Origin of the sequence: Amycolatopsis sp. lyj-112 (assembly GCF_046549055.1) — a bacterium.
In the GTDB taxonomy this organism is placed as follows: domain Bacteria; phylum Actinomycetota; class Actinomycetes; order Mycobacteriales; family Pseudonocardiaceae; genus Amycolatopsis.
Map to the genome: position 1 here is coordinate 1 of NZ_JAJPWS010000011.1, position 57671 is coordinate 57671.

Sequence of the window (57671 nt, forward strand, 5' to 3'; positions counted from 1 at the left end):
GTGGGCGGTTTGAAGCCACTCCCCGCAGAGCGGCCCCGAAGGGCCAACCTTCATCGTCCACGCAGCCCCACTTCCGGAAGTGTTACCTACAAAGCAACTCCCATCCATGCTCGTGACACACCAACACCCTCCACCGCGCCCTCATCTGACTCCCGCATGACCCGAGGAGCCCGCCAGCCACACCGGCGACGGGCCCCTCGGCATGCCCACGGCCAACCCGACCGACACTCTTGCCGCCCGGATGGTGTGAAGGTCGAGTTTCTTCGGCTGAGCCGAGGGAAGGGGGCCTTCACGCGTCGTCGTCGGGGCGTGGTGCTGTTCCGAGACGGGTGAGGGGAACTTTGAGGGACTCTGAGTCCGTCAAGGAGGCCCTCACGGCCCGCTTTTCCAGTGCTGCCAGCATCTTCTCCCGGTCCAGCTGCTTCTCCGACTTCGCCACCACGAACGTCGCGACGCAGTTTCCCAGCAGGTTCACGAAAACGCGCATCGAGTCCATCAGCCGGTCCGCGCCGAGGAGCAGCGCCACCCCGGCCACCGGGAACGCACCGATCGCGGCGGCGGTCGCGGACAGGGCGAGGAACGACGACCCCGGCACTCCGGCCATGCCTTTCGACGTCAGCATCAGGATCCCGACAGCCAGCAACTGCTGGCCGAGCGACATGTCCACACCGAACGCCTGCGCCAGGAACACCGTGCAGATCGAGAGGTAGATCGTCGCGCCGTCGAGGTTGAACGAGTAGCCCGTCGGCACCACGAGTCCGGTCGCCGCCCGGGAACAGCCCGCGTCGGTCAGTTTCGTCATGATCCGCGGCATCACGGATTCGGTCGAGGCCGTGCCGAGGGCCAGCAGGAACTCTTCGCGGGCGTAGCGGAGGAACCGCCAGATCGAAACACCCGCGTAGAACCGGGAAATCGCGGCCAGGATCAGGACGAACAGCAGACCCGCGCCGTAGCAGGCGGCGATGAGCTTCGCGTACGTCCCGAGCGTCGAGATCCCGTACTGCCCGATGATGAACGCCATCGCGCCGAACGCGCCGAGGGGCGCGACGCGCATGATCCAGCCCATCACCTTGAAGATGATCTGCTGCACCTGGTCGACGAAGCCGAGCACGAGCGGCGCGCGTTCCCTGCCGATGGCGGCCAGCGCGAGCCCGAAGAACACCGCGAACACCAGCACTTGCAGCAACTGGTTCTCGGCGAAGGCGTTGACGACGCTGTCCGGGATCGTGTGCAGCAGGAAGTCGCCGATCGACGGCAACTGGCCGCCGCTGGTCTTCTTCTCCACCGCGTTCGGATCCAGTGTCGCGGGATCGATGTCGAGTCCGCTGCCCGGCCGGAACACGTTGGCGATCAGGAGCCCGAAGACCAGGGCGAACGTCGTGACGATCTCGAAGTACAGGATCGCCTTGAGTCCGATCCGGCCGACGGACTTGAGGTCACCGACGGCGGCGATCCCGGTGACCACCACGCAGAAGATCAGCGGGGCGATGATCATCTTGATCAGCCGGATGAACCCGTCGCCGACCGGTTTGAGGTCCGCGCCGAGACCTGGCCAGAAATGGCCGACCAGGACGCCGGCCACCACCGCGACCAGCAGTTGCACGAACAGCGATTTGTACCAGCGCCCACCGGGTTTCGACATGGGCGGGAACCTAGGTGGTGAATGTTCCCCACGTGTTACGGCTCAGAGGAAGATCTTGACCAGCTGGTCCTGTCCCTCCGGATCACGGAGCACGACCTGTTTGCCCGCACGGAGTTCGGCGTCCACGAACTCGTAGATCAGCAACGCGCGGTTGACCAGATCGACCTTCTTCAGCCCTGTCCGTTCCTGCAGCTTGCCCAGCGCTTCGACCGCCTCGGCGATCAGCGCGACATTGACGCGATCGACCACCGCGGGACGGCCGGTCGCGGTCTCCTCAACCGATGGCATACCCGCTCCCTTCCCTGCGACGTAGCGCCGCACACATAATCCTGTCATAGGAGGTGCCTATTCACCACAGTTTACCCACCGAATCTGTGTCGAATGGGTTGCCTTCGGCTTGGGACCGGGGATACAGTGAGCACTAGAGAACAACCCTCGAGCAGGCCCGTCACCATGCGGCGGGTACCACCATCGAAGGCGCGGCCACGGCTTTCACGCACGAGGGCTCCCGAAGGGGAGAAGGCGACCAGGCACCCGGGGAGGGGGCGATTGGTCGCCTTCGCAGCCGAGGAATTCGGCTGTCCCCTGAGTGGTCCCCAGCGTGACGCGCCAACTCCGGCTCGCCTGACTGGGCAAAGAAAGGGCACAACGCATGGGTGCCGAAATCGAGGGCGTGGACAACACCGCGCCCGAGGAGATGGTGGCGAGCTGGGAAGGAACACCAACCCCGCTCGCGCGTGTCAGGATCGAGACGTCGGAGTTGAAGGCGGAAGCGGCGGTGCCGGCGAGCCAGACACGACGGCTGCTCACCACGATCCTCGACACGCTGGTGGTGTTCGGAGCCGTTCTCGGTCCGGCGCTGACGTTGCAGGTGGTTCCGGCCACTTTCCCGACGTGGGCGACGGCCGGGATCATCGCAGGTCAGCTCACCATGCTGGCGCTCGTGGCGAGGTCCGCGCACCGCGAAGAACCCGGCCGACGGTCACCGGGCTGACCTCGGCCGAGACGAGCAGCAGCTGAGCGAGCGCCTCTCCGACGGGACGCTCCCTCAGCTGCTGCTCACATCCGACGTCGCGCGTATCGGTCCAATTCGGGCCTGGAGAACGAAAGCTCCCCCTCGTCCACCGCGCCACAGTCCAGCCCGCGCAGCAGGAAACTCGCCAAAGCCTGCGCCGTGGCAGGTTCGTCCAGCACCCCGCGGCCGGTCTGGTCCGCGTAATCCCGCAGCCGCCCCAAAGCCGCCGGGAAACCCTCGCGGAAGAACGCGTACGTCGCGGCGAATCGCGTCGGCAGCTGGTGCGGGTGCAGGTCCCAGCCCTGGTAGAAGCCGCGCTCCAGCGAGCGTCGCACCAGGCGCAGGTGTTCGCGCCAGGCCGGGAGGAGCGCGTCGCCGACGGGCAGCTTGTTCGTCGAGCCGTCCGAAAGCCGGACGCCGGTCCCCGCCGCCGAAACCTGCATGAGCTGCTTGGCGAAGTCGGCGGCCGGGTGTTCCATGCTCTGGTACTCGGCGCTGATCCCGAGGCCCGCGCTGTAGTCGTAGGTCCCGTAGTGCAGGCCCGAACACCGGCCGCGCGCGGCCTGGATGATCTGCGGGACGACAGCGGCGCCCTTGATGTCCACAATGGACTGAGATGTCTCGATCTGGACCTCGAACCGCAGCGCGCCTTCAGCCAGGCCGTACGCGGATTCGAGGCGCTCCATGACATCCGCGGCGACTTCGACCTGCTCGACCGCGGTCACCTTGGGCAGCGTGACGACGAAACCGTGCGGCAGCGGACCGCTTTCCAGCAATCCCGCCAGAAAGAGGTCCAGTGTGCGGATCCCGCGGTGCCGGGTCGCCTGTTCGAAGCTCTTGAACCTGATGCCGGCGAACGGTGTGCCGCCGGTCAGGGCGAGGGTGCGTCCCGCGGCGAGCGCGGTGGCGTCTTCCTCGGCGTCGCCCGGTTTTCCGTAGCCGTCCTCGAAATCGATCCGCAGATCCTCGATCGGCTCGGTCAGGAGCTTGGTCCGGACGCGGTCGGCGACGTCCGCGTCCAAGCCCAGCTGATCGGCGTGCTCACCGAACACGCGCAGCGCCTGCTTGCCCCAATCCGCCACGAGCCGCGTCTTGTACTTCGACGCGGGCACGTACACGGTGTGCACGGGCTGGCGGCCGGGCGGCTCGCCGGGATACTCGGCCGCGACGCGCGCGTCGGCCTCGGCGAGCCGCGCGTCAGCGGCGGTGTAGACGTCCTCGGTGAGCCGCCCGTTCCCCATCTGTCTACTTGATCCGTTCGTAGGCGGGCAGCGTCAGGAAGTCCGGGAACTCGTCGGCGAGCGCGACCTGCTCGAACAGCTCGACGGCGGGCTCCAGCAGCTCCGGCTTGATCTCGGCGGCCAGTTCGCCGCGGACCTCGGCCAGCACACCTCGCACCAGCGCTTCGGTCACCTTGTCACCAGTGTCGAGCTGCGTGCCGTTGCGCACCCACTGCCAGATCTGCGAACGCGAGATCTCCGCGGTGGCCGCGTCCTCCATCAGGTTGTGGATCGCCGCCGCGCCGTTTCCGCTCAGCCAGGAGGCGATGTAGCGGATGCCGACGTCGACGGCCGCGCGCAGCCCGGCCGCGGTGGCGCCGCCGGGCGTCGAAGCGGCGTCGAGCAGCTGATCGGCGGTCACGTTCACCTCGTCGCGGGTCCGGTCGAGCTGGTTCGGCTTGTCGCCGAGGACCTTGTCGAACTCCTCGCGGCAGATGTCGACCATGCCCGGGTGCGCCACCCATGAACCGTCGAAACCGTCGCCGGCCTCGCGGCTCTTGTCCGCGCGGACCTTGTCCAGCGCGGCCGCGGTGACCTCGGGGTCCTTGCGGTTCGGGATGAACGCGGCCATGCCGCCGATCGCGAACGCGCCGCGTTTGTGGCAGGTGCGCACCAGCAGTTCGGTGTAGGCGCGCATGAACGGCGCGGTCATGGTCACCGAGTTGCGGTCCGGCAGCACGAACTTCTCGCCCGCGTCACGGAAGTACTTGATCACGCTGAACAGGTAGTCCCAGCGGCCGGCGTTGAGGCCGGAGGCGTGCTCGCGCAGTTCGTAGAGGATCTCGTCCATCTCGAACGCCGCCGGGATGGTCTCGATCAGCACGGTCGCGCGGACGGTGCCGTGCTCGACGCCGAGCGTCTTCTCCGAGTGGGTGAAGACGTCGTTCCAGAGCCGGGCTTCGAGGTGGCTCTCCATCTTCGGCAGGTAGAAGTACGGGCCCTTGCCGCGGCTGAGCAGCTCCTTCGCGTTGTGGAAGAAGTACAGGCCGAAGTCGACCAGCGCGCCGACGGCCTGGCGCCCGCCGAAGGACAGGCCCCGCTCGTCGAGGTGCCAGCCGCGCGGGCGGACGACGATGGTGGCGTGCTCGACGTCGTCGCGCAGCGCGTAGCTCTTGCCGCCGCTCTCCAGCGTGATGCTCTCGCGGACGGCGTCGTACAGGTTGACCTGGCCGGAGACGACGTTCGCCCAGTGCGGCGTGTTGGCGTCTTCGAGGTCGGCGAGCCAGACCTTGGCGCCGGAGTTCAGCGCGTTGATGGTCATCTTGCGGTCGGTCGGACCGGTGATCTCGACCCGGCGGTCGCGCAGCGCGGGCGGGGCCTCGGCCACTCGCCAGTCACCCTCGCGGATCTCCCGGGTCTCGGGCAGGAAGTCGAGCTTGCCGGTGACCCGGGCCTCTTCGCGGCGCTTGCCCCTGGCCTGCAGCAGTTCGTCGCGACGGCCGGCGTAGGCCTCGTGCAGACCGGCGAGGAAGGCGAGCGCTTCGGGCGTGAGGATCTCGTCCCCACGCTCGACGGGCGCTCCGAGCACCTGGGCTGAGATCTGGTCAGACATGAGAAACACCCCGAGTTCGGATAAGCAGTGACATTCCTATAGCAATACGTCCCTACGGTTTTACATGACGGACTATAGTTTCTGCATAGCGGAACATCAACGCCGACGTAAGGAGGGCCACGTGGCGGCGGAGAAGAACGGACGCGACGGCGGCGTCCAGTCCCTGCAACGGGCCTTCGAGCTCCTCGAGCATCTCGCGGACACCGGGGGCGAGGCCAGTCTTTCGGAGCTGGCGACCCTGTCCGGGTTACCGATGCCGACCATCCACCGGCTGATCAGGACCCTCGTGGACCTGGGCTATGTCCGGCAGAACACCAACCGCCGGTACGCGCTGGGCGCGCGACTCATCCGGCTGGGTGAGAACGCGAGCATGCAGTTCGGCTCGTGGGCGCGGCCGCTGCTCGCGGAACTGGTCGACGAGATCGGCGAGACGGCGAACCTCGCGGTACTCGAACGGGACGAGGTCGTCTACGTCGCCCAGGTGCCGTCGAAGCACTCGATGCGGATGTTCACCGAGGTCGGACGGCGTCTCCTGCCGCACGGCACCGGCGTCGGGAAGGCCATGCTCGCGCACCTGCCGACCGACGACGTCACGGCGCTGCTCTCGCGGACCGGCATGCCGTCCTACACCGAGCACACCTTCACCGACCCGGACGCGCTTCTGCGCGAGCTGGGGAAGATCGCGCAACAGGGCTACGCGCTCGACGAAGCCGAGCAGGAACTCGGCGTCCGCTGCGTGGCCGTCGCGGTCCCGGGCGCGCCGGTGCCGGCGGCGGTCTCGGTGTCCGGACCTTCGGGGCGGCTCACCGTGGAGGCCGTCGAGCGGATCGCGCCCGCCGTGCAGCGGATCGCGACCGCGCTCGGATCCACCCTTTCGCGTGACGGGGTCACCGTTTGAGCCGTGACTCCAGGCCGTCGAGCATCCGGTCCAGCCCGTAGAGGAACTTCTCGTCGCGCAGCTTCCTCGGGTCGATCTGGGCGTCGTACTGCGCGATCCGGTCCCGCTGATGCGGGTAGTCCTGTGACGCCTGCTCGACGGCGGGCCGCAGGTGTTCCGCCCATTCCTGTTCGCTCCGGCCGCTTTTGGCGAGGGTGGTCAGCCATGCCGCCTCGCTCGTCCCCACGCCGATCACATACGCGAGGACGGCGCTGATCGCCTGATCCGACTCGTCGCCGAGGAACCCCGCGTTGTCGAAGAGGGCCAGCAGCCGCTCATTGAGCCTCATGACGTTCGGCCCCAGGTAGGACAGGCCGACGGCGCCGAGCAGCGACGCGACCCAGGGGTGGCGCAGGATCATCGCGCGCACGCTCTGCGCGGCGGCGACCGCCGCTTCGCGCCATTTCGCCGGATCCTCGTTGTCCGAAACGGTGATCTCGCCGTAGACCTCGTCGACGACCAGTTCGATCAGCTCGTCGCGGTTGGCCACGTGCCGGTAGAGCGAGGTCGCGCCCGCGTTCAGCGCGGTACCCAGCCTTCGCATGCTCAGCGCGTCGACACCTTCGACGTCCAATAACCGGACGGCTTCGGCCACGATCTGCCCCTGGCTCAGCGCCGGCTGGTCCCGCGTGCGGCGGGGACGGGTCCACACCGACTGGATCGGCTGCTCCTCGTTTGCCATGCCCTCACCTTAGCGCACGACGTACCCCCTTGCGAACGCCGTTGACTTATGCGTACAGTGTGCGCAACGACGGAACAACGTACGCAACGAAGCTGAGGGGTATCCCGATGAACACGCTGGAAGGCCGCGACCCGCGCCGCTGGTGGATCCTGATCGTGCTGTGCCTGAGCACGCTCGTCCTGGTCGTGGACAACATGGTCCTGACCGTCGCCATCCCGCCGCTGGCCGAAGACCTGGGGGCGAACGCGCAGGACGCGCAGTGGATCCTCGACTCCTACATCCTGGTGTTCGCCGGTCTGCTGCTCACCTCGGGAAGCCTCGGAGACCGGTTCGGCCGCCGGAAGGTGATGGTCATCGGCCTCGTCCTGTTCGGGGTGGCCTCACTGGTGGCCGCGTTCGCCGCGAACCCGCTGGAGCTGATCCTGTCCCGCGCCGTGATGGGCGTCGGCGGTGCGCTGATCATGCCGAGCACCCTGTCGATCCTGATCACCGTCTTCGACGACACCGAACGCCGCAAGGCGATGGCGGCGTGGAGCGCGGTCGCGATGCTCGGCATGATCGGCGGCCCGGTGCTCGGCGGCGTGCTGATCGCGTGGTTCTGGTGGGGCGCGGTGTTCCTGATCAACGTCCCGATCGTCGTCATCGCCGTGATCGCGGCACTCACGCTGATGCCGGAGTCCCGGGGCCCGTGGCAGAAGCCCGACCCGCTCGGCGCGATCCTGTCCGCCGTCGGCATGACCGCGCTGGTCTGGACGATCATCGAACTGCCCAAGCACGGCATCACCGAGGCCGGCACGCTCATCCCGCTGGTGATCGCGGTGGCCGGACTGGTCGGCTTCGTTCTCTGGGAGCGGCACACGCCGTCGCCGATGGTCCCGCTGGCGCTGTTCCGCAAGCGCAACTTCAGCGGTGGCAGCCTGTCGCTCACACTGGTGCAGATCGGCAACGGCGGCCTGCTGCTGCTCCTGACCCAGTACCTGCAGTTCGTCCTCGGCTACACCCCGACCCAGGCGGGCCTGGCGTTCATCCCGATGGCGATCGCGTCGCTGATCTGCAACACCCTCGGTGCCACGCTGGGCCAGAAGATCGGCAACCGAGCGCTGGCCACGGTCGGCATGACGGTGATGGCCGCCGGATTCGGAATGCTCGCGACCCTTTCGGCGACCGAAGGTTTCCTCCTGCCGGCGATCGCACTGTTCCTGCTCGGCGCCGGTGGCGGGCTGGCGATGCCGGCGGCGATCGCGGCGCTGATGGGCGAGGTCCCGGCGGAGCAGGCCGGCGTCGGCTCCGCGCTCAACGACACCATCCAGCAGATGGGCGCGGCGCTCGGCATCGCCATCCTCGGCAGCGTCGTCTCCAGCCTGTTCACCGCGAACATGCCGGCTTCGGCCCCGGCGCAGGCCAAGCTCTCGATCGGCGACGCGTTCGCCACCGGTGACAACGGCCTGATCACCGCGGCCCGGGAGTCGTTCACCTCGGCGATGTCGGCCACGTTCCTCGCGAGTGCGGCCGGCGTGCTGGCCGCGGCGGTGGTCGCCTTCCTGGTGATGCGGGACAAGAAGGACACCCCGGTCTCTGAGGACGACAAGACCTCGGTCGCCGCCTGACCGCGTGCAATGAACGGGCCTTTCCTTGCAAAATTTGCAAGGAAAGGCCCGTTCATAGCGTTTTCAGGCGTCCGGACTGCCCCGGAACAGCGAGAAGTCGTCGTACGACCGCTCGTCTTCCAGCCGGGGCTGGCGGGCCGCGGCGGGCGGCGGGCCCGGGTCGGCGGGCCGCTCGTCCCCGAAGATCCGCTCGTCGGCGTCGAGCACCTGGTCCAGCAGTTCGGTGTCGCCCAGTTCGCGGCGGACGATCTCGGCCTGCAGCCGAGCGGCGTCCGCCCGGGCGGCGGCGATGGTGTGCAGGACGGTCGCCGAGAGCGCCGCGGACGGGGCCCGCCGCGTCTCGTCGCCGAAGACGATGTCCTTGACCGTGCCGTCGGCCTTCGCGACCACGGTGACCTGACGGTCGGGCGAGGTCGCGGTGCCTTCGACGTCGGCGAGGTCCACCGTCATCCGCTGGTAGGTCTCGGTCCGGCGCCGGGTCTCCGCGGCGGCCGTGTCGATCGCCTCGATCCGGCTCGCCAGGTTCTGGGCGATCTCGCTCATCACGCTCCCCCTTGTTCGGGCCGGATCGTCTCCAGGAACTTCTGGAAGTCGCCGACGAGCTGCTCGAACTGCTCCGGGGTCGCGCTGAGCACGACCTGCAGCACGGTTCGCCGTCGCTCGTCCTCGGCGTCCTGCATGGCGATGTAGACCTGCAGCTGCGTCAGTTCCACCGGCCGCTCGCCGATCTCGATCGAGAAGCGCACGGCCTGGGTCAGCCCCGGGTTCTCCGCCGAGCCGACCTCGGAACGACGGCCGACCACGAGGGTGAGCGCGCCGCCGCGCAGCCGTTCGATGGCCTCGTCGGCCAGCTGCGCGAGCGGGATCTCCGACGCGGTGACGTCGCCGCTGAGGCTGATGTTGGCCGTGAATCCCGCCGCGGAAGCGGGGTGCAGCGCGACGAAGGCCGCCTCTTCCGCACCGACCTCGTCCGGCGGGACCGAGTGCCAGCCCGCGGGCAGCGAGAATTCGATCGGCACGGGAATGGTGGTTGCCACGGTTCTCTCTCTCCGATTCCTGCTCAGAAGCCGAACTTGCGGCCGATGCCCTTGAAGGCCTTTTCGGCGCTTTGGCCGACTTCCCTGGCGCCGTCGCCGACACTGTCCGCGACCTTGCCGACGTCCTTCGCCACATCACTGACGGTATCGACGACCTCGCCCGGGTCGACGGACATGTCGAAGCTGACCTTGCCACCCACCCCGAGCCCGATGCCGAGTGAACCGCCGACGTGGAACTTCCCGTCGTCGCCGAGCCCGAACTGGCCGCCGATCTGCGCACCCGCCCCGGCCCACGCCTCACCGTGCGCGCCGGCCTTGACCCCGGCGACTTCGGCACCGATGTCGCCTTCGGCCTTGGCGCCGATGAACACCTCGGCGTTCCCCTGGGCGCCCAACGGCCCGACGGTGACTTTCGCTTCGCCCTCGGCGCCGACGCTGGCTTCGCCCTTGCCGGAAAGGCTGATGTGTTCGCCCGCCCGGAGTTCGCCCTCCGCGGTCACCTTCCCCAGGTACGCCTCGCCCTTGACCCCGGCCGTCACGCCGAGAGGGGTGACCTTGACGTCGGCTTCGTACCCGGCGCCGAGCGCCGAGACGGTCACCTTGCCGTCGCCGGTGAGCCCGTTCTTCCGAAAGGAACCCTCGGCTTCCTTGCCCCAGACCTCGGCCTCACCGGACGCGCTCCCGGCCTTGGTCGGCAGGTCGATGCCGAAGTCGGCGAGCTTTTCCTCGAGCTTCTCGGTGAACAGCTTCTCCGTGGTGCTGCCCGCCTTGTAGCGGAAGCTGATGCCGCCCTTGTTGCGCTGCCAGCCGTTCGGGTCCTTGTCGACCAGCTTGCCGGTCTTCGGGTCCCATTCCTTGTAGGTCTTGCGGCTCTCGGTGCCCCACTTCTTGCCGCTGCCGACCTTCTTCTTGAAGCCGCCCTTGCCGTCGGGCTCGAAACCGAGCTTCCGCGCGACCTCGTTGCCCACCACGTCGATACGCTTGCGGGCATTGTCCACAATGGCCTGAGCGGACCGGACGCCCTCCGCGCCCGGGTCCTCGAACGGCGCCAGCGGCTGCCCGGAAGCCTGTGCGGTCAAGGAAAGCGCGTCGTACCTGGTCGCGGCGACCCGGCTCGCGGCCTGCGCCTGCGTGTACAGCTCGATCGCGCGCTGCGCTTCGCCCTGGCCCCAGGCGAGCACTTCGCCGAAGTCGGCGAGCGACTGACCGCCCTTGCCGAACGCGTCGATCGCCTCACCCCAGCGCGCGGGCTCGGCACCGAAGGCCGACCGGAACGCGTTGCTGGCCGAACCGGTCCACTCGGCCGGGTCGAGCTTGCCCAGACCGGTGCCGATGACGTCCATGCCCTTGATGTTGCCGACGACGCGGCGAAGATCGTTCGTGAGTTTCTCGGGCTCACCCGGGACGAGCTGCCTCGGGTCGGTGGTCTGCCCCAGCGCGGTCATCAGGAGCCCGCCCCTTCACCCAGGAGTTTGCCGATGTCGCCGGAGAAACCGACGTCGATCTCGTCCTTCTTCAGCGGCTTCACACCGCCGCCGTTGAGTTCACGAGGATCGATCTCGCCGAGGCTTCCGTGCAGCACACCGGCCCCGGGTCCGATGACGAACTCGTCCCGCTTCAGCGGCTTCACACCACCGGCGTTGAGTTCGTTCGGGTCGATCGCGGGGAGAAACCGGTCGACGACGTCCTTGGCACCGAAATCGACGTTCTCGTAGGCGCCCGCAGCCTCACGCAGGCCGGTGCCGTGCCCGGCGGCCGAAGCGATCAAGGTGTCGTAGTGCCGCTCGATGTCCTGGTCGAACAAGCCCCAGGCCAGCTCCACGGCGGAATGACCGAAGTCGAGATCCGGCCCCACCCATTTCATCGAACCCGCGCCGATCACCTCGTCGATCCGGCCCGCGGTACCCCGCAGCTCTGCCGGAACGGCGTCGAAACCACCGGTCATTTCCCCACCCTTGTCCAAGGTCGTCAGGCCGCCCTCCCGGCGGCGTGTGACTAAGACGCCCAGAATGTCACAGTGGTTCCGATCACGGGTGACTTTCCCGCTGATCGGACCGGGATTCAGTTACTGAGCAGCGCTTCGACGAAAGCGCCCGGCTCGAACGGCGCCAGATCGTCCGGTCCCTCGCCGAGGCCGACGAGCTTGACCGGCACGCCGAGTTCGCGCTGCACCTGGAAGACGATGCCGCCCTTGGCGGTGCCGTCCAATTTGGTCAGCACGATGCCGGTGACGTCGATGACCTCCGAGAACACCCGGGCCTGCATGAGCCCGTTCTGGCCGGTGGTGGCGTCCAGCACCAGCAGCACCTCGTCGACCTTCGCCTGCTTCTCGACGACTCGCTTGACCTTGCCCAGCTCGTCCATCAGGCCGGTCTTGGTGTGCAGACGGCCGGCCGTGTCGATCAGGACCGCGTCCACACCCGCCTCGCAGCCTCGCTTGACCGCGTCGAACGCGACGGCCGCCGGGTCCGCGCCTTCCTTGCCTCGCACGACCTCCGCGCCGACACGCTCGGCCCAGGTCTGCAACTGTTCGGCGGCGGCGGCACGGAAGGTGTCGGCCGCGCCGAGCACGACGGTGCTCCCCTGCGCCACGAGCACCCGGGCGAGCTTGCCGGTGGTGGTCGTCTTGCCGGTGCCGTTGACCCCGGCGACGAGGACGACGGCGGGCTGCTTCACGCCATCGACGATGTGGGGCAGCGCGCGCACCGAGCGGACGGCGTCGGTCGAGAGCGCCGCCGTCAGCACCTCCTGCAGTACCGTGCGCGCCTCTTCGGACGTCCGCACGGCCCGGCGCTTCAGCTCGTCGCGAAGACGCTCGACGATCTCGGTGGTCGTCGCCGCACCCAGGTCGGCCATGAGCAGCGTGTCTTCGACGTCCTGCCAGGAATCCTCGTCCAGGTCGCCGGCACCGAGCAGGCCGAGCAGGCTCTGCCCGAACACCGAACGGGACTTGCCGAGCCTGCCGCGCAGCCGCTCCAACCGCCCGCTCGCCGGGGCGATCTCCTCGGCGGGAGCAGGGGTCGCCTCTTCGACCGGTTCGGGCAGATCGACGTCGCGGACGGTGCGCTGTGCCGAATCCCGCGGCACCGACGCGTCGTCCCCGACGGCGGGCTGGCCGTCGACCTCGGGCCGGTCCTCGACCGGATGCCCGGCCTCGACCGGTTCTTCGGGCTCGGCTTCTTCAGACTTGGCTTCTTCGGATTCGGTACCGCCCGGCGCGAGCGCGATCCCGCCGCTCGCGGAATAGCTGCCGCCCTTCGGCTTCGCGCGCTCGACGGCCTCGGCGGCCTTGGACTCGTCCAGGCTGATCCGGCGACGACGGGCGATGAACAGCCCGGCCACCAGAACGGCGACCAGGACCACGACGGCAACGACAACGATCCAAAACCAGGGGGTGCTCGACACGGCGCCATCTTCGCATCCGCACCCGGCTCACCGCAGTCGCCCCACGGGGAGGACGTCGATCTTGTCAAGTACCCACTTGATAGGACTCATTTCGGACAAGAAGAAACCTCGCAACTTGCGCGTGCTCCGGCAAGAGCGCTAGACCACTCCGAATGACGGTTTACACCGGCTCTGGGGTCCGGGTGATCGGGCTGATCTCCGGCACGTCGATCGACGGGATCGACGTGGCGGCCGCCGAACTACGCGCACGCGGGGACACCGTCGTGCTTTCCCCGCTCGGCGAGCTCGAAATCCCCTATCCCGAAGCTCTCCGGCAAGACCTGCTCGACGCGCTGCCGCCGAATCCTTGCAGCGCCGAGCAACTCACCAAACTCGACACCCTGGTGGCCCAGGCCTTCGGCGAGGCGGCCGCACGCGGGATCGAGGAACTGGCCGGCGGCAAGGCCGACGTCGTCGCCTCGCTCGGCCAGACGGTGTTCCACTGGGTCGAGGACGGCACCGCGCGCGGCACGCTGCAACTGGGGAATCCGGCGTGGATCGCCGAGCGCACCGGGCTGCCGGTGGTGGCCGACCTCCGGGTGCGCGACGTCGCGGCCGGCGGCCACGGCGCACCCCTGGCCAGCACGCTGGACGCGTTGTGGTTACGGGAGATGACGGGATTGGGGCCGGTCGCCGCGCTGAACATCGGCGGGATCGCGAACATCACCGTGGTCCCGCCCCAGGGCGACGTCCTCGCCTACGACACCGGCCCCGGCAACGCCCTGCTCGACATCGCCGCGCACCGCGTCACCGCCGGCGCCCAGCGCAGCGACCTCGACGGCGCGCTCGCCCTGCGCGGCACCGTCCGGCCCGACCTGCTCGCGAAACTCCTGCTCGACCCGTATTACTCGGCCGCTCCGCCGAAGTCGACCGGCAAGGAACTGTTCCACAGCGCGCATCTCGACGCCGCGCTCGACGGGCTCCCGCCGATCGGGGCCGAAGACCTGCTGGCGACGCTCACCGAACTGACCGCGGTGACGATCGCCGCGGAATGCCGTCGCCACAACATCGCCACCCTGATCGTCTCCGGTGGCGGCGCCGACAACCCGGCGCTGATGGCCTCGCTGGCCAAGAACCTTCCCGGCACGTCGCTCAAGACCAGCGACGACCACGGGCTGCCACGCGCGGGCAAAGAGGCATACCTGACCATTCTGCTCGGCTGGCTGACGTGGTCCGGCGTCCCGGGGAACCTCCCGTCGGCGACCGGGGCCCGCGGCACCAGGTTGCTCGGCAGCATCACCCCGGGTGAAGGCCCTTTGCGGCTTCCCACCCCACATTCCTCAACCGTGACCCGGTTACGGGTAGCGGCGACGACCGGCGAGCGATAGGAGATACCAATGCGCGCACTTGACCTCGCGATCATCGGGCTTTTTCTGGTCGGCATGCCCTTACTGGGCATCTGGATCGGCGGTAAGCAGAAATCCGGCTCCGACTACTTCGTCGGCGAAGGCAAGATCTCCTGGTGGGTGGCCTGCCTCTCGGTGGTCTCCGCGGAGACGTCCACCCTCACCGTGCTCTCCGTGCCGACGGTGGCCTACATCGCCACCCCCGGCGACGGCGGGATGACCTACCTCGCGCTGGCCATCGGCTACATCGGCGGCCGGATCGTGGTGTCGATGGTGCTGCTGCCGCGTTACGTGGCGGGCAACCTGGTCACCGCGTACGCCTTCCTGGGCAAGCGGTTCGGCAACGGGTTGCAGGGCACCGCGTCGGTGACCTTCCTGCTCACCCGCACGCTGGCCGACGGCATCCGGCTGTTCGCCACCGCGATCCCGATCAAGGTGGTGTTCGCCGCCTACGGCCTGACCATCTCGTACTGGGCCATCGTGATCGGGCTCGGCGTCGCCATGGTGCTCTACAGCTTCTTCGGCGGGGTCCGCGCGGTCGTCTGGGTCGACGCGATCCAGATGCTCTGGTACATCCTCGGCGCGGTCGTGGTGATCTGGGCGATCTCCAGCAGGCTGCCGGACGGCTGGTTCGGCAAGGCCGTCGACGCCAACAAGTTCCAGATCTTCGACTTCAGCTCGAATATGCTCACCGGGCAGTTCGCGTTCTTCACCGCGGTGATCGGTGGCGCGGTGCTTTCGATGGCCTCGCACGGCTCGGACCAGCTGATCGTGCAGCGCCTGCAGGCCACCAACGATCTGCGCGCCGCGCGGAAGGCGTTGGTCGCCAGCGGTTTCGTGGTGTTCATCCAGTTCGCGCTGTTCCTGTTCATCGGCGTGCTGCTGTGGGCGCTCTACAACGGCCTGAACCCGACCAAGCCGAAGCCGGAAGGCCTCGGGCTGGCCAACAAGGACGAGCTGTTCGCGACCTTCATCGTGAACGACCTGCCCAGCGGGCTTTCCGGGTTCGTGATCGCCGGAATCCTCGCCGCCGCACTGAGTTCGTCGCTCGGCGCGCTGGCCTCGTCCACGGTGACCGACGTCTACGAACGGGTGATCGGCAGGCAGCTGCCGGAAGCCGACCGGCTGAAGCACGGCCGGATCTGGACGATCGTCTGGGCGGGCGCGCTGATCCTCTGCGCGGGATTCTTCGCCTCCTCCAACAAGACCTCGGCCGACCCGATCGTGGTGCAGGCGCTCGGCATCACCGGCTACACCTACGGCGCGCTGCTCGGCGCGTTCCTGCTCGGGCTGTTGTTCAAGCGGGCCAGGCAGCTGGACGCGATCATCGCGTTCGTGACGACGGTGCTCGTGATGGCGTTCGTCATCCTCGGCGTCAAGTTCAACAAGCCGGACGGAAGCCTGATCGGGATCGACTTCAGCAAGGCGTCGGGGAACACCGTGGCGCTGGCCTGGCCTTGGTACACCCTGTTCGGTGTGGTGATCACGCTCGTCGTCGGCGGGCTGCTCTCACTGCGGCACAGCAGCGTGGACCCGCTCGCCGAAGAGAGCATGAAGGAACCCGAGCCCGTGTGACCTAAGCCGGAACCGGGTCGTCTTCGGCGGTCCGGAGCCGCTGCGAGATGACCTTGGTGATGCCGTCGCCCTGCATGGACACGCCGTACAGGGCGTCGGCGATCTCCATGGTCGGCTTCTGGTGGGTGATGATGATCAGCTGCGAAGAGTCGCGCAGCTGCTCCAGCAGCCCGATCAGCCGTCGCATGTTGGTGTCGTCGAGCGCGGCCTCGACCTCGTCCATCACGTAGAAGGGCGAAGGCCGGGCGCGGAAGATCGCCACCAGCATGCCGACGGCGACCAGCGACTTCTCGCCACCGGAGAGCAGCGAGAGCCGCTTGACCTTCTTGCCCGGCGGGCGCGCTTCGACGTCGACACCGGTGGCGAGCATGTCGTTGGGCTGGGTGAGCACCATGCGACCCTCGCCGCCCGGGAACAGCACGCTGAACACGGTCTCGAACTCGCGCGCGACGTCCTCGTAGGCCGACGCGAAGACCTCGAGGATCTTTTCGTCGACCTGCTTGATGACGGCTTCGAGGTCCTTGCGGGTGTCCTTGAGGTCTTCGAGCTGGGTCGAGAGGAACTTGTAGCGCTCCTCCAGCGCCGCGAACTCCTCCAGCGCCAGCGGGTTGACCTTGCCCAGCAGGCTCAGGTCCTTCTCCGCGCGCTTGGCCCGGCGGGCCTGGGTGTCACGGTCGTACGGCATCGGCGGCGGCTGGGTGACGTCCTCGCCGCGTTCCTTGGCCGCCTCGTACTCGGCCATCTCCCCCGCGCTCGGCGGCACGGGGACGTCCGGACCGTACTCCTCGACGAGGTCGTTGAGGCCGATACCGAAGTCCTCGGCGATCTTGGTTTCGAGCTGTTCCAGCCGCAGCCGCTGCTCGGCGCGCAGGACCTCGTCGCGGTGCACCGCGTCGGTGAGCTTCTCCAGTTCGCCGGTCAGCTCGCGGACCTTGCTGCGCACCTGCGTCAGCGCGGTCTCGCGCGACTGCCGCTGTGCCTGCGCCTCGTCCCGTTCGTGGGCGGCGCGCTGCACGGAGATCTCGATCCGCTCCAGCGCGATCTCGCCGCCGTTGACCACGGCGTTGGCGATCTCGGCGCCGCGTTTCCGGGCGGTCCTGGCCTTTTCGGCGCGTTCACGGGCCTGCCGCTCGGCGTGCGCGGCACGGCGGAGCGATTCGGCCTTGCCCTGGATGCTCCGCGCCCGCTCCTCGGTGGTGCGCAGCGCGAGCCGGGACTCCATCTCCTCCTGGCGGACCGTGCCGAGATCCTCGGCGGCCTGGTCACGCTCGGCGGTGTCCGGGTCCTCGTCGACCTCCTGGTCGGCGACCGCGGCCAGCCGCTCCTCGAACTCGGCGAGCTGCTCGAGTGCCTGTTCGCGGCTCTGCTCGACCTTGGCGCGCTGGCTGCTCAGCCGGTCCATCTCGGCCTGTGCGCCGCGCGCGGCCTGCTGCAGCCGGTTCAGCCGCTCGGACGACCGGGCGTTGCGGACCTTCGCCTCGCCGAGCGCGTCCTTCGCCTGGCCGACCTGTTCGCGGCGGGCCTGCTGTTCGGCGCGGGCGCCTTCGAGTTCCGCGGCGGCGCGTTCCAGCGCGCGCTCGGCGGTGTGCAGCCGGTCGCCTGCCTCGTCGACGGCGGCCTGCACCTCGATGACGCTCTCGCTGCGGGTCGAACCGCCGACCGCCCAGCGGGCGCCGAAGACATCGCCCTCCGGGGTGACGGTGCTGACCTCGGGATACACCTCGACGAGCCGCCGCGCGGACTCCAGGCCGTCCACAATGGCCACCCGGTCGAGCGCGTGCTCGACCGCGGACCGCAGCGCGGGCGGCGCCGAAACCACTTCACGCGCCCAGCGCGCGCCGTGAGGCAGCGACGGCCAAGAGCCGGTGTCCACAACGGACTCCAGCCCGCCGAGCAGGATGCCCGCACGGCCGGAGTCGTTGTCCTTCAAGTACTTCAGCGCGTCGAGCGCGTCGGCGCCGCCGTTGACGGCGACCGCGTCGGCGACCGGGCCGAGTGCCGCGGCCAGCGCGACCTCGTGGCCCGCCTCGACGGTGAGCAGCGCGGCCACCGAACCGAGCAGCCCCGGCAGCTCGTGGGAAGCACCGAGCAGCGCGCCGGCGCCGTCCTTGCGGCGCAGGCCCATCGACAGCGCCTCGACGCGCGCCTTCTCCGACGCGATGTCCCGCTCGGCGGTCCGCTCGACCTTGACCAGTTCCTCGACGCGGGCCTTGGCGGCATTGTTGGCGGCCACCGTGCGGTCGTGGTGGGCCTGCAGGTCGAAGTCGTCCGATTCCTCGACGCCGCCCTCGGCCTTGGCCTCTTCGAGTTCCTCGACAGCGATCTCGGCACGCTCGGCGGCCTCTTCGAGCGACACGGTGAGCCTGTCGATCTCGTCGGAGGTGGCACCGTTCTTACTGCGCAGCGCCTCGACCTGGCCGGTGAGCTTCGCGAGCCCTTCCCGGCGGTCGGCGATCGCGCGAACGGCCGCCATATGCGCCCGCTCGGCGGCCTGGACCAGGCGCTCCAGCTGCTCACGGCGCTCGACGGTCTCCGTCAGCGTCATCCGCGCCTCGGCGACGGCCTCGTTGAGTTCCTCTTCGCGCTCGGCGACCTGTTCCGCCTCGGCGAGCAGTTCGTCGGGGTCGCGGCCGTTGCTCGCGGCCTGGACGTCGGACGAAAGGTGCCGCTGGCGTTCCAGCGCGAGCCGCACGGTGCCGCGAAGCCGCTCCGTCAGCGCGGAAAGCTTGTACCAGGTCTCCTGGGCGACGGCCAGGCGCGGCGCGTCTTCGGCGAGCGAGGATTCGAGCTCGGTCTCCTCGGCGGCGACGATCTCCAAGGCCTGCTCGACCTCGGCGCGGCGCTGGCGGGCGACCCGCTCGTCGGCCTCTTCCCTGGCGATGCCGGTGCGCTGGCTGATCAGGTCGTCGGCGAACAGCCGGAGCCGGGCGTCACGCAGTTCGGACTGCACCCACTGCGCCTTGCGGGCGATCTCGGCCTGCTTGCCCAGCGGCTTGAGCTGACGGCGCAGCTCGGTGGTGAGGTCGCCGAGACGATCGAGGTTGCCCTGCATGTTCGCGAGCTTGCGCAGGGTCTGTTCCTTGCGCTTGCGGTGCTTGAGGACGCCCGCGGCCTCTTCGATGAAGGCGCGGCGCTCCTCGGGCTTGGATTCGAGGATCGCGGCGAGCTGGCCCTGACCGACGATGACGTGCATCTCTCGGCCGATACCGGAGTCCGACAGCAGTTCCTGGACGTCCATCAGCCGGCAACGGTCACCGTTGATCTCGTACTCGCTCGCGCCGTCGCGGAACATCCGGCGGGTGATCGAGACCTCGGAGTACTCGATGGGCAGGGCGCCGTCGGCGTTGTCGATGGTGAGGGTGACCTCGGCGCGCCCGAGCGGGGCGCGGCCGGTGGTCCCGGCGAAGATGACGTCCTCCATCTTGCCGCCGCGCAGGTCTTTCGCGCCCTGGGTGCCCATGACCCAGCGCAGGCCGTCGAGGACGTTCGACTTACCGGAACCGTTCGGTCCCACGACACAGGTGATGCCCGGCTCGAACCGCAACGTCGTCGCCGAGGCGAAGGACTTGAAGCCCTTGAGCGTCAGGCTCTTCAGATGCACGGCGTACTGACCCCTCTGGCTGCGGGAACCGGTCTTTCAATCGGCCAAGGCTACCTGTGCACCTCACGCGAGCGTGGGACGCGGGGGCCCAGATGCCGGATCAGCGTTCCACGAACCCGCTGATCCCGCCTTTCGCGGGCGACCACCGCTCGACGACGCGATCCACACTTCCGGGTGATTCTCCGGACCGGAGGGCTGACAACAGCCGCTCACAGTGTTCTCGAACACCCTCCGCTACCACCTGCACACGCCCGTCGGCCAGGTTCCCCGCGCTGCCGACCAACCCCAGCTCCAGGGCGCGACTGCGGGTCCACCAGCGGAAACCGACACCTTGAACCCGGCCGTGCACCCACGCGGTCAGCCTGATGTGCGTTTCTTCCTCACTCACGGACCCCATCGTGCCTCATCGAAACGACTGCGGACAGTGAACACATCGTCCACTGTCGTTCGCAGACGGTGAGGTGACGGTGATAATCTCCGCGCCGGGTCCCCACTTGGGCTACCTCGCCCGGGTAGCCGGAGACGGCATGGCATCACGTCGCTGCCGCCTCAACTCCCCGAAGTCCCCCATCCGAGGAGCCAGCACATGCCCCGTCCCGACGGGTCTGATTCGAGCGCACGCGTGTCCGTGGCGCCCCCGCGCGGCGCCACCGGCAAGCTGAACCGCGCCGGCTACGCCGTACTCGGCGTCAGCGGCCTCGTGGTGGCGACGGCCTTCGCCGCGATCGCCGAACTGGCCGGCCCCGGCACCTCGGCCACCGCCGGCGGCACCGGTATCCCCGGCGGGCAGAACACGTCACCCGCCGGTGTCCAGCTGGTACCGGGCAACGCCGTCCCCGGCGGCCCGATGACCGTCAGCGGCGAGCCGATCCCGGGCGCGCCCTCCAGCTCCACGACGCCGCCGACCACGGTCACCTCGGTCGGACCGGACGGCAAGGAGACGACGAGCGTCGTCATCCCGCCCCCTCCGCCGCCGAACCCCGGCCCCGGCGGGCCGGGCACCACGGTGCTGCCGCCGACCACGACGACACCGAAGCCGACCACGCCGAAGCCGACGCCCACGACTCCGACCACGACGACTCCGCCGAGTTCTCCGCCCACCTCGTCCCGCGAGGATCCGCCTCCGGGCGGTGGCTCCAGCTCCAGCGGTGCGCCCAGCGACCCGCCCGGCAGCTCTTCCTCGGGCGCGACCTCGAGCGGCCCTCAGTAAGCACTTCCGGATGCTATGAACGGGCCTTTCCTTGCAAATTTTGCAAGGAAAGGCCCGTTCATAGCATCGGGACTTGACCGCTCACATCTCGAAGCGGTAGCCCATTCCCGGTTCCGTCAGCAGGTGCCGCGGCCGCGAAGGTTCCGGTTCCAGCTTCCGCCGCAGCTGCGCGAGATACACCCGCAAGTAGTGCGACTCGGTCTCGTAGGTCGGGCCCCACACCTCGTGCAGCAGCTGTTTCTGCGCCACCAGCCGTCCGCGGTTGCGCACCAGCAGTTCCAGCACTCCCCATTCGGTCTTGGTGAGGTGCACTTCCTTGCCGTCCCGGCGCACCTTCTTGGCCGCCAGGTCGATGCTGAAGGATCCGGTGTCCACCACCGCTTCCACACCGTCCACACCGGACGTCGCCGAGCGGCGGACGGCAGCGCGCAGGCGGGCGAGGAGTTCGTCCATGCCGAACGGTTTGGTGACGTAGTCGTCGGCGCCGGCGTCGAGTGCCTGCACCTTGTCGGCGGAATCGCCGCGCGCGGACAGCACGATGATCGGCACCGTCGTCCAGCCGCGCAGGCCGGCGATCACTTCGGTGCCGTCGAGGTCGGGCAGGCCGAGGTCGAGCACGACGACGTCGGGTTTGGTCTCGGCGACGGCCTTCAGCGCGGCCGTGCCGTCGTGCGCGGTGATCACCTTGTAGCCGCGCGCGGAAAGGTTGATCCGCAGGGCTCGCACGATCTGCGGTTCATCGTCGACGACCAGAACGGTCGCCGAAGCGGTCTCAGCACTCATCGCACCCGTTCCCCCTCTTCGTTATCGAGAGCCTCGTCGAAAGCGAGGAGGTTCTTCTCCGGATCTTGCCCGACATATGCGGGTAGCGAGATGACGACGGTGAGCCCGCCGCCGGGCGTGTCCTCCGCCCGGATCCGCCCTCCCATCGCCTCGGTGAATCCCTTGGCGACCGACAGCCCCAGCCCTACCCCGGGCACCGTGTCCCGGTCCCCGCCCAGCCGCTGGAACGGCGCGAACGCCGAATCCGCGGTGCCCTTCCTGAGCCCCCGCCCGTGGTCGATGATGCGCAGTTCGACGTGGTCGGAATGGGTGCTGGCCCGGGCCGCGACAGGTACTCCGGACACCCCGTGCCGCAGCGCGTTGTCGATCACGTTCGCCACGACGCGTTCCAGCAGACCGGGATCGGCGCACACCGACGGCAGCCGGGCGTCGATCGCGACCACGACCGTATCCGAGTTGTCCACATTGGACAGCGCGTGCGAGACGACCTCGTCGTAGCCGACCGGACGCAGGTGCGGGCGGACGGCGCCGGTCGCCAGGCGGGACGAGTCGAGGAGGTTGTCGATCAGCCCGGCCAGCCGGTCTGCCGATTCCTCGATCGCCTCCAGCAGCTCGTCGGTGTCCTCTTCGGACAGTGAGATGTCGGTGGCGCGCAGACTGCCGATGGCCGCCTTGATCGACGTCAGTGGCGTCCGCAGGTCGTGCCCCACGGCGGAAAGCAGCGCCGTGCGCAGCTCGGTCGCCTCGGCCTTGCGCTCGGCCCGGACGGCCGCCTTCGCCGTCCGCTGCTGCCGCAAGGCCAGCAACGCCTGCCCGGCGACGGCTTCCAGCACCCGCCGGTCCGACGCGGGCAGCGCGCGGCCGCGCAGCGTGAGATGGACGTCGGCGGTCACCGCGATGTCCACATCGGCCTGATCGGGATCGGCGCACGGATCCGAGCCGGCGGTCGCCACCCGCTTCCACTTGCCGTCCCGCTTTTCCAGCAGGGTCACCGAAGTCATCCCGAAGTTCTCGCGGACCTTCTCCAGCAGCCGTTCGATCGGGTTGGTGTGGGTGAGCACGGTCTTGGCGTACGAGGCGAGCAGCGCCGCCTCGGTCCGCGCCCGCGCGGCCTGGGTGGCCCGGCGGGCGGCGGTGTCGACGACGGCCGCGACCAGGATCGCCACCAGCACCATCGCGACCAGCGTGATCACGTTCCGCGGCTCGTGGACGGTGAGGTTGTAGAGCGGCGCGGTGAAGAAGAAGTTCAGCAGCCCGGCCGAGATCACCGCGGCGAGCAAGGCGGGCCCGAGCCCGCCCACGAGCGCGACCAGGACCGTCGCGAGCACGTAGTCGACGACGTCGGTGGAGAAGTCCAGCTGGTCCCTCAACAGAACACCGAGCAGCGTCGCCAGTGCCGGAAGCACGAGCGCGAGCGCCCAGCCGGTGAGTCGCCGAGAGAGCGTCAAGGGACTGCGAGCGAACCGTGCGCGCAGCCGTCCGCCCGCGTGGGCGTGCGTGACCATGTGGACGTCGATCGGGCCGGAGCGCTGGACCACCGCCGCGCCGATGCCCTCGTCGAACAGCCGAGCCACGCGCGAACGCCGCGAGGTGCCGACGACCAGCTGGGTCGCGTTCACCCCGCGGGCGAAGTCGAGCAACGCCGACGGCACGTCGTCGCCGACGACGGTGTGGAAGGTCGCGCCGACCTCTTCGGTCAGCTTCCGGTACTTGCCGACCGCCGTCGGTCCCATCCCGGCCAGCCCGTCGCCGCGCAGGATGTGCAGAACCTGCAGTTCGGCGCCCGCGCGGTTCGCGATCCGGCTCGCCCGGCGGATCAGCGTCTCGCTCTCCGGCCCGCCGGTGATCGACACGACCACCCGTTCGCGTGCTTCCCACGTGTCGGTGATCTTCTGCTCGGCCCGGTAGCGCTGCAGGGCGACGTCGACCTGGTCGGCGACCCACAGCAGCGCGAGTTCCCGCAGCGCGGTGAGGTTCCCCGGCCGGAAGTAGTTGCCCAGCGCCGCGTCGATCCGCTCGGCCGGGTAGACGTTGCCGTGCGCCAGCCGCCGCCGCAGGGCCTCGGGCGTGATGTCGACCAGTTCCAGCTGCTCGGCCCGCCGCACGACCTCGTCGGGCACCGTCTCCTGCTGGGTGACACCGGTGATCCGCTCGACGACGTCGTTGAGGCTCTGCAGATGCTGCACGTTGACCGTGGAGAGGACGTCGATCCCGGCGTCGAGCAGTTCGTCGATGTCCTGCCAGCGCTTCTCGTTGCGCGAGCCCGGCACGTTCGTATGCGCGAGTTCGTCCACCACGGCGACCTCGGGGCCGCGGGCGAGCAGCGCGTCGAGGTCCATCTCCTCGAATTCGTGCCCCCGGTGCTCGGTCCGGCGGCGCGGCACGGTCTCGAGGCCCTCCACGAGCTCCGCGGTCTTCGAGCGCCCGTGCGTCTCGACCAGGCCGATGACCACGTCGGTCCCCCGGTCGAGGCGGCGGCGCGCCTCGCCGAGCATGGCGAACGTCTTTCCGACGCCCGGGGCCGCGCCGAGGTAGATCCTCAGCTCACCCCGGCGCGGCTTGGTCGTTTTCTCGTCCACGTCTGTCAGTTTGCTCCTCCGGCCGCATCCCGCACGGCCAAGTTGAGCTTGAGCACAGTGACGCCCGGAACACCGATCCCGGCGCCGCTCGTGTTCTCGGCCACCAGCTCGCGAACCTTCTCCACCGAGAGCCCGGTGTTCCTCGCCACTCGCGCGACCTGCAGGTCGGCGTAGGCGACGCTGATCGCCGGGTCCATCCCCGATCCCGACGCCGTCACCGCGTCGGCGGGCACCTGCGACTCCTGGACACCCTCTCGGGTGGCGATGAGCTGCTTGCGCTCACCGATCGTGGCGACCAGGTCCTCGTTGTACGGGCCCTTGTTCGAGGCTCCGGACGACGACGGGTCGCCGGGGCCGAGAGGGTCCTTCGAACCCGCCGACGGCCGGTTGTGGAACCACGGGTCCTTGGCCGGGTCGGCGGCGACCGGGTCGACGCCGATCAGCGACGAGCCGACGGCCTGACCGTTCTGGCTGATGATCGAGCCTTCGGCGTTGCCCTCCAAGCCGGGGATCCGGGCCACCAGCCAGACGCCGAGCGGGTAGACGACGCCGAGGAGCACGGTCATCACGAGCAGCACCCGCAGCCCGGCGAGGGTCTGTTTGAACAGGGAATTCATCAGGTCACCCGATTCCAGGGATGAGACGGACCACGAGGTCGATCAGCCAGATCCCGAGGAACGGGCTGACGATGCCGCCGAGGCCGTAGATCAGCAGGTTCCGGCGCAGCAGCGCCGAAGCCGAGGACGGCTTGTACCGGACGCCGCGCAGGGCGAGCGGGATCAGCCCGGCGATGATCAGGGCGTTGAAGATGACCGCCGAGAGGATCGCCGATTTCGGCGTCGCCAGTTGCATGATGTTGAGCGCGCCGAGCTGGGCGAAGATGCCGGTGAACATCGCCGGCAGGATGGCGAAGTACTTCGCGAGGTCGTTGGCGACGCTGAAGGTGGTCAGCGCGCCGCGGGTGATCAGCAACTGCTTGCCGATCTCCACGATCTCGATCAGCTTCGTCGGGTCGGAGTCGAGGTCCACCATGTTCCCCGCCTCCTTGGCGGCGGAGGTCCCGGTGTTCATCGCGACGCCGACGTCGGACTGCGCCAGCGCGGGCGCGTCGTTGGTGCCGTCGCCGGTCATCGCGACCAGCCGCCCGCCTTCCTGCTCCTTCTTGATCAGCGCCATCTTGTCTTCGGGCTTGGCCTCGGCGAGGTAGTCGTCGACGCCCGCGTCCGCGGCGATGGCCTTGGCGGTCAGCGGGTTGTCCCCGGTGATCATGATGGTTTTGATGCCCATCGCGCGGAGCTGGACGAACCGCTCCTTCATCCCGGGTTTGACCACATCGGACAGCCGGATCACGCCGCGCACGAACGCTTTCGCGCCGTCGTACTCCGCGACCACCAGCGGCGTCCCGCCCTGCTGGCTGATCTCGTCGACGACCCGTTCGGTCTCGTCCGGCATGTCACCACCGCGTTCCCGGACCCACTCACGCACCGCGCTGGTGGCACCCTTGCGGACCTGGCGTTCGCCGATGTCGATGCCGCTCATCCGCGTCTGCGCGGTGAACTCGACGAAGTCCGCGAGCTTCTCGTCGTCGGAGGCCGTCTCCGCGAGACCGTGCTCACGGGCGACGAGTTCGACGATGCTGCGACCTTCGGGGGTGCCGTCGGCGAGGCTGGACAGCCGGGCGGCCTTGGCGATGTCGTCCACGCCTGCGCCGCCGACCGGGATCAGCTCGGTGGCCTTGCGGTTGCCGAAGGTGATCGTGCCGGTCTTGTCCAGCAGCAACGTCGAGACGTCGCCGGCGGCCTCCACCGCGCGGCCACTGGTCGCGAGCACGTTGCGCTGCACCAGCCGGTCCATCCCGGCGATACCGATCGCGGACAGGAGCGCCCCGATCGTGGTCGGGATCAGGCAGACCAGCAGCGCGGTCAGCACCACCACGGACTGCTGGCTGCCGGAGTAACCGGCCATCGGCTGCAGCGCCACGACGGCGAGCAGGAAGATGATCGTCAACGTCGAAAGGAGGATCGTCAGCGCGATCTCGTTCGGCGTCTTCTGCCGGGAAGCGCCTTCCACCAACGCGATCATGCGGTCCACAAAGGACTCGCCGGGTTTGGTGGTGATCTTCACGACGACCCGGTCCGAGAGCACCGTGGTGCCGCCGGTGACCGCGCACCGGTCGCCACCGGATTCGCGGATGACCGGGGCCGATTCGCCGGTGATGGCCGATTCGTCGACGGTCGCGATACCCTCGACGACGTCGCCGTCGCCCGGGATGACCTGCCCCGCCTCGACGACCACGAGATCGCCGACGCGCAGATCGGCGCCCGGTACCTGTTCCTCGTCGCCGTCCTCGGTGAGACGGCGGGCGATGGTCTCCTTCTTGCTGCGCCGCAGGGTTTCCGCCTGCGCCTTGCCCCGGCCTTCCGCGACGGCCTCGGCGAGGTTCGCGAACAGGACGGTGAACCACAGCCAGATCGCGATGAGGATGGTGAACGTGCTCGGATCGGTGATCGCGAACACCGTGGTCAGCGCCGAGCCCACCCACACCACGAACATGACCGGGTTGGCCAGCTGGTGCTTCGGGTTCAGCTTGCGCAGCGCGTCCGGCAGCGAGGTCAGCAGCTGGCGCGGGCTGAAGATCCCCGCGCCGACCCGGCCGGTGTTCTCGACGTGGTGCTGGGATATCTCTTCAGGAGTGCGTTCCTGGGTGGCGGTCATGCGAGTGCCTCTGCGATGGGCCCGAGCGCGAGCGCCGGGATGAAGGTGAGGGCCGCGACGAGCACGATCGTGCCCGCGAGCATCGTGCCGAAAAGCGGTCCGGTGGTGGGCAACGTGCCGGCGGTCTCCGGAACCTTCCGTTGCGAGGCAAGGGATCCGGCGAGGCACAGCACGGCGAGGATCGGGATGTACCGGCCGAGCAGCATGGCCACCGAGAGCGAGGACTGGAACCAGTCGCTCGTCGCGGTCAGCCCGCCGAACGCGCTGCCGTTGTTGTTCCCCGCCGACGCGTAGGCGTACAGGACCTCGGAAAGGCCGTGAGCGCCCGAGTTCGTCATCGCGGCCGGGGTATCGGACAGCATCAGCGCGGCCCCGGAACCGAGCAGGACCACGGTCGGCATCGCGAGCATCGCGACCGCCGCGCAGGTGACCTCTCGTTTGCCGAGCTTCTTGCCCAGGTACTCCGGTGTCCGGCCGACCATCAGCCCGGCGAGGAACATCGCGATCACGGCCATCACGAGGATGCCGTAGAGACCGGTGCCCACCCCGCCCGGCGAGATCTCGCCCAGGAGCATGTTGAGCAGCGCTCCGCCGCCGCCGAGCCCGCTGTAGCTGTCGTGCATGCTGTTGACCGCGCCGGTCGAGGTCCCCGTGGTGGCGTTGGCGAACAGCGAACTCAGGCCGATGCCGAAGCGCTGTTCCTTGCCTTCCAGGTTCGCCCCGGCGGCCAGCGACGCCGGACCGCTCGCGTGGGCCTCGGACAGCCAGGTCACCGCGAGCATGGCGGTGAACAGCGCGGACATCACCGAGAGCAGGACGTAACCCTGTTTGGTGTTGCCGACGAGCTTGCCGAAGGTCCGGGTGAGCGAGACCGGGATGACCAGGATCAGGAAGATCTCGACCAGGTTGGTCCAGGCGTTCGGGTTCTCGAACGGGTGGGCGGAGTTCGCGTTGAAGATGCCGCCGCCGTTGGTCCCGAGTTCCTTGATCGCCTCCTGGCTCGCGGCGGGCGCGAGGGCGATCTTGCTCGTGCTGCCGTCCGGGTTGAGGACGTCGACACCGCTCTTGAGGCTCTGGACGACGCCGAGCGCGATCAGCAGGATCGCGGCCACGAACGCCATCGGCAGCAGGATCCGGACCGTGCCGCGGGTCAGGTCCACCCAGAAGTTGCCGAGGCGGTCGGTCTTCGAGCGGACGAAACCGCGGACCACCGCGACGGCGACCGAAAGACCCACGGCCGCGGAAAGGAAGTTCTGCACGGTCAGTCCGGCCATCTGCACGAAGTGACCCATGGTCGCTTCGGGGCTGTAGGACTGCCAGTTCGTGTTGGTCACGAAGCTGACCGCCGTGTTGAAGGCGACCGCGGGCGAGACCGGTTCCTTGCCGAGGCTCCACGGCAGGATCGACTGGAGTCGCTGCAGCAGGTAGAGGAACACGACGGAGACGAACGAGAAGCCGATCACGGCGGACGCGTAGGTCTTCCAGTGCTGTTCGGATCCGGGGTTCACCCGGAACAGGCGATAGAGGCCACGCTCGGCCTTGGTGTGCTTCTCGGTCGAGAAGACCCGCGCCATGTAGTCGCCGAGTGGCCGGTAGACCACCGCGAGCGCGACGAGGAGGAGGCCGGCCTGCAAAAGGCCGGCCATGACGTCTGACATCAGAATTTCTCCGGCCTGACCAGTGCGATGAACAAATAGACGATCAGCCCCAGCGCCAGCAGTCCGCCGACGACGTTGGCCACGATTCCCGTGCCGGTCACAGCTTTTCCAACCCGCGCAGGGTCAGAGCGAGTGCCACGAATACGCCGATCAACAACACGGCGTAGAGCAAGTCGGCCACTTGGCACCTCTCAGGACAGGTCACCCCATCGGTGACCAGGACCTGGCAACAGTGCGCCTGGTACAGACCATCGAGACCGCAGCCTGACGACGTCTTGATGCCCCGATCGGGTGCCTTTACGACTTCTTGATGCCCGGTGACATGGCCCACAGACAGTGACCCGGCCGGGACGGAGCGTGCAATTCGGGCAGACAAGCCGGTTCAAGCGTGTTACACCGGTGTTACGGATAGTTGTATGTGCTAAGCAACAGGAGGTAGCGATGTGCGGAATCGCAGGGTGGGTCTCCTACGACACGGATCTCACGCAACGCCGGGAGATCGTCGACGAGATGACCGCGACCATGGCGTGCCGCGGGCCTGACGACTCGGGTACCTGGGTGCGGCCCCAGGTGGCGCTGGGACACCGTCGGCTCGCCATCATCGACCTGCCGGGCGGCAGGCAGCCGATGGCGGAAGCCGGGCTGGCGGCCATGGTCTACAGCGGCGAGGCGTACAACTTCACCGAGCTGCGCGAACAGCTTTCCCAGCGGGGACACCGGTTCGAGACCGACAGCGACACCGAGGTCGTCCTGCACGGATACCTGGAGTGGGGCGACGCCGTCGTCGATCACCTCAACGGTATGTACGCCTTCGCGATCTGGGACGAGCGCGAAGAGAAGCTCGTGATGATCCGCGACCGCATGGGCATCAAGCCGTTCTACTACTACCCCACGCCGGACGGCGTCCTGTTCGGCTCCGAACCGAAGGCGATCCTCGCGAACCCGTTGGCGCGCAAGGTGGTCGACGCCGACGGCCTGCGCGAACTGATGGCCATGACCAAGACCCCGGGCTGGTCGCTGTGGAAGGGCATGCACGAGGTCGAGCCGGGCACGATCGTCACCGTCGACCGCTCCGGCATCCGGACGAGGACGTACTGGAAGCTCGACGCCAAGCAGCACACGGACGACCAGGAGACCACGGTCGAGCGGGTCCGCGAGCTGATGACCGACATCGTGCACCGTCAGCTGATCGCCGACGTTCCCCGGTGCGTGCTGCTGTCCGGCGGGCTGGACTCGAGCGCGGTCACCGGGCTCGCCGCGGCACGGCTGGCCGAACAGGGCGAGCGGCTGCGGACGTTCTCGGTCGACTTCTTCGGCCAGGAGGAGAACTTCCACCCCGACGAACTGCGGGACACCGCCGATTCACCGTTCATCCGGGACGTCGCGGACCTCGTCGGCTCGGACCACCAGGACGTCGTCCTCAATCCGGCCGAGCTCAGCGATCCGGCCGTCCGCCGCGCGGTGCTGACCGCGCGGGACATCCCGGCGGGCCTCGGCGACATGGACACGTCGCTTTACCTGCTGTTCAAGGCGATCCGCCAGGAATCGACCGTGGCGCTGTCCGGCGAATCGGCCGACGAGGTGTTCGGCGGATACCGCTGGTTCCACGACGAGGCCGCGGTGAACTCGGGAACGTTCCCCTGGCTCGCCTTCCGGATGGGACTGACCAGCGATCGGACCTCGCTGCTCCGTGAAGACGTCCAGCGGGCGCTGGACCTGCCCGGCTACGTCGCCGACCAGTACAGCACCGCCGTCGCCCAGGTCGAGCACCTCGACGGCGAGAGCGAGCAGGACGCGAAGATGCGGACGATCTGCAATCTCCACCTGACCCGGTTCGTGCGGATGCTGCTGGACCGCAAGGACCGGGCGTCGATGGCCGTCGGGCTCGAGGTGCGTGTCCCGTTCTGCGACCACCGCCTGGTCGAGTACGTCTACAACACCCCGTGGTCGCTGAAGACGTTCGACGGCAGGGAGAAGAGCCTGCTGCGGCACGCCACCGAGCACGTGCTCCCGACGTCGGTGCGCAACCGGGTCAAGAGCCCGTATCCGTCCACTCAGGACCCAGGCTACGCGGCCGCGTTGCAGCAGCAGGCGAAGGAGGCCCTGACCGAACGGGACAACCCGGTGTTCTCGGTGGTGGACCGCGACTGGGCGCACCGCGTGTCCGAAGTGGACCCGGCCACGATGTCCTCGGCCCAGCGCAGCGGGCTCGACCGGATGCTGGACCTCTACCACTGGTTCGACATCTATCGGCCCGAGTTGCAGCTCGACTGAGTCATTTCAGCGGGGCCGGGTGGTCCGCCGCCGTCTCAGCGACGGCGGCGGACCGTTCCCCCTACCGCGACGCCCCCGAGCACCGCGGTCGCGGCGAGCAGGATGCCCGCCTCGGTCCATTGGAACCGCCAGAACCGGGTGGCGGGCTGGTACACAGAGAAGTCGCGGTAGCCCGCGGCCTCGGCACATTCCGTCATCCCCCGCCCTTGCGGGCATCCGGGTACGTCGTCGAACGCCCTGAACTCCCGGCCGTCCGGAGCGATTCTCCCCGTGTCGACGATCAGGCCGCCCTTGGCGGAGGGATCCGCGCCGATCGAGCGGACCGGTTCGGCATAGTGCGGGCGCAGGAGCAGCAAGGCGATCGAAGCGACGACGAACACCGCGACCGTGATCGCGATGGCGGGCAAGGTCTTGCGCACCAGCACCCCGGCCGCCGCCCCGAGTGTGAAGGCGAAGAGCCACCACGCCACCGGCGCGATCCCGGCGGCGCCGAAGTACGACGTCTCGGCCAAAGTCCTCGCCTTGCCGGGGAAGAGTTCCAGCCAGGCGTCGAACATCCGCCCCGAAAGCAGCCCGGCCAGCGCCGCGCACAGAGCGAGGACGCAGAACTTCACGCCCAGCCAGCGTCCGCGGCTCACCGACTGGGTCCACGCGAGCTGGTGGGTGTTGCGCTCGTACTCTCTGGCGAGCAGCGGCGCTCCCCAGAAGATCCCCGCCAGCAGCGGGACGAACGGCAGCATCGCGATCATCGGGTAGATCTTCTGGTAAAGATCCTCCAGCCCCGCGTCGGTCTCGACGCACGGCACGCCGCCACCGCGGCATAACGACGTGAGGTTCCCGTTCGCGGCGTCGAGGGCGGCCTGTCCGGACAGGAGCAGGACACCGCCGACCGCGGCCAGGAGTCCCAGGGTGACGAACAGCTGTGTGCGGTGCTGCCGCCAGGTGAGCCAGAGCAAGAACGTGTCCCTTTCTAGGAGCGTCGCCGGATGGCGGCGATCGCGGCGACGGCGAGCAGGAGCGCGACGCCGGAAAGGATCGCGGCCTCGGTCCACTGGAACCGCCAGTACCAGTCGTACGGCAGGACCTTGAGCGCGTTGACCTCGCCGGTGGCGTCCGCGACCATCCCGAGTACCCGGCCGCCGGGGTCCTGTCCTCCGGCGCCCAAGGCGACGATTTCCGGTTCGGCGTAGCCGTCGCGGACGTTGCCCAGGACGATCATGAGCCCCACCCCGACCGCGATGGTGACGGCGATGGCCGGGAGGGTCTTGCGGATGAGCGCGCCCGCGGCGGTGCCGAGGACGAAACCGAAGAGCCACCACGCGCCCGGCGCGACACCGGTCATCGAGAACAGGACGGGGTTGTCGAACCGGCTGGTGACCATGGAATCCCCGCTGCCGGCGGGGAAGACTTCAACCCAGCGCAGCATCATCGCCCCGAACGCGAGGCCTCCCAGCGTGGCGAGGACGGCGAGAAACCCCAGTTTCACGCCGAGCCAACGGAAACGCGAGACCGACTGGGTCCACGCGAGTTTCGTGGTGCCGCGTTCGTACTCGGCCGCGATCAGCGGTGCGCCCCAGAAAACGCCGATCACCACCGGGAACACCTGCAACCAGTTGAGGTACGCGTAGAGATTGCTGAAGAGCTTCGCCGGATCCGGACTGGTCGCCACGGACATTCCGTTGACCAGCAGCAGGACCCCGACCACGGCCAGAATCCCGAACGTCACCAGGAGCTGCATCCGGTGCTGGCGGTACGTGAGCCAGAACATCGTTCCCCCTTAAGCCGAGGCCAGCGTCGGACGCGGCAGGTTCGCGGAATCGGGCCGCCGGAGGTAGGCGAGAACCAGCTCCTCCAGGTTCACCGGCCGGTCGGTCCACTGTGGACCCAGCGGGACGGGTTCGGTGCGAGCGAACACCGTCGCCTGCCTGCCGGCCCGGGTCTCTTCGACGACGGCCACCCGTTTGGCCAGCGCGTCGGCCTCGTCCGCGGGTCCGGCGAGGATCCGGTGCCCGGCGACGAGCTCGTCGATGTCGCCGCTGACCTGGACCCGGCCGCCGTTGAGCACGATCAGCCAGTCGCAGGTGTTCTCCAGATCGGAGACCACGTGCGAGGAGAGCAGAACGGTCATCCCGGTTTCGGCGACCGCCTCCATCAGCCCGCGCATGACCTCGTGACGGGCCAACGGGTCGAGGTTCGCGAGCGGCTCGTCGAGCACCAGGAGGTCCGGCCGCTTGGCCAGCGCGAGCGTGAGGGCGACCTGAGCGCGCTGACCGCCGGAAAGCTTGCCCACCTTGTGTTTCAAGGGAAGCCGCAGCGAATCGATCCGCTTGAGCGCGAACTCGTCGTCCCAACCGGGGTTGAGCCGTCTGCCGAACTTGAGCATCTCGGCGATGCTGAAGCCGGGGTACAACGGCTTGTCCTGCGCCAGGAACGCGGTCTCCCCCTTGATCGAGACCGAGCCGAGAGTGGCGTCGAGCAGCCCGACCGCCAAGTGCAGGAAGGTCGTCTTGCCGGCGCCGTTCGGCCCGACCAGCGCGACGACGCGTCCTTTAGGGACGGACAGGGAGCAGTCTCGCAGCGCCCATTTGCGGCGGTATCGCTTACCCAGCCCCGTCGCTTCGATGATGGGTTTCTCAGTCATGCCGTTCGCTCCCCACGAAAGCCATCTACCACCACCGAGGCGAACAAAGCCTCGACGTCTCCCTGTTCCAGTCCCGATTCCTGCGCGTCGCGAACCCAGCCGCCCAGACTCTTTCGCAACCGCGCATGCTCCGCGAACGAAGCGCCCCCAAGCGTCTTCTTCACGAAGGTGCCGAGGCCCGGCTTCCCCTCGACGAGCCCCTCGCGCTCGAGCTCGCGGTATGCCTTGAGGACGGTGTTCGGATTGATCGCCAGCTCGGCGACCACCTCCTTCGCCGTCGGCAGCCGATCCCCCGGCTCCAATAACCCCAGACGGAGGGCGTGTTTGACCTGCTGGACGAGCTGGACGTACGTGGCGACGCCCGAGCCTTTGTCCAGGTGGAAGGTGACCACTGGCAACACCCTTTCACTAATGAACTAGTGAAAGGGTGAAGGATGATGGGGTGGTTGTCAAGCGGGGGTGATTCGGGGCTGCGGCGCGCTCAAGCGGCCCATCTCTCGAAATTGAGCTACTTTCCTTATCGCACAACGATTACAGTTCTGTCGGTGTCCCGTTGTAGGTTCGTTTCGTGGCTACCTCTGGGGCCGAAATCTTGGCCGCACTCAATGCACTGAACTCGCTGGACGACCGGGACTCCGTGCTCGTAGCGCACCCCGCCACCCCTGCACGACCCACGACCAGAACCCCCGCCGTTCTAAGCCGTCGCCGAATTCCGGCAACACGACCCCACGGCCTTCCCGTCGCCGTAACGCGGGCAACACCAGCCCGCCACCCCGACCCGCTTCCGCCGCAAGTAGTCGACTACTCGCGGCGACTGCCTGCGCGCTCGCCAGACAAACCCAGTCGCACCACAAAGGTCGGCATACATGCTTGAGCGCAAGGCCCCCGGGCCATCAGCCAACCCAGCCCGTCGCCGAAATCCGGCAACGCGAGCCCCGCCACACGAGACCAGGCCAGACCGCAAGTAGTCGACTACTTGCGTGAGCGCACGGGCGCACGGGCGCGCAGGCGGTCAGCAACCCGCCCATCGCCACAAAGCGGCGACGCCCGGGCACACGAGCCCGCCATTAGAGGACTACTTGCGAAAGGCCGGAGGCCCGAAAGTAGTGAGCACGCGCAAGCGGACAGGCTGAAGCCGGAGCGAGCGAGCCGTACCCCCGGCCCCGCCCAGCTCCAGCCTCCCCCGGAATCGCCACCGAGTGGCGACGAGAAGAAACCCCAGCCCCAGTAAAGAAGAGCGCCAGCTCGACGACACGGGGGAAGACGTCGAGCTGGCACTACCCCCAGCCCTCACCGCCCGTCAGGCGGCGTCTCGGCAAACCTCGAGAAACCTGTTCAAGTAGAGGTGTCCACCGTCGTACCGGAACCGAATGGGGGGTCCTGCCCGTCTGTTGGTTGGGCACGGTTCCGGCGACGGGTCCTCGGTGGACACCGCCTAAGGATCACGGCGTCCGGATGCAGGGCGCTTGCACTACGCTTGCAGCCTTCGACGATGGTGGGCGGAGGTGGCCGGGTGGAGTTCCGCGTCCTCGGCGCCGTCGAGGCGTGGGCCGATGGCGGCCCGGTCGATCTCGGTTCGCCCAAACAACGGCTCGTGCTGGCGGTTCTGCTGCTGGAGGCGGGCCGGCCGGTGCCCCGCGACCGGATCATCGACCTGCTCTGGCCCGAAGAGCCGCCGGCGAGTGCGCGGAACACTGTTCAAGCGCTGATCTCGCGGCTGCGGGCGGTGTTCCGGACCGCGAAAGGCCCGGAGATCGTCTCCGAGGGGACCCGCTACCTGCTGAAAGTCGATCCGCGTCAGGTCGACCTGCACCGCTTCACCGAACTGACCGCGCAGGCCCGCAAGGCCGACGACGACGCGCTGGCCGTCGAGCTGCTCGACGAGGCGCTCGGGTTGTGGCGGGGCGAGGCGTTGTCCGACGTGGTGAGTGGCGAGGTCGCGCAGCGGCTGCGTGGCGGGACGAACGAGGCTCGCTGGACGGCGCTGGAGGATCGCGCCGACGCTCAGCTGCGGCTCGGTCGCGGCCGCCAGGTGCTCGCGGAGCTGACCGAACTGGTCGCCGCGCACCCCTTGCGGCAACGGTTCGTCGGGCAGCTCATGCTCGCGCTGCACCGCGAAGGCCGCACTGACGACGCCCTCGAGGCCTTCCGCTCGCTGCGAGACAGGCTCGGCGCCGAGCTGGGCCTGGACCCGTCGCCGGAGCTGCGCAAACTCGAAGGCGCCATCCTCGCGGCGGATCCCTCCCTCGATCCGGCGACCGAAACCGCGCGGGCCACGGCCAAACCCGAGCCGGTCCGCCCTGCCCAGCTGCCGCACGACGTGCGCGGGTTCGCCGGACGCGCGGCCGAGCTGGAGCGGCTCGACGAAGCGACCCGCGCGACCGGGAACGGCACCGACATCTGGGTGATCAGCGGGACGGCCGGTGTCGGCAAGACGGCGCTGGCCGTGCGCTGGGCCCACCGCGTGCGCGACGAGTTCCCCGACGGCCAGCTCTACCTCGACCTGCGGGGATTCGACCCCGACCACGAGCCGCTCACCCCGGCGGTCGCGCTCACCCAGCTGCTGCAAGCCCTCGGCACCGCGCCGAAGGCCATCCCGTCGGACACCGACACGCGGGCGGCGCTGCTCCGCTCCCTGCTCGCCGACAAACGGGTCCTCCTGGTTCTGGACAACGTGCGCGACACCGGCCAGGTGACGCCGTTGCTGCCGCCCTCGGGCACCGTCCTGGTCACCAGCCGCCAACGCCTCAGCGACCTCATCGCCCGCACCGGCGCCCGCGCGCTCCCGCTGTCCGTGCTGCCCGCCGAAGACGCGCGGCACCTGCTGGAAGCCGTGCTCGGCAGCGAACTGGTCGCCGCCGAGGCGGTCGCGGCCGCGGAGCTGGCCCGGCTGTGCGGACATCTGCCGCTCGCCCTGCGGATCGCGGCGGCGAACCTGGGCGCGAGCGGCGAACCCGAGATCGCCGAGCTCGCGCGGGAGCTGGCCGGCGGGGACCCGCTGGCGGAACTGACCGTCGACGGTGCCGAGGAAAGCGCCGTGACCACCGCGTTCGGCGTCTCCTACCGGGCGCTGCCCGAGGAACACCGCCTGCTGTTCCGCAGGCTCGCGCTGGTCCCCGGCCAGACGTTCACCGCGCCCGCCGCGCAGGCACTCACCGGGACGACGCGGGCGAACCAGCAGCTCAAGGCACTCGCGGCCGCCCACCTGGTCGAGCGCTACACGCCCGGTCGCTACCGGTTCCACGACCTCCTCCGCAGTTTCGCGGCCGGCCGTACGTTGTCCGAGGACACGAAGACCGAACGGGACGCGGCCGAGCGACGGCTCTTCGAGAGCTACCTGAACACCGCCGACGCCGCGGGCCGGGTCCTCATCCCCCACTTCCTGCGGCTGCCGCGCGAGGAGCCGGAAGGCAAACCCTTCTCCGACACCGACGAGGCGCTGACCTGGCTCGACGCCGAGTGGCCGAACCTCGCGGCCGCGGTCGAACACAGCGCGGAGCACGGGCCCGCCGAGTTCTCGTGGCACCTGGCCGACGCCCTCCGTGCGTTCTTCCACCAGCGCGGCCATCACGCGGAATGGATCGACACCGCGTCGACGGCGCTCAAGGCCGCTCGCCGGAGCGGGGCGGACCAGGCGCAAGCGGCGATGCACCTCAGCATCGCGCTCGCCTGCGTCAACAGTGGCCGCTACGACGAAGCGCGCGAGCATCTCACCAGTGCCCTGCGCACCGAGGGCTGGCCGGCCGGACGGGCCGCGGTGCTCAACAATCTGAGCGCGGTGCACCAGCGCCTCGGTGACCCGCAGGAGGCGATCCGCTGCGGCCTCGAATCCCTGCGGTTGTGCGAAGAACTGAACATGCCGGGCATCTCGATGGCGCTGGCGAACCTCGGTTTCCCGTACTGGCAGACCGGTCAGCTCGACGACGCGCTCGCCAACTTCACCCGCGCGCTCGCGGTCGCCGAACGGGACGGCGCCCGGTTCAGTGTCGCGGTGCTGCTGGTCGACCTCGGCAACGTGCACCGCGACCTCGGGAAACCCGACGAGGCCTACGACTTCTACACCCGCGCGCTGGCCGCCAACCGCGAACTCGGCTACACCTACGGCGAGGCGACGGCCCTGTCCGGCCGAGCGGTGCTCGAAAGCAGGCGCGACCCCGGCGACCAGAACCGCGCCGACGCGCTCGAAGCCGTCGAACTCACCCGCAAGATCGGTGACCGCGGCACCGAGGCCTGGACGCTCGTCGGGCTCGGCGAGGTCTGCCTGCGGCTCGGCCTGCCCGAGGAGGCAGCCGAACACCAGCGGCACGCGCTGTCGATCGCCCGTACGACCAGCTTCTTCTGGTGCGAAGCCGCCGCGCGGACCGGACTCGCCGAAGCCCTGCTGGAACTGGGGAAAGCCGAAGAGGCCCGGACGCACGGCGAGCTGGCGCTCGAACTCGCCGCGCGCTCCGGATACCGGCTCGTCGAAGAACGCGCGAAGCTGATCTTGGACCGGCTCTAGACACGCACCTCGTCGATCCGGACCGGGCGGCGTTCGCGGCGGGAGACCTCGCACGCCTCGGCGATGTAGAACGCCTCCAGTGCGTCGGCCGCGCCACACGGGCTCGGCGCACGGCCTGCCGCGACGTCGAGGAACGCCTTCAACTCGCTGATGTACGCGGGCCGGAACCGCTCCATGAATCCCGGGTACGCCGGGCCGGGCAGCGGCTGGACACCGGGTTCGACCGAGGTCAGCGGCGCGCGATCGTCCAAGCCCACCACGGCGTTCCCCGCCGAGCCGAGCACTTCCAGCCGGACGTCGTAGCCCGCGCCGTTGTACCGGGTCAGGGAGACCACGCCCAGCGTGCCGTCGTCCAGGGTCAGTGTCGCGGCCGCGGTGTCGACGTCACCGGCGTCGACGAAGAACTGCTCGCCCTTGTTCGAGCCGACGGCGTAGACCTCGACGACCTCGCGGCCGCTGACGAACCGGACGACGTCGAAGTCGTGCACCCCGCAGTCGCGGAACAGCCCGCCGGAATGCGCGACGTACTCCGCGGGCGGCGGTGCCGGGTCCAGCGTGGTCGCGCGCAGGGTGTGCAGCCAGCCGAGTTCGCCGGAAGCCACCGCGGCCTGCGCGGCCGCGTATCCCGCGTCGAACCGGCGCTGGAAACCGATCTGTACCGGGACGTCCGACCCGGAGATCTTGCCGATCACCGCGAGCGTCCCGGGAATGTCGGCGGCGACCGGCTTCTCGCAGAACACCGGGATTCCCGCGTCGACGGCCCTGAGGATCAGTTCCGGGTGCGCGTCCGTCGCCGCCGTGATCACCAGCCCGTCCAAAGAGGACTCGAACAACGTGGGGATGTCCGCGGCCGCTTCGACGCCGAGCTTGGCCCCGGCGGCCCGGGCCCGTCCGGCGTCGACGTCGGCGACGACCACGGACGAAACCTCGTCGAAGCTCTTCAAGGTTTCGGCGTGCGAAATACCGATCCGGCCGGTGCCGGCAAGTCCCAACCTCATGGTCGCAACCTTTCTGGAGCACTGGTTTTCAGAGCGCCGGATTTCACAGTGAGGCGGTGGTCGAACGGACCACCAGCGAGGGATGCAACAGGTGACGGACGGGCTCGGCGCGTTCGCCCCGGACCCGTTCGAGCAGTGCTTCGACGGCCAGCCTGCCCATTTCGGTGCGCGGCTGGTCCACAGTGGTCAGTGAGAGATGGCGCAGCGCGGCGAGCGAGGTGTTGTCGTAGCCGACCACGGAAACGTCCTCGGGCACCCGCAGGCCCGCCTCCGCCAACGCGGATATCGCGCCGACGGCGTTGAAATCGTTGCCCGCCACCAAAGCCGTCGGCAGATTCGCTCGAGGGTAGTCGCCGAGCAGTTCGTGCACGGCCTTCTCTCCGGCGGTGTCGGTGTGTTCGCTGCGCACGATGATCGGGTGCAGCCGGTGCCGCCGCATGGCTTGCCGGAACCCCCGGCGCCGGGCGGCGGCGCCGGGCGCGACCCCACCGTCCAGATGAGCGATCCTCCGGTGCCCCAGGGAAACCAGGTGTTCGACGGCGAGCTTGGAACCGGCCTCACCGTCGTCGTTCACCGTGTCCACGTCCTGCACGCGCGAGGTGCGCGAGACGAGGACGACCGGACATTGCGCGGCCGCCTCCTCGATCGCCGGGGCTTGAAGCACCGGCGACAAAAGGATCACCCCGGCGGGACGGAAGGACAACAGGCTCTTCAGCGCCGCACGCTCGCGCGAAGGACTGCGGCCACCGGTGTTGAGGATCAAGTGGAATCCGGCCGCCTCGGCCGCCGCGTCGAGGCCCTCGACGACATCGGCGAAGAAGGCGTTGCGCAGATCGGAGACCATCACGCCGAGAACGGTGGAGGTCCGGCTGGCCAGCGACCTGGCCATGGCGTGTGGCTCGTAACCCAGTTCATGCGCCGCGCACAGCACCCGCGTCCGCCGTTCATCGGAAACGTTCGACGCGTTCCGCATCACCAACGACACGAGCGCACGGGACACCCCCGCTTTCGCGGCGACGTCCTCCATCGTCGGTCGTGCCATTTCCAGCCTCCCCCTGCCCTTGACTTTACTGTGATGGACGCTACAAGATTAGAGCGCTCTAATCAATAGAGCGCTCTAACCCCCGATCCCTACCGGAGGTCGCCGATGACAGTGCCGACATCCCGGATCCGAATCGCCGCAGCCCCGATCTCCTGGGGCGTGTGCGAAGTCCCCGGCTGGGGCCGCGTGCTCGACGCGGGGACCGTACTGGGCGAAATGGCGGAACTGGGGGTGCGCGCCACCGAACTCGGCCCTCCCGGCTATCTGCCACGCGACCCGGCCGAACTGCGCGAACTGCTCGGCGGATACCGGCTCGACCTGGTCGGCGGCTTCCTCGCCGTCGTACTGCACGAGAACGCCGACGCCGCGCTGGCCGAAGCGGAGGAGTCCTCGGCGCTGTTCGCCGCGTGCGGCGCCGACGTGCTCGTGCTCGCCGCCGCGACCGGGCTCGACGGCTACGACGATCGGCCCAAGCTGAGCGACGCCGAATGGGCGACCCTGATCGAAACCTCCGGCGAGATCAGCGAAATCGCCGCGAAGCACGGGCTTCGCACGGTGCTGCACCCGCACGTCGGAACGCATGCGGAGACCGAGCAAGAGGTCGAGCGGTTCCTCGCCGATTCCGCTCTCCCGCTGTGCCTGGACACCGGGCATCTGCTGATCGGCGGCACCGATCCGGTCGCGCTGGCCAAGCGCTACCCGGACCGGGTCGGTCATCTGCACCTCAAGGACGTGCGCGGCGCCCTCGCCGAAGACGTCCGCGACGGCAAGCTTCCCTACGCCGAGGCCGTGGGCAAGGGTCTGTACGTCCCGCTCGGAGACGGGGACGTCGATATCGAAGCGATGGTCAGGTTCGTCCACGAGGCGGGCTATGACGGGTGGTACGTGCTCGAGCAGGACACCGCGCTGAGCGAGCACGATTCCGAAGATCTGCCGAAGCGGGATGTGGCCAGGAGCCTGGCGCATCTCGGCGGAATCGTCAGCCGGCTCCCGGCTGCCAGGTAAAGGAAGAAGCGAGGAGAGACGACGATGTCCCATCGCTTGAAGGCGGTTCTGGTGGCCGCGGCGGGGCTTTTGCTCCTGTCCGCGTGCACCGGGCCGAAGGCCGAGGAGAAACCCGTCGCAGGCGCGGGTCCGGCTGCGACGACAACGGCAACGACGCAGCCCAGCGGCCCGCTCCGGGTCGCGGTCATCTCGCACGGCACCGCGGGCGACGCGTTCTGGAACGTGGTCAAGAACGGTGCCGAGGAGGCCGGGAAACAGCTCGGTGTCCAGGTCGAGTACAACTCCGACGGGGATCCCGGCAACCAGGCCAAACTGGTCGACAACGCGGTCGCCCAGCAGGTCGGCGGGCTGGTGGTGTCGATGGCGAACCCGGAGGCGCTCAAGACCTCGATCGAGAACGCGGTCCGCGCGGGGATCCCGGTCATCACCATCAACTCCGGTGAGGACAAGAGCGCGGGCTACGGCGCGCTCACCCACGTCGGGCAGAACGAGACCATCGCCGGTGAGGAAGCCGGGAAGAAGTTCAAGGAACTCGGTAAGAAGAAGCTGCTCTGCGTGGTCCACGAAGCGGGCAATGTCGGGCAGGCGCAGCGTTGTGACGGCGCCAAGACCGGATTCTCGGGTGACGTGCAGACCCTGCAGGTCGACATCAGCAACCCGACCGACGCCGAGTCCCGGATCCGCGGCGCGGTCCAGACCGACTCCGCGCTCGACGCCGTGCTGACGCTGAACTCGCAGGTCGCCGCGCGGGCGGTGAGCGCGATCAAGGGTGTCGGCTCGCAGGCGCAGGTCGGCACGTTCGATCTCAACACCGACGTGGTCAGCGCGATCAAGAGCGGCGACGTGGTCTTCGCGGTCGATCAGCAGCAGTACGAGCAGGGCTATCTCCCGGTGCAGTTCCTCAAGCTCTACCGGGACAACGCGAACGTCGTCGGCGGTGGGAAGCCGGTGCTCACCGGACCCGACCTGGTCGACAAATCCACTGTGGACACCGTCGGCCAGTACGTGCAAAGGGGCACGCGATGACAACCACCTCCCTCGAAGAACGGGTCGCGAAACCGCGGCTGCTCGACCGGCTGGTCATCCGGCCCGAGATCGGCGCGCTCCTCGGCGCCGTCGTCGTCTTCCTGTTCTTCACCCTCGTCACCGACCAGTTCTTCAGTGGCAGCGGGGTGGCGACCTGGCTGGACGACGCCTCGACGCTCGGCATCATGGCGGTCGCCGTGGCGCTGCTGATGATCGGCGGGGAGTTCGACCTCTCGGCCGGGGTGATGACGGCGTCCACCGCGCTCGTCACCGCGACACTGGCCACGCAAGCGGGCTGGAACGTCTGGCTCGCGCTGTTCGCGTCGCTGGTCTTCGCCCTCGCCGTCGGCGCGTTCAACGGCTGGCTGGTGATGCGCACCGGGTTGCCCAGCTTCATCGTCACCCTGGGCACGTTCCTGGCCCTGCAGGGCCTGAACCTCGGCATCACGCGGATGGTCACCGGTACCGTCCAGGTCTCCGGGATGCGTTCGACCGACGGCTACGAGTCCGCCGGGTTCGTCTTCGCGTCCACTGTGGACGTCGGCGGGACGGCGTTCCAGATCTCCATCCTCTGGTGGATCGGCTTCGCCGTACTCGCGGCCTGGCTGCTGGTGCGGACCCGGTTCGGCAACTGGATCTTCGCCGTCGGCGGCTCCGCACCGAGTTCGCGCGCGGTCGGTGTTCCGGTGGTACGCACCAAGATCATGCTGTTCATGACCACCGCGCTCGCCGCGTGGCTGGTCGGCTCGATCAACATCCTGCGGTTCGCGAGCGTCCAGGCGAACCAGGGCATCGGGCTGGAGTTCCAGTACATCATCGCGGCCGTGATCGGCGGCTGCCTGCTCACCGGCGGGTTCGGTTCGGCGATCGGTGCCGCGATCGGCGCGCTGATCTTCGGCATGGCCCGGCAGGGCATCGTGTTCGCCCGCTGGGACAGCGACTGGTTCATGCTGTTCCTCGGCGTGATGCTGCTGTCCGCGGTCCTGGTCAACAACGCCTTCCGGCGCCGCGCGGAAAGGGTCCGGCGATGAGTCATCTCCTGGAAGTCCAAGATGTCGGCAAGACCTATGGCAGCGTGATCGCGCTGCGCGACGTGTCCACTGTGGTCAACGCCGGTGAGGTCACCTGTGTGCTCGGCGACAACGGTGCCGGCAAGTCCACTTTGATCAAGATCCTGGCCGGGGTGCACCAGCACGACAAGGGTGAGTTCCTGGTCGAGGGCGAGCCGGTCAAGTTCGCGTCGCCTCGCGAGGCGCTCGATCGCGGTATCGCGACGGTGTACCAGGATCTGGCCGTCGTGCCGCTGATGAGCGTGTGGCGGAACTTCTTCCTGGGCTCCGAACCGACGGTCGGTTTCGGCCCGTTCCGCGCGCTGGACCGGAAGAAGGGGCGCGAGACCACCAAGAAGGCGTTGTCCGACATGGGCATCGACCTCCGCGACGTCGAGCAGCCTGTCGGCACGTTGTCCGGTGGTGAGCGGCAGTGTGTCGCCATCGCGCGGGCGGTGCACTTCGGCGCGAAGGTGCTGATCCTCGACGAGCCGACGGCCGCGCTGGGCGTCAAACAGGCCGGTGTGGTGCTGAAGTACGTCGCGCAGGCCCGTGATCGCGGGCTCGGCGTCGTGCTGATCACGCACAACCCGCACCACGCGTACCCGGTGGCCGACCGGTTCCTGCTGCTCAAACGCGGCGCGCCGCTCGGCACCTACGAGAAGTCCGAGATCGACCTGTCCGAACTGACCCGGCAGATGGCGGGCGGTGCGGAACTGGAAGCCCTCGAACACGAGTTGCGACAGGTGGAGTCCCCTTCATGACCGCTCTCGAAGCACTGACCGTCGGCCGGGTCGGGGTGGACCTCTACCCCGAGCAGAGCGGCGTGCCGCTGGCCGGGGTCAGCACCTTCGCCAAGTCGCTCGGCGGCACCGCGACCAACGTCGCGGTCGCCGCCGCGCGGCTCGGCCGCTCGACGTCGGTGCTGACGAAGGTCGGGCCCGACGGGTTCGGCGACTACGTACGGCAGGCGCTTCGGGAGTTCGGGGTGGCGCCCGACCACGTCGGGACGTCGGCGGGACTGCAGACACCGGTGGTGTTCTGCGCACTGAATCCGCCGGCGGATCCGCCACTGCTGTTCTACCGGTCCCCGATCGCGCCCGACCTGACGCTCACCGAAGCGGATGTGCCTTGGGACGTCGTGGAATCCGTCCCGCTGTTGTGGGTCACCGGGACCGGGGTGTCCGTCGAACCGGCGCGCGGCACCCAGCGCAAGATGCTGGAACGGCGCGGGCGTCTGAGCCATACGGTGCTGGACCTGGACTTCCGGCCGATGTTCTGGCCCGATGTAGAAGCGGCGCGCGAGGAGATCGGCTGGATGCTCGATCACGTCACGGTAGCCGTGGGCAACCGCACGGAGGCCGAAGTCGCCGTCGGCACGGCGGATCCCGACGAGGCCGCGTCACGCATGCTCGACCGCGGCGTCGAACTCGCGGTGATCAAGAAGGGCGCCGACGGCGTCCTGGTAGCCACCTCTGAGGGCCGCTGGACCGTGCTTCCCCAGCGGATCGAGGTCGTCTGCGGGCTCGGCGCCGGGGACGGTTTCGGCGGCGCGCTGATCCACGGCCTGCTGTCCGGCTGGGATCCGGTGCGCATCGCCACCTACGCCAACGCGGCCGGCGCGCTCGTCGCGTCCCGGCTGGCCTGCGCCGACGCCATGCCCACGGCCGACGAGATCGAGGAGTTGTTGTGAGCAAGCTGCACCGCCGGATCGGAACGCTTTCGGACGGCCAGGATCCGATCCGGCTCACCCCGGATTCGGCGGGCTGGACCTACAGCGGACTGCGAGTGCTCTCGCTTCACCCCGGCGAAAAGCGGCTCGTGCGCACCGGCGAGTACGAAGCCTTCGTGCTGCCGCTCGCGGGGGCGTGCACGGTCCGGGTCGACGGGCAGGTCTTCGAGCTGGCCGGACGCGATTCGGTATTCACCCGGGTCACGGATTTCGCCTACGTTCCCCGTGATACCGAAGTCGAATTGTCGACTGTGGACGGGATCGAGCTGGCCATGCCGATGGCGCGCTGCACCCGCCGTCTCGAACCGCGCTACGGGCCCGCCGAGCAGGTGCCAGTGGAGGTACGGGGCTCGGGTCAGGCGACCAGGCAGGTCACCAACTTCGGCGTGCCCGGGGTCTGGGACCACGCGGACAAGCTGAACGCGTGCGAGCTCATCACCCCCGGCGGCAACTGGTCTTCCTACCCGCCCCACAAGCACGACGAGGCGACCGAATGCGAGGTCGTCAACGAGGAGATCTACTACTTCCGCATCGCCGGCCGCGACGGCGTGACGCCTTCCAGTGAAGGTTTCGGTCTTCATCGGACGTACACATCGGACGGTGAGCTGGACGAGGACGTCGCGGTCCGCGATGGCGATGTCTTCCTCATCCCCCGCGGATATCACGGACCGTGTGTCGCGGCCCCCGGGTATCCGATGTACTACCTGAACGTCCTGGCCGGTCCCGCCGACGAGCGGTCGATGGCCTTCTGCGACGACCCCGCGCACGGCTGGGTCCGCGAGACCTGGAACGACCAGGAACTCGACCCGCGCTGCCCGGTCACGAGCCACGAAGGACGAGTGTCATGAAGCTGACCACGGCACAGGCACTGGTGCGCTGGCTGCTCGCGCAGCGGTCGGAGACCCTGGACGGACGCGAGGTCCCGCTGTTCCCCGGGGTGTTCGCGATCTTCGGGCACGGCAACGTGCTCGGCCTCGGTACCGCACTGGAGGAGCACCGAGACGACCTTCCGTTGTGGCGCGGGCAAACAGAGCAAGGTATGGCGCTCGCGGCCGTCGGCTACGCCAAGGCGACACACCGGCGCCAGGTCGGCGTCGTGACGTCGTCGATCGGTCCGGGCGCGCTGAACATGGTCACCGCGGCCGGGGTCGCGCACGCCAACCGGCTGCCGGTCCTGCTGCTCCCCGGCGACACCTTCACCAGCCGTGCGCCGGATCCGGTGCTGCAGCAGGTGGAGCATTTCGGCGACCCGACCGCCACCGTCAACGACGCCTTCCGCGCGGTGAGCCGGTACTTCGACCGGATCACCCGGCCCGAGCAGTTGCTCTCGACCCTGCCGCAGGTCGCCAGGGTGCTGACCGATCCGGCGGACGCGGGCCCGGTGACCCTGGCGCTGCCGCAGGACGTCCAGGTGGAGACCTACGACTTCCCGGACGCGCTGTTCGAACCGGTGACCCATCGCCTGCTGCGCACGCGGCCCGACCGCCGCGCACTCACCGAAGCGGCCGCCGCGCTGCGTACGGCCCGCAAACCGTTGCTGGTACTCGGTGGTGGCGTCCGGTACTCCGGTGCCGGCGAGCGCGCGCTGGCCTTCGCCGAGCGCCACGGCATCCCGGTCACCGAAACAACGGCCGGACGCACCCTGCTCCCCCACGGGCACCCGCTGCACGCGGGCCCGCTGGGCGTCACGGGCTCGACGTCCGCGAACGTCCTGGCCGCCGAAGCGGACGTCGTCCTGGCCATCGGCACCCGCTTGCAGGACTTCACCACCGCGTCCTGGACGGTGTTCTCGCCCGACGTCCGGCTGATCACGCTCAACGCCGCGCGGTTCGACGCGGTCAAGCACGGCGCGCTGGCCGTCGTGGGTGATGCCGACGCGGGTCTCGCGGATCTCGCGGGTCAGCTGGAAAGCTGGCGCGTCGATCCTTTGTGGACCGAACGCGCGGCGGCGGAACGCGGCCGCTGGGACGCGCATATCGACTCACTGCGCACTGTCTCCGACGACGTTCCGACGTACGCCCAGGTCGTCGGCGCGGTCAATGACCTGTCCGAGCCGCAGGATTACGTGATGACCGCGTCCGGCGGGATGCCCGGCGAACTGATCGGCGGCTGGCGCGGGTCGGGATCGATCAGCATGGACGTCGAGTACGGCTTTTCCTGCATGGGTTACGAACTCGCGGGCGCGTGGGGCGCGGCGATGGCGCATACCGACGGCCTCGTCACCACGATGCTCGGCGACGGCTCCTACCTGATGCTGAACTCGGAACTGTTCTCGGCCGCCTTCGCCGGTCACCCGTTCGTCGCGGTGGTCTGCGACAACGACGGCTACGCGGTCATCGCCCGGCTGCAGGAAGGCCAGGGCGGCGAGCCGTTCAACAACTTCTTGACCGACTGCCGGAGCGCGCATTCCTCGCCGCCCCGGGTCGACTTCGCCCGGCACGCGGAATCGCTGGGATGCGCGGTGTTCACAGCGTCCACTTTGGACGATGTGCGAGCGGCCTATGCGAAGGCGCGGGAAGCGGCGGTGGCGGAGAAACGACCGGCGGTGGTCGTGGTCCGGACCCAGCCGAAGTCGTGGACCGAGGCCGGTGCCTGGTGGGAGGTCGGAGTCCCGGAACACCTGTCCGGGCGGGAAGGTTTCGAGGAGGCGAAGCCGACGCAGGTGCGGTACCTGCGCTCCTGAAAACGCAATTAGTCCTCTAATGGCTTGTCGAAGTGCCGGCGAGCAGGCGCCGGATCTCGGTGACGGCCGCGCGGCCCGCCCGGTTCGCGCCGACGGTGCTGGCCGAAGGGCCGTAGCCGACCAGGTGCAGCCTCGGTTCGGCGACGACCCGGGTGCCGTCCATCCGGATGCCGCCGCCGGCCGCGCGCAGGTGCAAGGGCGCGAGGTGGTCGATGGCGGCCCGGAAACCGGTGGCCCACAGGATCACGTCGGCCTGTTCGACGGTGCCGTCCGCCCAGACGACACCGTCCGGGGTGATCCGCTCGAACATCGGGCGACGGTCGAGGATCCCGGCGTCCAGCCCCGCCCGCACCTCGGGTGTCACGGCCAGGTCGGTCACGCTGACGACGCTCTCCGGCGGCAGGCCCTCCCGGACCCGCTGATCGACCTTGGCGACGGCCTCGCGACCCCAGTCCTCGCTGAACGGCTCGTCACGCCAGACCGGCGGACGGCGCGTCACCCAGCGCGTCGAGCGGGCGAAGGGCGCGATCTCCAGGAGCAGCTGGATGGCCGACGAGCCCCCGCCGACCACGACCACGCGCTTACCGCGGAAGTCGCCGACGCCGGTGTAGTCGGCGGTGTGCACCTGACGGCCGCGGAAGGTCTCCTGGCCCGGGTAGTACGGCCAGAACGGCCGGTCCCAGGTGCCGGTCGCGCTGATCACCGTGCGGGCGGCCCAGGTCTCCGTCGCGCTGGCGACCATGAGCCGGTCTTCCTCACGGCCCACCGACAGGACGTCGACAGGGCGATGGACAGGAAGGTCGTACGTGCGCTCGAAACGGCCGAAGTAGTCGGAAACAACCTCCGCCGCGGGTAGTTTCGGATCCGGGGTGCCGAAGGCCATGCCAGGGAGGTCGTAGATCCCGTGGACCTTCTCGACCACCAGCGACGGCCATCGGTACTGCCACGCGCCACCGGCGCGTTTGCCGTGGTCGAGCACGACGAAACCCGACTCGTTGGCGAACCCCGCGCGGCGCAGGTGGTACGCCGCCGAGAGACCGGCTTGGCCCGCCCCGATCACCGCCACGTCGACTTCGTGATCCGCCTTCATACCGGGTTCAACGGCGTGCGGCCCCGGCTATTTCCTTCCTCTGTCGCAGTGGGGGCCGCGTCACATTCAGCGTTTCAGTGCCCGGACGATCGCGACGATCGCGAGCACCCCGGCCAGGGCGACCAGCACCGGAGCCAGCCGTTTGACCACCGACTCGCCCGCGTACTCCATGAGGTCGATCGCTTCACCCTCGGTCATCGGCTTGACCGCTTTCAACGGCGGGCGCTCCGGGGTTTCGGGTTCCGCCGGTTCCGGCTCGGCCACGATGCCGAGCTTGCCGGACAGGCACTCCGCGAACGAGTCGAGGATCTTGCCGCCGACCTCGGTGATCAACCCGCGCCCGAACTGCGCGGGCTTACCGGTGACCGCCAGATCGGTGGCGACGGCGCCGTGGGTGACGCCGTCCTTCTCGATCAGGGTGAGCGTGACCGTCGCCGAGGCCGTGCCCGCACCGCGGGAATCCTTGCCGGACGCCTTGATCACCACCCGCCTCGCGTCCGCGTCCTTTTCGACGAACTCGCCGGATCCCTTGTAGAGCAGGGAGATCGGCCCGAGCTTGACCTTCACCGTGCCTTTGAAGGTGTCGCCTTCGACCCCGGTGATGGTGGCACCGGGCATACACGGCGCCACCCGTTCCGGATCGACGACGGCCTGCCAGACCTCGGCGACCGGGGCGGGAACGGTGAATTCATGGTCGAGCCGCACGGGCCGACCTCCCTTTCTTCTAGGAGCCTGCGGCGGCGAGGACCGCCCGGCCGGTCAGCACCCTGGCCAGGTGCTGCCGGTACTCGACGTCGGCGTTGCCGTCGGCCGTCGGGTTCGTGCCTTCGGCCGCGCGTTCGGCCGCGCCGCGGATCGCTTCGGCGGTGGCCGGGCAGCCGACCAGCGCCATCTCGACCCCGGCCGCCCGCATCGGCGTCGAACCCATGTTGGTGAGCGCGACCCGCGCCTCCTCGATGGTGCCCGCCTCGGTGCGGACGCAGGCCGCGACCGCGACCATCGACCACGCCTGCGCGACCCGGTTGAACTTCTCGTAGTGGGCATGCCAGCCGGTGTGCTTCGGTACGCGGACCTGGACGAGGATCTCGTCCGCGGCGAGCGCCGTGGTGAACATGTCCTGGAAGAAGTCCGCCGCGGCGACCGTCCGCCGCCCGCCCGGCCCGGCGACGACGAGTTCACAGCCGAGCGCGAGCACCGGTGCAAGCAGGTCCCCGGCCGGATCGGCGTGCGCGATGGCCCCGCCGAACGTGCCGCGATGCCGGATCTGCGGGTCGGCCACCGTGTCGGTGGCGGCCTTGAGCAGCGCGGCGTGCTCGGCGACCAGCGTGTCCCGCTGGACGTCGTAGTGCGTGGTCATCGAGCCGATGACCAGCGCGTCGCCGTCCTCGGCGATGCCGCGTAGTTCGGCGACCTTCCCGAGGTCGATCAGCGTGGTCGGCGTGGCGAGACGCATCCGCAGCACCGGCAGCAGGCTTTGCCCGCCCGCCAGCACCTTGGCGTCCTCGCCCGCTTCGGCGAGCGCGCTCACCGCCTCGTCCACTGTGGACGGAGCGACGTAGTCGAAGGGAGCGGGGATCACTGGGCACCTCCGGAAGCATCGATCGAACCGAGACCGCCACCGGCTTCGGAACCGAGACCACCCGCCGAAGTCGTCCCGTACTGGATGGCGTGCCAGACCCGCATCGGGGTCAGCGGCATTTCGATGTCGTTCACCCCGAAGTGCCGGACGGCGTCGATCACGGCGTTGACCACGGCCGGCGTCGAGGCGATCGTGCCGGCCTCGCCGACTCCCTTGGCGCCCAACGGGTTCGTCGTCGAAGCCGTCTCGGTGCGGTCGGTGGTGAAGAACGGCAAGTCGACCGCCGAAGGAAGCAGGTAGTCGGCGAACGTCCCCGTCGTCAGTGTCCCGCCTTCGTCGTGGACGGCCTCTTCGAACAGCGCCTGCGCGATGCCTTGCGCGAGCCCGCCATGCACCTGGCCTTCGACGATCAGCGGATTGACCACCACGCCGACGTCGTCGACGCAGACATAGGACCGCAGCTTCACCCGTCCTGTCTCGGTGTCGACCTCGGCGGCGCAGAGGTGGGTGCCGTGCGGGAAGGAGAAGTTCTCCGGATCGAACGTGTCGGCCGAATCCAGCGAGGGTTCGACCCCGTCCGGCAGGTTGTGCGCGGAGAACACGGCCCAGGCGATGTCCTGAAGGGACGTCGAGGAATCCGTGCCCTTGACGGAGAACTTGCCCGCCTCGAACTCGAGGTCGTCCTCGGCGCACTCCATCAGGTGCGCGGCGATCGGTTTCGCCTTGGCGAGCACCTTGGCCGCCGCGTTGACGACCGCGACCCCGCCGACCACCAGCGACCGCGAGCCGTAGGTGTCCATGCCCTTGTGCGAGGACTGGGTGTCACCGTGGATGACCTCGATATCCTCGAACGGGACACCGAGTTTGTCGGCGACGATCTGGCTCCACGCCGTTTCGTGGCCCTGGCCGTGCGCGGAGGCACCGGTGACCACCTCGATCTTGCCGGTGGGCAGAACCCGGATCTCCGCGTGCTCCCAGCCACCCGCCGCGTAATCCAGCGAGCCGAGCACCCGCGACGGCGCCAGGCCGCACATCTCGGTGAACGTCGAGATACCGATGCCGAGCTGGACCGAGTCGCCCGCTTCCCGCCGCTCCCGCTGCTCACGACGGAGGCCGTCGTAGTCGAAGAGTTCCTTGGCCCTGGCGGTCGCGGCCTCGTAGTTGCCCGTGTCGTAGGTCAGCCCGGCCACCGTGGTGAACGGGAACTCCTCGTGCTTGATCCAGTTCTTCTCGCGCAGTTCCATCGGGTCCATGCCCAGTTCGACGGCGAGCTCGTCCATGATCCGCTCGATCGCGAACGTGGCCTCCGGCCGCCCGGCGCCGCGGTAGGCGTCGGTGAGCGTGGTGTTGGTGAACACGTTGGTGCAGGAGAAATGGTAGGCCGGGAACTTGTAGATGGCGTTGAACATGAACGCGCCGAGGATCGGTACGCCGGGCCCGACGAGCCCGAGGTACGCGCCCATGTCGGCGAGCAGTTCGACCTTGAGGCCGGTCACCGTGCCGTCTCGGTTCGCGGTGATGGTGATGTCCTGGATCTGGTCGCGGCCGTGGTGCGCGGCGACCATCGTCTCCGAACGGGACTCGGTCCACTTGACCGGTTTCCCGAGCCGTCGCGCGATCACCGTCGACATCATCTCTTCGGGCAGCACGGCGATCTTGCCGCCGAATCCGCCGCCGACGTCCGGCGCGATCACCCGCACCTTGTGCTCGGGGATGCCGAGCGTGGCCGCGGTCATCGTCTTGAGGATGTGCGGGACCTGGGTGGACGCCCACATCACCAGCTGATTGCCCGTCGGGTCCACGACGCAGGAACGCGGTTCCATGAACGCCGGCACCAGCCGCTGCTGGCGGAACCGGCGCTTGAGCACGATCTCCGAGCCGGATATCGCGTCCTCGACGCTGGATCCCGTTCCCGCGTCGGCGGAATCGAAGACCCACACCGCGCTCTCGTTGGTGCCGAGGTCCTCGTGCACCAGCGGCGCCCCCTCGGCGAGCGCGTTCTCGAGCCCGAGGACGATCGGCAGTTCGTCGTAGTCGACGTCGATCGCCTCGAGGGCGTCGTGTGCCGCGGCCGACGTGCGGGCGACGACCACCGCGACGCCTTCACCGGCGAAGTTCACCGTGTCCGAGGCGAGGATGGGCCGCCGCGGCGACTTCATGTCCGGGGTGATCGGCCACGCGCACGGCATGCCGATGGCGCTCTCCGGGTCGAGATCCCTCCCGGTGAACACCGCGATGACGCCCGGCGCGGACTTCGCCTCCGTGGTGTCGATCGAGACGATCTTGGCGTGAGCGAAGGGACTGCGGAGGACGGCGAGGTGCAGCATCCCCGGCAGTGTCATGTTGTCGGTCCAGCGCGTGCGGCCGGTGATGAGACGCTCGTCCTCCTTGCGGCGACGGGCCTTGCCCACCTCCGGTTCGATCGTGGAGGTCATCACTCAACACCCGCGCCGACACGGGAGGCGGTGTCCGAGGCGAGCCGCTCGGCTTCCGGGCCGGCGCCCGGTCGCATGTGGTGGGCGGCGTCGCGGACCGCGCGGACGATGTTCTGGTATCCCGTACAGCGGCAGAGGTTGCCTTCGAGTCCTTCTCGGACGGCCTTTTCGTCCGGATCGGGATTGTCGGCGAGCAGGTCGATCGACTGCATGATCATGCCGGGCGTGCAGAAACCGCACTGCAGCGCGTGGTTCTCATGGAAGGCCCGCTGCACCGGATGCAGTTTGCCGTCGCGAGCCAGTCCCTCGACCGTGGTGACCTCGCACCCGTCGGCCTGGACCGCGAGTACCGAACAGGATTTCACGCTGTGCCCGTCGAGATGGACGGTGCAGGCGCCGCAGTTGCTGGTGTCGCACCCCACCACGGTGCCCACCTTCCCGACCTGTTCGCGCAGGTAGTGCACGAGCAGGGTGCGGGGCTCTACGTCGTCCGTGTAGCTGGTGCCGTCGACGTTGACGGTGATGCGCATCAGGCCTCCAAAAAGCATGAGAAACCCCGTGCGGGCCGGGGCCGTTCGGGATCGGCCGGTCATTCTGTTGTCACGGACCGACCCCGGAACGACCGTGATCGGACTCACAGTCGAGCGTGCTACTTCTGTCCGGCCGGGACAACCCCCACCAGGGGGTGGTTCCCCTTCAGGTCCGCAGATGCGTTGCGGGCTTTAGATTTTCGCCGCAGGTGCGGTTTCGCGCCGACTACTTCAATCGCTCGAGAAAACCTTGGGCGATCAACCACCCGACGTTGACCGATCCCGGCGCGCCGGGGAGCAACGCACTGTCCACTTGGTACTGGAATCCCCCACCTGGCTGAGCGAACCAGGCCGCGATCGGACCGGACTGCTGCCCTGCGTCAACGTGACGACGTACTGGATGGGCGTTCCGTCAGGTCGTAGGACGTAGCCATTCTTGGGCGGGTAGCGCCAGGAAGCAGCCGCCGAGTCGTAGTAGGTGTCGAGGAAACGCTGCTGGGGCAAGGCCCCGGTGCGGCGGTAACCGATGAGCTGGAAACCAACGTCGCCCAGTACCGGCAGCTTCTCCGGGCCGAGCCGTTTGTCACCGCGGTGATCGGTGTCCGAGCATTCGGTGAGCCGACCGGCTTGGTGCGCGGCGGTTTGTTCGGTACCGGCTTGTGCGGTGGCCGTGGTGACCGGGGCGAGGAGCAGGCCGATGGCGGCGAACACCGTCAAGGTGCGTCTCAGCAACATGATCCGAGCACACCAGGCGGCACACGGAGCGGTCTGCGGCTGATCGACTGATGTCACTGAGCCGACCGGCTGGTTCACTCAGCCCGTCATGCCGAGCACCGAGAGATCCGCGTTCGCCCCGGTGATCACGGTGGCGGCGAGCGCGCCGGGGATCTCGTGCCGGGTCAGCGCGGCCAGACCGGCGGCACCCGCGGGTTCCGGGACGACGCCGAGCGTTTCCGCGCCCAGCCGCATGGCCGCCCGCAGATCGTCGTCGTCGACCAGCACGAAGTCGTCGACGAGCGTCCGCAGCCGTCGCACCGAGTCCGGTTCCGGGGTCCGGATCGAGATCCCGCCGGCGAACGAGTTGGCCCGGTCGACGGTGATCGGCTCTCCCGCCTGCCAGCTCCTCGCCATCGCCGGGGCGGACGTGGTGCCGACGCCGACGATCCGGACGCCTGGCGCGTGCACCTTGAGCCACAGCGCGACCCCGGCGATCAGCGCGCCGTCGCCGACCGGGAGCACGACCGTGTCGATCTCGGTCTCCCTCGCCAGTTCCATGCCGATGGTGCCCGCGCCTTCGGAGATCGCGGGTTCGCGGCCGTCGACCACGAAGACGCGGTCCGGGACCTCGGCGGCGAAGGCGGCCGCGGCGTCCTTCACTTCGCCTTCGACCCGGCGCACCCGCGCGCCCAGCGCCTTCATCCGCCGCAATTTGACCGGCGAGACGTCGGCGGGGACGAACACCTCGGCCCGCAGGCCATGCCTCCGGGCGGCATACGCGATGGCCTGCCCGAAGTTCCCGCTGGTCCCGCACACCATGGTGGTCCCCGGCGCCAGCCCGGCGGCGAAGTACCCGGCTCCGCGGCCCTTGAAGCTGCGCAACGGGTTCAGGGACTCGACCTTCACCAGCACCCGCCGTCCGAGGCGCTGGTTCAGCTGCTCGTCGATGTACTGCGGGGAGTTCAGGAAAACGGGATCGATCACCGTCGCCGCCTCGGCGACGCGGTCCAGCTGCAGGTCGATGTCGGTCATAAGCAGAACCTAAGCCGGAAGCCGATCACCGCGATTGTAAATTTTCCCGCTCACGTGCAAAAATCTTGCGTGCCTCTCGACGAGATCGACTACCTGCTGCTCGACCTCGTCCAGGCGGACGCGGCCCGCCCCTTGCACGAATTCGGCGACGCCGTCGGCCTTTCCCCCAGTGCCGTGCAACGCCGTCTGACCCGGCTGCGCGCCGCGGGCGTGATCCGCGCGCAGGTCGCCGTGCTCGATCCCGAGGCGCTGAGCGCCGGCATGGCGTCGGTCATCCTGGTCGCGCTGACCAACGACGACGAGGCACACCACTCGGCGTTCCGCAGGCGCATGCTGGCCGAACCACGCGTCCAGCACTGCTACAGCATCGTCGGCCAGTGGGACTACGTCGTCGTGCTGCTCACCCCGGACCTCAAAGCGAGCAGATACCTGTCCAGGGGCCTGTTCGACGAGCACGTCAAACGGTTCGAGACCCTGCCCGCCTTCGAGGTGGTCAAGTCGAGCCAGGCCATTCCGGTGCCCGGGGTCGGCCGCGGATCCGGCCGGTAGCGGTCGGTGGTTCAGGGGTCGGACAAACGAACGGCTTGACTTGAGGGCCTTGGTCCGATCGCAGCCGAGGTGTTCGACGATTTACAGTCCCTAGTTCTTTCAGATCTGCAGATGCATCGTGTTTCGGCGTGGGGTGCCGGTGGGGTCGAGGTAGGCAGGCGGGGTGAATTCGGGGAGTCCGTCTTGGGTGATGCGGACTTTCCATTGGCTGCTGTGGATGAGTTTGTGGTGGCGTCCGCAGAGCAGGACGAGGTTGTCGATCTTTGTTTCGCCGTGGTGTCGCCACATGACGATGTGATGGGCGGTGCAGCGGAACACCGGCATGTCGCAGCCGGGCCAGGCGCAACCCCCGTCGCGGGCGGTCAACGCGTATTTCTGCGGGACGGTGACGGTGCGGGCGCTGCGTCCGACGTCGAGTGGTTCTCCGGCTTTGCCGAGGACGACGGGTCGGATGCGGCAGTCGCAGGCCAGGGTTCTCGCGTCGGTGGCGTTGAGCGGTCCGGCCAGCTCCAGCTGGGCGTTGTTGAGGTCTCGGATCAGGTCTTCATACGACATGGTGATCAGGATGTGGGTGGATTCCCCCGCCTGACCCGGCAAGTCGGGGCTGGCGGTCTTCATCCGCACGTAGTCACCGAACGCGTCTCCGTACCGTTCGGCCTGAGTGCGCGGGTCTTTCTCGCCGTCTTCGGTTTTGTGGGGTTTCGCCAGGGGATCGAGGTCGGTTCTCAGTCGGGCGTAGATCTCTTGGTCGACGGTGGCGACCACCCCGAGGCTGCCGTCCCGGTGATGGACGAACTTCAGGTCCGGGCGGGCCGGTTTCGGGTCATCGTCCTTCGGTTCTTTCCCGTCGGGATCGAGGCGGGCGAGCAGGTCACGTCCGGCCCGGGCGACTGCTTTCGGCCCGGCGACCCGGGCGAGGTCGACCAGGATCTTCTCCCCGGCCCGCACCTCCTCCTCAGGCACGGTGGCGGGGATCTGGGTGAGGGTGCGGATGATCGGGTCGAGCTGCGCACCACCCATCGCGCCCTCGGCAGCGGCCACAGCCGCCAACGGAGCCACCGCGGGCACATCCTGGCCGGTGAACGTCGGTGTCGGATGCAACGCCAGCACCCGTTCGGCACGGGCTTTCGCATCGGCGGGGGTCAGGCGCAGATCTTCCTCGATCAACCCGGCCAGCGAATCGTGTCCGGTGACTCCCCGCAGCCCGCGCCGATGAATTTCGGCATACACCTCATATTGCTCGGCCAGCAGTTTCCGGACCGCAACCTCGATATCCACTGTCCGCGACAGCAGCACATTCTTGTCGACGCGCCACCATTCGCGGCGCGTCGACTCGGGAACATCAGTGCTGGTCACAGCTTCAACATTAGCAGGAGTCGAACAGGTGTGCTAGCAAATCGAAAACTCGATTTAAAGAGGCTGGAATCGCCCTAAAGGGTGATTCAGAATCGGCGTAGCGCCCTTCGCACGCGAAGTGCGCTACGCGGAAATCGCGAGCAGAGATAATTGGACCGTGCTCACCAACTCTCAGTCGGGGACATCACGCAGAACGGCCTGGGGTGCAGCGTCCTGCGGACCGGGACGTTCAGCGAGGTGTCCCCAACGTCTCCGGGGAGAACACGTAACGGGTGAACCAGCGGTGCACCTGGCGTTGCAGGGCCAGGTCGCCATGCATGTGTACGTCGGGATGACGCAGCAGCTGTGCCCAGGACCGCTCGCCTAGCCACCACCTGGTCACCGCCATGGTCGGGGCAGCCAGCCAGATGTCGACGGGTGCTCCGGTGTCCTGCCGGCACAGGTTCACGCCAGTCCGCGACAGGTACAGCCAGTACCTCTCGTCCCGGTCGGTGAAGTCGAGGGCGAGCACGACGGTCCTTTCCGGCAGGGCTTCGACGTTGATCCGGCGCTGTATGTCCCAGGTCAGGGCTGCGGTGTCCAGGTCGTCCTCGGTCAGCGCGGCACTCTCTGTGGCCACCGCCCATCGGGCCAGTTCCCGCACCACCGGGGCCAGTGCGACGCCGGCGTTGGTCAGCCGGTAGCCGTCGTCGACGATGCCGGCGGCGCGCAGTGCCCGCAACCGCGCGGACAGCGTCGCCCGCGGGATGCGGGGCAGGCCCCGGCGGAT

Annotated in this window: 49 protein-coding genes (1 of these 49 running past the window's edge); 16 read left to right on the forward strand and 33 right to left on the reverse strand. The window is 68.7% G+C overall.

From position 1 onward, the window contains the following. Nucleotides 1-289: 289 nt before the first annotated feature. Together dctA and ACLJRL_RS29810 are read right to left on the reverse strand one after the other, a co-directional pair. A complete protein-coding gene (gene dctA / locus ACLJRL_RS29805; protein ID WP_410659640.1) occupies nt 290-1642 on the reverse strand; it encodes a C4-dicarboxylate transporter DctA in 1353 nt (450 codons plus the stop codon). A gap of 42 nt (nt 1643-1684) precedes the next feature. Next, the gene (locus ACLJRL_RS29810) at nt 1685-1930 is read right to left on the reverse strand and encodes a hypothetical protein (RefSeq protein ID WP_410659641.1); all 246 of its coding nucleotides are present in this window, start codon (nt 1928-1930) and stop codon (nt 1685-1687) included. 364 nt (nt 1931-2294) lie between these two features. Here ACLJRL_RS29810 and ACLJRL_RS29815 point away from each other — a divergent pair, with 364 nt between their 5' ends. Continuing rightward, nucleotides 2295-2636, forward strand: coding sequence for a hypothetical protein (locus ACLJRL_RS29815; protein ID WP_410659642.1), 342 nt, complete (start codon nt 2295-2297; stop codon nt 2634-2636). A 65-nt stretch (nt 2637-2701) separates the two neighbouring features. Here ACLJRL_RS29815 and ACLJRL_RS29820 read toward each other — a convergent pair whose 3' ends face one another. Further along, nucleotides 2702-3898, reverse strand: coding sequence for a DUF6986 family protein (locus tag ACLJRL_RS29820; RefSeq protein ID WP_410659643.1), 1197 nt, complete (start codon nt 3896-3898; stop codon nt 2702-2704). 4 nt (nt 3899-3902) lie between these two features. After that, on the reverse strand, nt 3903-5489 hold the full coding sequence (gene aceB / locus ACLJRL_RS29825; RefSeq protein ID WP_410659644.1) for a malate synthase A: 1587 nt from the start codon (nt 5487-5489) through the stop codon (nt 3903-3905). 121 nt (nt 5490-5610) lie between these two features. Between aceB and ACLJRL_RS29830 the strand changes: the two genes are divergently transcribed. Continuing rightward, the gene (locus ACLJRL_RS29830) at nt 5611-6387 is read left to right on the forward strand and encodes an IclR family transcriptional regulator (RefSeq protein ID WP_410659645.1); all 777 of its coding nucleotides are present in this window, start codon (nt 5611-5613) and stop codon (nt 6385-6387) included. Here the strand turns inward: ACLJRL_RS29830 and ACLJRL_RS29835 are convergent. Next, nucleotides 6377-7108, reverse strand: coding sequence for a TetR/AcrR family transcriptional regulator (locus tag ACLJRL_RS29835; protein ID WP_410659646.1), 732 nt, complete (start codon nt 7106-7108; stop codon nt 6377-6379). The genes ACLJRL_RS29830 and ACLJRL_RS29835 overlap by 11 nt on opposite strands. 107 nt (nt 7109-7215) lie before the next feature. Here ACLJRL_RS29835 and ACLJRL_RS29840 point away from each other — a divergent pair, with 107 nt between their 5' ends. Next, entirely contained in the window at nt 7216-8715 is a 1500-nt protein-coding gene (locus ACLJRL_RS29840; protein ID WP_410659647.1) for an MFS transporter, read from the forward strand. A gap of 63 nt (nt 8716-8778) precedes the next feature. Here ACLJRL_RS29840 and ACLJRL_RS29845 read toward each other — a convergent pair whose 3' ends face one another. The 5 genes from ACLJRL_RS29845 to ftsY all read right to left on the reverse strand — a co-directional run bounded on the left by ACLJRL_RS29845 (nt 8779) and on the right by ftsY (nt 13157). Further along, complete coding sequence (locus tag ACLJRL_RS29845; protein WP_410659648.1) at nt 8779-9258, reverse strand: YbaB/EbfC family nucleoid-associated protein; 480 nt, start codon at nt 9256-9258, stop codon at nt 8779-8781. Next, nucleotides 9258-9752 (reverse strand): hypothetical protein, encoded by a 495-nt coding sequence (locus ACLJRL_RS29850; protein WP_410659649.1) that lies wholly within the window; start codon nt 9750-9752, stop codon nt 9258-9260. Before ACLJRL_RS29850 ends, ACLJRL_RS29845 begins: the two co-directional genes overlap by 1 nt. Nucleotides 9753-9775: 23 nt before the next feature. Then, entirely contained in the window at nt 9776-11197 is a 1422-nt protein-coding gene (locus tag ACLJRL_RS29855; protein WP_410659650.1) for a putative T7SS-secreted protein, read from the reverse strand. Continuing rightward, the gene (locus ACLJRL_RS29860; RefSeq protein WP_410659651.1) at nt 11197-11697 is read right to left on the reverse strand and encodes a hypothetical protein; all 501 of its coding nucleotides are present in this window, start codon (nt 11695-11697) and stop codon (nt 11197-11199) included. Before ACLJRL_RS29860 ends, ACLJRL_RS29855 begins: the two co-directional genes overlap by 1 nt. 116 nt (nt 11698-11813) lie before the next feature. Further along, the gene (gene ftsY, locus ACLJRL_RS29865; protein ID WP_410659652.1) at nt 11814-13157 is read right to left on the reverse strand and encodes a signal recognition particle-docking protein FtsY; all 1344 of its coding nucleotides are present in this window, start codon (nt 13155-13157) and stop codon (nt 11814-11816) included. 152 nt (nt 13158-13309) lie between these two features. Here ftsY and ACLJRL_RS29870 point away from each other — a divergent pair, with 152 nt between their 5' ends. Then, nucleotides 13310-14524, forward strand: coding sequence for an anhydro-N-acetylmuramic acid kinase (locus tag ACLJRL_RS29870; RefSeq protein WP_410659653.1), 1215 nt, complete (start codon nt 13310-13312; stop codon nt 14522-14524). Nucleotides 14525-14533: 9 nt separating this feature from the next. Next, entirely contained in the window at nt 14534-16117 is a 1584-nt protein-coding gene (locus ACLJRL_RS29875) for a sodium:solute symporter (protein ID WP_410659654.1), read from the forward strand. A gap of 1 nt (nt 16118) precedes the next feature. Here the strand turns inward: ACLJRL_RS29875 and smc are convergent, their stop codons facing one another. Both smc and ACLJRL_RS29885 read right to left on the reverse strand, forming a co-directional pair. Next, nucleotides 16119-19718 (reverse strand): chromosome segregation protein SMC, encoded by a 3600-nt coding sequence (gene smc, locus ACLJRL_RS29880; RefSeq protein WP_410659655.1) that lies wholly within the window; start codon nt 19716-19718, stop codon nt 16119-16121. Nucleotides 19719-19818: 100 nt separating this feature from the next. Further along, nucleotides 19819-20115 (reverse strand): acylphosphatase, encoded by a 297-nt coding sequence (locus tag ACLJRL_RS29885; RefSeq protein ID WP_410659656.1) that lies wholly within the window; start codon nt 20113-20115, stop codon nt 19819-19821. Between the two features lie 189 nt (nt 20116-20304). Here ACLJRL_RS29885 and ACLJRL_RS29890 point away from each other — a divergent pair, with 189 nt between their 5' ends. After that, nucleotides 20305-20928: a hypothetical protein gene (locus ACLJRL_RS29890; protein ID WP_410659657.1), complete on the forward strand. Its 624-nt coding sequence runs from the start codon at nt 20305-20307 to the stop codon at nt 20926-20928. A gap of 81 nt (nt 20929-21009) precedes the next feature. Here ACLJRL_RS29890 and ACLJRL_RS29895 read toward each other — a convergent pair whose 3' ends face one another. The 6 genes from ACLJRL_RS29895 to kdpF are packed head-to-tail and all read right to left on the reverse strand — an operon-like array spanning nt 21010 to nt 28764. Further along, complete coding sequence (locus tag ACLJRL_RS29895; protein WP_410659658.1) at nt 21010-21711, reverse strand: response regulator; 702 nt, start codon at nt 21709-21711, stop codon at nt 21010-21012. Beyond that, nucleotides 21708-24290 (reverse strand): DUF4118 domain-containing protein, encoded by a 2583-nt coding sequence (locus ACLJRL_RS29900; RefSeq protein ID WP_410659659.1) that lies wholly within the window; start codon nt 24288-24290, stop codon nt 21708-21710. Before ACLJRL_RS29900 ends, ACLJRL_RS29895 begins: the two co-directional genes overlap by 4 nt. 5 nt (nt 24291-24295) lie before the next feature. Next, nucleotides 24296-24907: a potassium-transporting ATPase subunit C gene (locus ACLJRL_RS29905; protein WP_410659660.1), complete on the reverse strand. Its 612-nt coding sequence runs from the start codon at nt 24905-24907 to the stop codon at nt 24296-24298. A 4-nt stretch (nt 24908-24911) separates the two neighbouring features. Then, nucleotides 24912-27005 (reverse strand): potassium-transporting ATPase subunit KdpB, encoded by a 2094-nt coding sequence (gene kdpB / locus ACLJRL_RS29910; protein ID WP_410659661.1) that lies wholly within the window; start codon nt 27003-27005, stop codon nt 24912-24914. After that, complete coding sequence (kdpA, locus tag ACLJRL_RS29915) at nt 27002-28663, reverse strand: potassium-transporting ATPase subunit KdpA (RefSeq protein ID WP_410659662.1); 1662 nt, start codon at nt 28661-28663, stop codon at nt 27002-27004. Before kdpA ends, kdpB begins: the two co-directional genes overlap by 4 nt. Then, nucleotides 28663-28764 (reverse strand): K(+)-transporting ATPase subunit F, encoded by a 102-nt coding sequence (kdpF, locus tag ACLJRL_RS29920; RefSeq protein ID WP_378368642.1) that lies wholly within the window; start codon nt 28762-28764, stop codon nt 28663-28665. The genes kdpA and kdpF overlap by 1 nt, the downstream gene beginning before the upstream one ends. Nucleotides 28765-29104: 340 nt before the next feature. On the opposite strand from kdpF, the gene asnB reads away from it, so the two are divergent. Continuing rightward, a complete protein-coding gene (asnB, locus tag ACLJRL_RS29925) occupies nt 29105-30937 on the forward strand; it encodes an asparagine synthase (glutamine-hydrolyzing) (RefSeq protein WP_410659663.1) in 1833 nt (610 codons plus the stop codon). A gap of 35 nt (nt 30938-30972) precedes the next feature. Here asnB and ACLJRL_RS29930 read toward each other — a convergent pair whose 3' ends face one another. From ACLJRL_RS29930 to ACLJRL_RS29945, 4 genes are read right to left on the reverse strand one after another with little or no spacing between them, the layout of a single operon-like run. Continuing rightward, nucleotides 30973-31893, reverse strand: coding sequence for an ABC transporter permease (locus ACLJRL_RS29930; protein ID WP_410659664.1), 921 nt, complete (start codon nt 31891-31893; stop codon nt 30973-30975). Between the two features lie 14 nt (nt 31894-31907). Next, on the reverse strand, nt 31908-32705 hold the full coding sequence (locus ACLJRL_RS29935; RefSeq protein WP_410659665.1) for an ABC transporter permease: 798 nt from the start codon (nt 32703-32705) through the stop codon (nt 31908-31910). Nucleotides 32706-32714: 9 nt separating this feature from the next. Next, nucleotides 32715-33578, reverse strand: coding sequence for an ABC transporter ATP-binding protein (locus tag ACLJRL_RS29940; RefSeq protein WP_410659666.1), 864 nt, complete (start codon nt 33576-33578; stop codon nt 32715-32717). Further along, on the reverse strand, nt 33575-33970 hold the full coding sequence (locus ACLJRL_RS29945; protein WP_410659667.1) for a GntR family transcriptional regulator: 396 nt from the start codon (nt 33968-33970) through the stop codon (nt 33575-33577). The genes ACLJRL_RS29940 and ACLJRL_RS29945 overlap by 4 nt, the downstream gene beginning before the upstream one ends. 1100 nt (nt 33971-35070) lie before the next feature. Here ACLJRL_RS29945 and ACLJRL_RS29950 point away from each other — a divergent pair. Beyond that, nucleotides 35071-38079 carry an AfsR/SARP family transcriptional regulator gene (locus ACLJRL_RS29950; RefSeq protein ID WP_410659668.1) on the forward strand — a complete coding sequence of 1003 codons (3009 nt, stop codon included), beginning with the start codon at nt 35071-35073 and terminating at the stop codon, nt 38077-38079. On the opposite strand, the gene ACLJRL_RS29955 is transcribed toward ACLJRL_RS29950, so the two are convergent. Next, nucleotides 38076-39077: a Gfo/Idh/MocA family oxidoreductase gene (locus ACLJRL_RS29955; protein ID WP_410659669.1), complete on the reverse strand. Its 1002-nt coding sequence runs from the start codon at nt 39075-39077 to the stop codon at nt 38076-38078. The genes ACLJRL_RS29950 and ACLJRL_RS29955 overlap by 4 nt on opposite strands. Nucleotides 39078-39120: 43 nt before the next feature. Beyond that, on the reverse strand, nt 39121-40119 hold the full coding sequence (locus tag ACLJRL_RS29960; protein WP_410659670.1) for a LacI family DNA-binding transcriptional regulator: 999 nt from the start codon (nt 40117-40119) through the stop codon (nt 39121-39123). Nucleotides 40120-40224: 105 nt separating this feature from the next. On the opposite strand from ACLJRL_RS29960, the gene ACLJRL_RS29965 reads away from it, so the two are divergent. From ACLJRL_RS29965 to iolD, 7 genes are read left to right on the forward strand one after another with little or no spacing between them, the layout of a single operon-like run. Further along, the gene (locus ACLJRL_RS29965) at nt 40225-41124 is read left to right on the forward strand and encodes a sugar phosphate isomerase/epimerase family protein (RefSeq protein WP_410659671.1); all 900 of its coding nucleotides are present in this window, start codon (nt 40225-40227) and stop codon (nt 41122-41124) included. 24 nt (nt 41125-41148) lie between these two features. Further along, nucleotides 41149-42150 (forward strand): substrate-binding domain-containing protein, encoded by a 1002-nt coding sequence (locus ACLJRL_RS29970; RefSeq protein ID WP_410659672.1) that lies wholly within the window; start codon nt 41149-41151, stop codon nt 42148-42150. Further along, nucleotides 42147-43181 carry an ABC transporter permease gene (locus tag ACLJRL_RS29975; RefSeq protein WP_410659673.1) on the forward strand — a complete coding sequence of 345 codons (1035 nt, stop codon included), beginning with the start codon at nt 42147-42149 and terminating at the stop codon, nt 43179-43181. The genes ACLJRL_RS29970 and ACLJRL_RS29975 overlap by 4 nt, the downstream gene beginning before the upstream one ends. After that, nucleotides 43178-43963, forward strand: coding sequence for an ATP-binding cassette domain-containing protein (locus ACLJRL_RS29980; RefSeq protein WP_410659674.1), 786 nt, complete (start codon nt 43178-43180; stop codon nt 43961-43963). Before ACLJRL_RS29975 ends, ACLJRL_RS29980 begins: the two co-directional genes overlap by 4 nt. Further along, nucleotides 43960-44892, forward strand: a complete 933-nt coding sequence (gene iolC / locus ACLJRL_RS29985; RefSeq protein ID WP_410659675.1) for a 5-dehydro-2-deoxygluconokinase — start codon at nt 43960-43962, stop codon at nt 44890-44892. The genes ACLJRL_RS29980 and iolC overlap by 4 nt, the downstream gene beginning before the upstream one ends. Continuing rightward, nucleotides 44889-45779: a 5-deoxy-glucuronate isomerase gene (iolB, locus tag ACLJRL_RS29990; protein WP_410659676.1), complete on the forward strand. Its 891-nt coding sequence runs from the start codon at nt 44889-44891 to the stop codon at nt 45777-45779. Before iolC ends, iolB begins: the two co-directional genes overlap by 4 nt. Beyond that, nucleotides 45776-47614, forward strand: coding sequence for a 3D-(3,5/4)-trihydroxycyclohexane-1,2-dione acylhydrolase (decyclizing) (gene iolD, locus ACLJRL_RS29995; protein WP_410659677.1), 1839 nt, complete (start codon nt 45776-45778; stop codon nt 47612-47614). Before iolB ends, iolD begins: the two co-directional genes overlap by 4 nt. Nucleotides 47615-47630: 16 nt before the next feature. On the opposite strand, the gene ACLJRL_RS30000 is transcribed toward iolD, so the two are convergent. The 7 genes from ACLJRL_RS30000 to ACLJRL_RS30030 form a co-directional block, all read right to left on the reverse strand. After that, complete coding sequence (locus ACLJRL_RS30000) at nt 47631-48704, reverse strand: NAD(P)-binding domain-containing protein (protein WP_410659678.1); 1074 nt, start codon at nt 48702-48704, stop codon at nt 47631-47633. A 66-nt stretch (nt 48705-48770) separates the two neighbouring features. Next, nucleotides 48771-49409: an SRPBCC family protein gene (locus ACLJRL_RS30005; protein ID WP_410659679.1), complete on the reverse strand. Its 639-nt coding sequence runs from the start codon at nt 49407-49409 to the stop codon at nt 48771-48773. A 19-nt stretch (nt 49410-49428) separates the two neighbouring features. Further along, complete coding sequence (locus ACLJRL_RS30010; protein WP_410659680.1) at nt 49429-50283, reverse strand: FAD binding domain-containing protein; 855 nt, start codon at nt 50281-50283, stop codon at nt 49429-49431. Continuing rightward, nucleotides 50280-52718: a xanthine dehydrogenase family protein molybdopterin-binding subunit gene (locus tag ACLJRL_RS30015; RefSeq protein ID WP_410659681.1), complete on the reverse strand. Its 2439-nt coding sequence runs from the start codon at nt 52716-52718 to the stop codon at nt 50280-50282. Before ACLJRL_RS30015 ends, ACLJRL_RS30010 begins: the two co-directional genes overlap by 4 nt. Beyond that, entirely contained in the window at nt 52718-53248 is a 531-nt protein-coding gene (locus ACLJRL_RS30020; protein ID WP_410659682.1) for a (2Fe-2S)-binding protein, read from the reverse strand. The genes ACLJRL_RS30015 and ACLJRL_RS30020 overlap by 1 nt, the downstream gene beginning before the upstream one ends. A gap of 226 nt (nt 53249-53474) precedes the next feature. Continuing rightward, a complete protein-coding gene (locus ACLJRL_RS30025) occupies nt 53475-53606 on the reverse strand; it encodes a glycohydrolase toxin TNT-related protein (protein WP_410659906.1) in 132 nt (43 codons plus the stop codon). A gap of 455 nt (nt 53607-54061) precedes the next feature. Further along, nucleotides 54062-54997, reverse strand: a complete 936-nt coding sequence (locus tag ACLJRL_RS30030) for a threonine/serine dehydratase (protein WP_410659683.1) — start codon at nt 54995-54997, stop codon at nt 54062-54064. Between the two features lie 69 nt (nt 54998-55066). Between ACLJRL_RS30030 and ACLJRL_RS30035 the strand changes: the two genes are divergently transcribed. Beyond that, nucleotides 55067-55546 (forward strand): Lrp/AsnC family transcriptional regulator, encoded by a 480-nt coding sequence (locus tag ACLJRL_RS30035; RefSeq protein ID WP_410659684.1) that lies wholly within the window; start codon nt 55067-55069, stop codon nt 55544-55546. 99 nt (nt 55547-55645) lie between these two features. Here ACLJRL_RS30035 and ACLJRL_RS30040 read toward each other — a convergent pair whose 3' ends face one another. Both ACLJRL_RS30040 and ACLJRL_RS30045 read right to left on the reverse strand, forming a co-directional pair. Continuing rightward, complete coding sequence (locus ACLJRL_RS30040; protein WP_410659685.1) at nt 55646-56902, reverse strand: DUF222 domain-containing protein; 1257 nt, start codon at nt 56900-56902, stop codon at nt 55646-55648. Between the two features lie 229 nt (nt 56903-57131). Further along, a protein-coding gene (locus tag ACLJRL_RS30045; protein ID WP_410659686.1) for a winged helix-turn-helix transcriptional regulator crosses the window boundary here: on the reverse strand, nt 57132-57671 show its 3' portion. Its footprint extends 114 nt past the window's final position; the window shows 540 of its 654 coding nt (coding positions 115-654); its start codon lies off the right edge, out of view; the stop codon is at nt 57132-57134.

Excerpts from the sequence above, each read along its gene's own strand:
- dctA (WP_410659640.1), bottom strand. The coding sequence starts at position 1,642 with ATGTCGAAACCCGGTGGGCGCTGGTACAAATCGCTGTTCGTGCAACTG.
- ACLJRL_RS29810 (WP_410659641.1), bottom strand. The coding sequence starts at position 1,930 with ATGCCATCGGTTGAGGAGACCGCGACCGGCCGTCCCGCGGTGGTCGAT.
- ACLJRL_RS29815 (WP_410659642.1), top strand. The coding sequence starts at position 2,295 with ATGGGTGCCGAAATCGAGGGCGTGGACAACACCGCGCCCGAGGAGATG.
- ACLJRL_RS29820 (WP_410659643.1), bottom strand. The coding sequence starts at position 3,898 with ATGGGGAACGGGCGGCTCACCGAGGACGTCTACACCGCCGCTGACGCG.
- aceB (WP_410659644.1), bottom strand. The coding sequence starts at position 5,489 with ATGTCTGACCAGATCTCAGCCCAGGTGCTCGGAGCGCCCGTCGAGCGT.
- ACLJRL_RS29835 (WP_410659646.1), bottom strand. The coding sequence starts at position 7,108 with ATGGCAAACGAGGAGCAGCCGATCCAGTCGGTGTGGACCCGTCCCCGC.
- ACLJRL_RS29840 (WP_410659647.1), top strand. The coding sequence starts at position 7,216 with ATGAACACGCTGGAAGGCCGCGACCCGCGCCGCTGGTGGATCCTGATC.
- ACLJRL_RS29845 (WP_410659648.1), bottom strand. The coding sequence starts at position 9,258 with ATGAGCGAGATCGCCCAGAACCTGGCGAGCCGGATCGAGGCGATCGAC.
- ACLJRL_RS29855 (WP_410659650.1), bottom strand. The coding sequence starts at position 11,197 with ATGACCGCGCTGGGGCAGACCACCGACCCGAGGCAGCTCGTCCCGGGT.
- ACLJRL_RS29860 (WP_410659651.1), bottom strand. The coding sequence starts at position 11,697 with ATGACCGGTGGTTTCGACGCCGTTCCGGCAGAGCTGCGGGGTACCGCG.
- ACLJRL_RS29870 (WP_410659653.1), top strand. The coding sequence starts at position 13,310 with ATGACGGTTTACACCGGCTCTGGGGTCCGGGTGATCGGGCTGATCTCC.
- ACLJRL_RS29875 (WP_410659654.1), top strand. The coding sequence starts at position 14,534 with ATGCGCGCACTTGACCTCGCGATCATCGGGCTTTTTCTGGTCGGCATG.
- ACLJRL_RS29885 (WP_410659656.1), bottom strand. The coding sequence starts at position 20,115 with ATGGGGTCCGTGAGTGAGGAAGAAACGCACATCAGGCTGACCGCGTGG.
- ACLJRL_RS29890 (WP_410659657.1), top strand. The coding sequence starts at position 20,305 with ATGCCCCGTCCCGACGGGTCTGATTCGAGCGCACGCGTGTCCGTGGCG.
- ACLJRL_RS29895 (WP_410659658.1), bottom strand. The coding sequence starts at position 21,711 with ATGAGTGCTGAGACCGCTTCGGCGACCGTTCTGGTCGTCGACGATGAA.
- ACLJRL_RS29905 (WP_410659660.1), bottom strand. The coding sequence starts at position 24,907 with ATGAATTCCCTGTTCAAACAGACCCTCGCCGGGCTGCGGGTGCTGCTC.
- kdpB (WP_410659661.1), bottom strand. The coding sequence starts at position 27,005 with ATGACCGCCACCCAGGAACGCACTCCTGAAGAGATATCCCAGCACCAC.
- kdpA (WP_410659662.1), bottom strand. The coding sequence starts at position 28,663 with ATGTCAGACGTCATGGCCGGCCTTTTGCAGGCCGGCCTCCTCCTCGTC.
- asnB (WP_410659663.1), top strand. The coding sequence starts at position 29,105 with ATGTGCGGAATCGCAGGGTGGGTCTCCTACGACACGGATCTCACGCAA.
- ACLJRL_RS29935 (WP_410659665.1), bottom strand. The coding sequence starts at position 32,705 with ATGTTCTGGCTCACGTACCGCCAGCACCGGATGCAGCTCCTGGTGACG.
- ACLJRL_RS29940 (WP_410659666.1), bottom strand. The coding sequence starts at position 33,578 with ATGACTGAGAAACCCATCATCGAAGCGACGGGGCTGGGTAAGCGATAC.
- ACLJRL_RS29950 (WP_410659668.1), top strand. The coding sequence starts at position 35,071 with ATGGTGGGCGGAGGTGGCCGGGTGGAGTTCCGCGTCCTCGGCGCCGTC.
- ACLJRL_RS29955 (WP_410659669.1), bottom strand. The coding sequence starts at position 39,077 with ATGAGGTTGGGACTTGCCGGCACCGGCCGGATCGGTATTTCGCACGCC.
- ACLJRL_RS29960 (WP_410659670.1), bottom strand. The coding sequence starts at position 40,119 with ATGGCACGACCGACGATGGAGGACGTCGCCGCGAAAGCGGGGGTGTCC.
- ACLJRL_RS29965 (WP_410659671.1), top strand. The coding sequence starts at position 40,225 with ATGACAGTGCCGACATCCCGGATCCGAATCGCCGCAGCCCCGATCTCC.
- ACLJRL_RS29970 (WP_410659672.1), top strand. The coding sequence starts at position 41,149 with ATGTCCCATCGCTTGAAGGCGGTTCTGGTGGCCGCGGCGGGGCTTTTG.
- ACLJRL_RS29975 (WP_410659673.1), top strand. The coding sequence starts at position 42,147 with ATGACAACCACCTCCCTCGAAGAACGGGTCGCGAAACCGCGGCTGCTC.
- ACLJRL_RS29980 (WP_410659674.1), top strand. The coding sequence starts at position 43,178 with ATGAGTCATCTCCTGGAAGTCCAAGATGTCGGCAAGACCTATGGCAGC.
- iolC (WP_410659675.1), top strand. The coding sequence starts at position 43,960 with ATGACCGCTCTCGAAGCACTGACCGTCGGCCGGGTCGGGGTGGACCTC.
- iolD (WP_410659677.1), top strand. The coding sequence starts at position 45,776 with ATGAAGCTGACCACGGCACAGGCACTGGTGCGCTGGCTGCTCGCGCAG.
- ACLJRL_RS30000 (WP_410659678.1), bottom strand. The coding sequence starts at position 48,704 with ATGAAGGCGGATCACGAAGTCGACGTGGCGGTGATCGGGGCGGGCCAA.
- ACLJRL_RS30015 (WP_410659681.1), bottom strand. The coding sequence starts at position 52,718 with ATGACCTCCACGATCGAACCGGAGGTGGGCAAGGCCCGTCGCCGCAAG.
- ACLJRL_RS30020 (WP_410659682.1), bottom strand. The coding sequence starts at position 53,248 with ATGCGCATCACCGTCAACGTCGACGGCACCAGCTACACGGACGACGTA.
- ACLJRL_RS30030 (WP_410659683.1), bottom strand. The coding sequence starts at position 54,997 with ATGACCGACATCGACCTGCAGCTGGACCGCGTCGCCGAGGCGGCGACG.